General features: G+C 51.2%; 51 protein-coding genes and 1 pseudogene (2 of these 52 only partly in view). 22 read left to right on the top strand and 30 right to left on the bottom strand.

Translation table 11 applies throughout. The features are described 5' to 3' along the window. Positions 1-292, bottom strand: the 5' portion of a protein-coding gene (gene yfaL / locus LG381_RS11585) for an AIDA-I family autotransporter adhesin YfaL/EhaC (RefSeq protein WP_225762435.1). Its footprint begins 3,437 nt before the window's first position; 292 of the gene's 3,729 nt are visible here — the first part of the coding sequence; its start codon is at positions 290-292; the stop codon falls past the left edge of the window. Between the two features lie 680 nt (positions 293-972). Between yfaL and nrdA the strand changes: the two genes are divergently transcribed. The 3 genes from nrdA to yfaE all read left to right on the top strand — a co-directional run bounded on the left by nrdA (position 973) and on the right by yfaE (position 4,731). Next, entirely contained in the window at positions 973-3,258 is a 2,286-nt protein-coding gene (nrdA, locus tag LG381_RS11580) for a class 1a ribonucleoside-diphosphate reductase subunit alpha (RefSeq protein ID WP_001075191.1), read from the top strand. Between the two features lie 88 nt (positions 3,259-3,346). Then, on the top strand, positions 3,347-4,477 hold the full coding sequence (nrdB, locus tag LG381_RS11575; protein ID WP_000332038.1) for a class Ia ribonucleoside-diphosphate reductase subunit beta: 1,131 nt from the start codon (positions 3,347-3,349) through the stop codon (positions 4,475-4,477). Continuing rightward, complete coding sequence (gene yfaE / locus LG381_RS11570) at positions 4,477-4,731, top strand: ferredoxin-like diferric-tyrosyl radical cofactor maintenance protein YfaE (RefSeq protein ID WP_096979870.1); 255 nt, start codon at positions 4,477-4,479, stop codon at positions 4,729-4,731. The genes nrdB and yfaE overlap by 1 nt, the downstream gene beginning before the upstream one ends. 53 nt (positions 4,732-4,784) lie before the next feature. Here yfaE and inaA read toward each other — a convergent pair whose 3' ends face one another. From inaA to glpT, 3 genes are all read right to left on the bottom strand, one after another. Then, positions 4,785-5,435, bottom strand: a complete 651-nt coding sequence (inaA, locus tag LG381_RS11565; protein WP_222680250.1) for a lipopolysaccharide kinase InaA — start codon at positions 5,433-5,435, stop codon at positions 4,785-4,787. 239 nt (positions 5,436-5,674) lie between these two features. Continuing rightward, the gene (gene glpQ / locus LG381_RS11560; protein WP_222680249.1) at positions 5,675-6,751 is read right to left on the bottom strand and encodes a glycerophosphodiester phosphodiesterase; all 1,077 of its coding nucleotides are present in this window, start codon (positions 6,749-6,751) and stop codon (positions 5,675-5,677) included. Between the two features lie 4 nt (positions 6,752-6,755). Then, entirely contained in the window at positions 6,756-8,114 is a 1,359-nt protein-coding gene (gene glpT, locus LG381_RS11555) for a glycerol-3-phosphate transporter (protein WP_000948734.1), read from the bottom strand. 273 nt (positions 8,115-8,387) lie between these two features. Here glpT and glpA point away from each other — a divergent pair, with 273 nt between their 5' ends. The 7 genes from glpA to LG381_RS11520 all read left to right on the top strand — a co-directional run bounded on the left by glpA (position 8,388) and on the right by LG381_RS11520 (position 17,777). Beyond that, positions 8,388-10,016 (top strand): anaerobic glycerol-3-phosphate dehydrogenase subunit A, encoded by a 1,629-nt coding sequence (glpA, locus tag LG381_RS11550; protein WP_000857223.1) that lies wholly within the window; start codon positions 8,388-8,390, stop codon positions 10,014-10,016. Further along, positions 10,006-11,265 carry a glycerol-3-phosphate dehydrogenase subunit GlpB gene (gene glpB / locus LG381_RS11545; RefSeq protein ID WP_225762434.1) on the top strand — a complete coding sequence of 420 codons (1,260 nt, stop codon included), beginning with the start codon at positions 10,006-10,008 and terminating at the stop codon, positions 11,263-11,265. Before glpA ends, glpB begins: the two co-directional genes overlap by 11 nt. Beyond that, positions 11,262-12,452: an anaerobic glycerol-3-phosphate dehydrogenase subunit GlpC gene (gene glpC, locus LG381_RS11540; protein WP_065227295.1), complete on the top strand. Its 1,191-nt coding sequence runs from the start codon at positions 11,262-11,264 to the stop codon at positions 12,450-12,452. Before glpB ends, glpC begins: the two co-directional genes overlap by 4 nt. A gap of 373 nt (positions 12,453-12,825) precedes the next feature. Next, entirely contained in the window at positions 12,826-13,416 is a 591-nt protein-coding gene (locus LG381_RS11535; protein WP_225762433.1) for a fimbrial protein, read from the top strand. A gap of 57 nt (positions 13,417-13,473) precedes the next feature. Continuing rightward, positions 13,474-14,178 carry a molecular chaperone gene (locus LG381_RS11530; RefSeq protein ID WP_175119482.1) on the top strand — a complete coding sequence of 235 codons (705 nt, stop codon included), beginning with the start codon at positions 13,474-13,476 and terminating at the stop codon, positions 14,176-14,178. A 61-nt stretch (positions 14,179-14,239) separates the two neighbouring features. Continuing rightward, complete coding sequence (locus LG381_RS11525; RefSeq protein WP_225762432.1) at positions 14,240-16,726, top strand: fimbria/pilus outer membrane usher protein; 2,487 nt, start codon at positions 14,240-14,242, stop codon at positions 16,724-16,726. Positions 16,727-16,730: 4 nt separating this feature from the next. Then, positions 16,731-17,777 (top strand): fimbrial protein, encoded by a 1,047-nt coding sequence (locus tag LG381_RS11520; RefSeq protein ID WP_222680244.1) that lies wholly within the window; start codon positions 16,731-16,733, stop codon positions 17,775-17,777. Positions 17,778-17,830: 53 nt separating this feature from the next. On the opposite strand, the gene LG381_RS11515 is transcribed toward LG381_RS11520, so the two are convergent. Then, entirely contained in the window at positions 17,831-19,036 is a 1,206-nt protein-coding gene (locus tag LG381_RS11515; RefSeq protein WP_000921646.1) for a nicotinamide mononucleotide deamidase-related protein YfaY, read from the bottom strand. Between the two features lie 99 nt (positions 19,037-19,135). After that, positions 19,136-19,678, bottom strand: coding sequence for a YfaZ family outer membrane protein (locus tag LG381_RS11510; RefSeq protein WP_225762431.1), 543 nt, complete (start codon positions 19,676-19,678; stop codon positions 19,136-19,138). Between the two features lie 278 nt (positions 19,679-19,956). On the opposite strand from LG381_RS11510, the gene nudI reads away from it, so the two are divergent. Further along, positions 19,957-20,382: a nucleoside triphosphatase NudI gene (gene nudI, locus LG381_RS11505; RefSeq protein ID WP_001249882.1), complete on the top strand. Its 426-nt coding sequence runs from the start codon at positions 19,957-19,959 to the stop codon at positions 20,380-20,382. Positions 20,383-20,420: 38 nt separating this feature from the next. Here nudI and ais read toward each other — a convergent pair whose 3' ends face one another. After that, a complete protein-coding gene (gene ais / locus LG381_RS11500) occupies positions 20,421-21,023 on the bottom strand; it encodes a lipopolysaccharide core heptose(II)-phosphate phosphatase Ais (protein ID WP_225762430.1) in 603 nt (200 codons plus the stop codon). 316 nt (positions 21,024-21,339) lie between these two features. On the opposite strand from ais, the gene arnB reads away from it, so the two are divergent. Genes arnB through arnF form a run of 7 tightly spaced genes read left to right on the top strand, consistent with a single transcriptional unit; the run spans position 21,340 to position 28,690 of the window. Continuing rightward, the gene (gene arnB, locus LG381_RS11495) at positions 21,340-22,479 is read left to right on the top strand and encodes a UDP-4-amino-4-deoxy-L-arabinose aminotransferase (RefSeq protein WP_225762429.1); all 1,140 of its coding nucleotides are present in this window, start codon (positions 21,340-21,342) and stop codon (positions 22,477-22,479) included. Positions 22,480-22,482: 3 nt separating this feature from the next. Continuing rightward, the gene (gene arnC / locus LG381_RS11490; protein WP_225762428.1) at positions 22,483-23,451 is read left to right on the top strand and encodes an undecaprenyl-phosphate 4-deoxy-4-formamido-L-arabinose transferase; all 969 of its coding nucleotides are present in this window, start codon (positions 22,483-22,485) and stop codon (positions 23,449-23,451) included. Continuing rightward, the gene (gene arnA, locus LG381_RS11485; RefSeq protein ID WP_225762427.1) at positions 23,451-25,427 is read left to right on the top strand and encodes a bifunctional UDP-4-amino-4-deoxy-L-arabinose formyltransferase/UDP-glucuronic acid oxidase ArnA; all 1,977 of its coding nucleotides are present in this window, start codon (positions 23,451-23,453) and stop codon (positions 25,425-25,427) included. Before arnC ends, arnA begins: the two co-directional genes overlap by 1 nt. 2 nt (positions 25,428-25,429) lie before the next feature. Further along, positions 25,430-26,323 (top strand): 4-deoxy-4-formamido-L-arabinose-phosphoundecaprenol deformylase, encoded by an 894-nt coding sequence (arnD, locus tag LG381_RS11480; RefSeq protein WP_105280567.1) that lies wholly within the window; start codon positions 25,430-25,432, stop codon positions 26,321-26,323. Beyond that, entirely contained in the window at positions 26,320-27,972 is a 1,653-nt protein-coding gene (arnT, locus tag LG381_RS11475; protein ID WP_175119641.1) for a lipid IV(A) 4-amino-4-deoxy-L-arabinosyltransferase, read from the top strand. The genes arnD and arnT overlap by 4 nt, the downstream gene beginning before the upstream one ends. Then, positions 27,969-28,304: a 4-amino-4-deoxy-L-arabinose-phosphoundecaprenol flippase subunit ArnE gene (gene arnE / locus LG381_RS11470; protein ID WP_000638041.1), complete on the top strand. Its 336-nt coding sequence runs from the start codon at positions 27,969-27,971 to the stop codon at positions 28,302-28,304. Before arnT ends, arnE begins: the two co-directional genes overlap by 4 nt. Further along, positions 28,304-28,690 (top strand): 4-amino-4-deoxy-L-arabinose-phosphoundecaprenol flippase subunit ArnF, encoded by a 387-nt coding sequence (gene arnF / locus LG381_RS11465; protein WP_000523886.1) that lies wholly within the window; start codon positions 28,304-28,306, stop codon positions 28,688-28,690. The genes arnE and arnF overlap by 1 nt, the downstream gene beginning before the upstream one ends. Here the strand turns inward: arnF and pmrD are convergent. The 9 genes from pmrD to LG381_RS11420 form a co-directional block, all read right to left on the bottom strand. Beyond that, positions 28,684-28,950: a signal transduction protein PmrD gene (gene pmrD, locus LG381_RS11460; RefSeq protein ID WP_225762426.1), complete on the bottom strand. Its 267-nt coding sequence runs from the start codon at positions 28,948-28,950 to the stop codon at positions 28,684-28,686. The genes arnF and pmrD overlap by 7 nt on opposite strands. Before the next feature lie 109 nt (positions 28,951-29,059). Then, positions 29,060-30,415: an o-succinylbenzoate--CoA ligase gene (menE, locus tag LG381_RS11455; RefSeq protein WP_225762425.1), complete on the bottom strand. Its 1,356-nt coding sequence runs from the start codon at positions 30,413-30,415 to the stop codon at positions 29,060-29,062. Then, positions 30,412-31,374 carry an o-succinylbenzoate synthase gene (gene menC, locus LG381_RS11450; protein WP_225762424.1) on the bottom strand — a complete coding sequence of 321 codons (963 nt, stop codon included), beginning with the start codon at positions 31,372-31,374 and terminating at the stop codon, positions 30,412-30,414. Before menC ends, menE begins: the two co-directional genes overlap by 4 nt. Further along, a complete protein-coding gene (gene menB / locus LG381_RS11445) occupies positions 31,374-32,231 on the bottom strand; it encodes a 1,4-dihydroxy-2-naphthoyl-CoA synthase (RefSeq protein ID WP_000639990.1) in 858 nt (285 codons plus the stop codon). The genes menC and menB overlap by 1 nt, the downstream gene beginning before the upstream one ends. 14 nt (positions 32,232-32,245) lie before the next feature. After that, positions 32,246-33,004 carry a 2-succinyl-6-hydroxy-2,4-cyclohexadiene-1-carboxylate synthase gene (menH, locus tag LG381_RS11440; RefSeq protein WP_225762423.1) on the bottom strand — a complete coding sequence of 253 codons (759 nt, stop codon included), beginning with the start codon at positions 33,002-33,004 and terminating at the stop codon, positions 32,246-32,248. Further along, positions 33,001-34,671, bottom strand: a complete 1,671-nt coding sequence (gene menD, locus LG381_RS11435; RefSeq protein WP_225762422.1) for a 2-succinyl-5-enolpyruvyl-6-hydroxy-3-cyclohexene-1-carboxylic-acid synthase — start codon at positions 34,669-34,671, stop codon at positions 33,001-33,003. Before menD ends, menH begins: the two co-directional genes overlap by 4 nt. A gap of 88 nt (positions 34,672-34,759) precedes the next feature. After that, entirely contained in the window at positions 34,760-36,055 is a 1,296-nt protein-coding gene (gene menF / locus LG381_RS11430; RefSeq protein WP_001191450.1) for an isochorismate synthase MenF, read from the bottom strand. A gap of 78 nt (positions 36,056-36,133) precedes the next feature. Then, positions 36,134-36,439 (bottom strand): stress response protein ElaB, encoded by a 306-nt coding sequence (gene elaB / locus LG381_RS11425; protein ID WP_000070617.1) that lies wholly within the window; start codon positions 36,437-36,439, stop codon positions 36,134-36,136. Between the two features lie 54 nt (positions 36,440-36,493). Next, positions 36,494-36,955, bottom strand: coding sequence for a GNAT family N-acetyltransferase (locus tag LG381_RS11420; protein WP_225762421.1), 462 nt, complete (start codon positions 36,953-36,955; stop codon positions 36,494-36,496). Positions 36,956-37,019: 64 nt separating this feature from the next. On the opposite strand from LG381_RS11420, the gene rbn reads away from it, so the two are divergent. The 3 genes and pseudogenes from rbn (at position 37,020) to LG381_RS11405 (ending at position 38,888) form a co-directional block, all read left to right on the top strand. Continuing rightward, positions 37,020-37,937, top strand: a complete 918-nt coding sequence (gene rbn, locus LG381_RS11415) for a ribonuclease BN (protein ID WP_225762420.1) — start codon at positions 37,020-37,022, stop codon at positions 37,935-37,937. A 145-nt stretch (positions 37,938-38,082) separates the two neighbouring features. After that, positions 38,083-38,283, top strand: a pseudogene (locus tag LG381_RS11410) (hypothetical protein); the annotation flags it as partial. 101 nt (positions 38,284-38,384) lie between these two features. Then, positions 38,385-38,888 (top strand): YfbM family protein, encoded by a 504-nt coding sequence (locus tag LG381_RS11405; protein WP_085460970.1) that lies wholly within the window; start codon positions 38,385-38,387, stop codon positions 38,886-38,888. A gap of 68 nt (positions 38,889-38,956) precedes the next feature. Here the strand turns inward: LG381_RS11405 and nuoN are convergent, their stop codons facing one another. From nuoN to lrhA, 14 genes are all read right to left on the bottom strand, one after another. After that, positions 38,957-40,414 carry an NADH-quinone oxidoreductase subunit NuoN gene (gene nuoN / locus LG381_RS11400; protein ID WP_000156703.1) on the bottom strand — a complete coding sequence of 486 codons (1,458 nt, stop codon included), beginning with the start codon at positions 40,412-40,414 and terminating at the stop codon, positions 38,957-38,959. A gap of 6 nt (positions 40,415-40,420) precedes the next feature. Next, positions 40,421-41,950 (bottom strand): NADH-quinone oxidoreductase subunit M, encoded by a 1,530-nt coding sequence (nuoM, locus tag LG381_RS11395; RefSeq protein ID WP_000926452.1) that lies wholly within the window; start codon positions 41,948-41,950, stop codon positions 40,421-40,423. A gap of 230 nt (positions 41,951-42,180) precedes the next feature. Beyond that, complete coding sequence (nuoL, locus tag LG381_RS11390; protein ID WP_001056618.1) at positions 42,181-44,022, bottom strand: NADH-quinone oxidoreductase subunit L; 1,842 nt, start codon at positions 44,020-44,022, stop codon at positions 42,181-42,183. Further along, positions 44,019-44,321 carry an NADH-quinone oxidoreductase subunit NuoK gene (gene nuoK, locus LG381_RS11385; protein ID WP_000612644.1) on the bottom strand — a complete coding sequence of 101 codons (303 nt, stop codon included), beginning with the start codon at positions 44,319-44,321 and terminating at the stop codon, positions 44,019-44,021. Before nuoK ends, nuoL begins: the two co-directional genes overlap by 4 nt. Beyond that, positions 44,318-44,872 (bottom strand): NADH-quinone oxidoreductase subunit J, encoded by a 555-nt coding sequence (gene nuoJ / locus LG381_RS11380; RefSeq protein WP_000393513.1) that lies wholly within the window; start codon positions 44,870-44,872, stop codon positions 44,318-44,320. The genes nuoK and nuoJ overlap by 4 nt, the downstream gene beginning before the upstream one ends. Before the next feature lie 11 nt (positions 44,873-44,883). Further along, the gene (nuoI, locus tag LG381_RS11375) at positions 44,884-45,426 is read right to left on the bottom strand and encodes an NADH-quinone oxidoreductase subunit NuoI (RefSeq protein WP_000172749.1); all 543 of its coding nucleotides are present in this window, start codon (positions 45,424-45,426) and stop codon (positions 44,884-44,886) included. Between the two features lie 14 nt (positions 45,427-45,440). Then, entirely contained in the window at positions 45,441-46,418 is a 978-nt protein-coding gene (gene nuoH / locus LG381_RS11370; protein WP_000118685.1) for an NADH-quinone oxidoreductase subunit NuoH, read from the bottom strand. Continuing rightward, positions 46,415-49,141 carry an NADH-quinone oxidoreductase subunit NuoG gene (gene nuoG, locus LG381_RS11365; RefSeq protein WP_105290574.1) on the bottom strand — a complete coding sequence of 909 codons (2,727 nt, stop codon included), beginning with the start codon at positions 49,139-49,141 and terminating at the stop codon, positions 46,415-46,417. The genes nuoH and nuoG overlap by 4 nt, the downstream gene beginning before the upstream one ends. 156 nt (positions 49,142-49,297) lie before the next feature. Then, the gene (nuoF, locus tag LG381_RS11360) at positions 49,298-50,635 is read right to left on the bottom strand and encodes an NADH-quinone oxidoreductase subunit NuoF (protein ID WP_000789511.1); all 1,338 of its coding nucleotides are present in this window, start codon (positions 50,633-50,635) and stop codon (positions 49,298-49,300) included. Then, complete coding sequence (nuoE, locus tag LG381_RS11355) at positions 50,632-51,132, bottom strand: NADH-quinone oxidoreductase subunit NuoE (protein WP_000545042.1); 501 nt, start codon at positions 51,130-51,132, stop codon at positions 50,632-50,634. Before nuoE ends, nuoF begins: the two co-directional genes overlap by 4 nt. Positions 51,133-51,134: 2 nt before the next feature. Continuing rightward, positions 51,135-52,937 (bottom strand): NADH-quinone oxidoreductase subunit C/D, encoded by a 1,803-nt coding sequence (nuoC, locus tag LG381_RS11350; protein ID WP_000247878.1) that lies wholly within the window; start codon positions 52,935-52,937, stop codon positions 51,135-51,137. A gap of 89 nt (positions 52,938-53,026) precedes the next feature. Then, complete coding sequence (gene nuoB / locus LG381_RS11345) at positions 53,027-53,689, bottom strand: NADH-quinone oxidoreductase subunit NuoB (RefSeq protein ID WP_000386733.1); 663 nt, start codon at positions 53,687-53,689, stop codon at positions 53,027-53,029. 15 nt (positions 53,690-53,704) lie between these two features. Next, positions 53,705-54,148, bottom strand: coding sequence for an NADH-quinone oxidoreductase subunit NuoA (gene nuoA / locus LG381_RS11340; RefSeq protein WP_000062994.1), 444 nt, complete (start codon positions 54,146-54,148; stop codon positions 53,705-53,707). A gap of 628 nt (positions 54,149-54,776) precedes the next feature. Beyond that, on the bottom strand, positions 54,777-55,715 hold the full coding sequence (gene lrhA, locus LG381_RS11335; protein ID WP_000622296.1) for a transcriptional regulator LrhA: 939 nt from the start codon (positions 55,713-55,715) through the stop codon (positions 54,777-54,779). Positions 55,716-56,635: 920 nt separating this feature from the next. On the opposite strand from lrhA, the gene alaA reads away from it, so the two are divergent. Further along, a protein-coding gene (alaA, locus tag LG381_RS11330) for an alanine transaminase AlaA (protein WP_000074519.1) crosses the window boundary here: on the top strand, positions 56,636-57,671 show its 5' portion. Its footprint extends 182 nt past the window's final position; the window shows 1,036 of its 1,218 coding nt (coding positions 1-1,036); the start codon lies at positions 56,636-56,638; its stop codon lies beyond the right edge, outside the window.

Below are 57,671 nucleotides of genomic sequence, written 5' to 3'. Positions count from 1 at the left end.
CACCTTGTGCTGACAATATGAAATCAGCTCCTTGTTGTAAAAATACCGCCCCGCCACTGGCATCATTTGCCATAGAGGAAAAAATAAGCCATTGCCCGTCAGCAACACTCCAGGTCTGCATACTACCTGAGAGGCTCTGGCGACTGGCCAGGCAACTGGTAGAAACATTAACCCCCTGACATGAAGACAGAATCTGCGACGCCGCGTTTGCACGCGTAAACACGCAAGCAACGACAGCCAGGAAAATTAACAGATATCCTTTCCTGATAAAAATAATCCATTTTTTATTCATGATCTGACAGCCTGTGAGAAATAATAGGCTATCATTAAAAGGCATATTGCGATTGTAGATAATAACCAATTGTAAACAAGAAATTTTTAAAATAAGCGCACCAGCAATAATATTTACAGAAAGGAATTAATTATTTCTTTCAAAGTTTACCTGATTATTAAACAATGATAATTAAAACATATTAAACTGATTAATTCATTTCTTGTTTACCTGGAATAATCAATATCGCAAACTTTTATTTTACATCTACTGATTAAAAAATATCTGTTTCGTGAACCACACCTCTTTACATTTGCTCACATCATAAACATAACAATAAGTGTCGACGTGATATGAGTTTGTGATGGTATCAATTTTCGCCACATCTGACATAAGCGCAATAAATAACCTGGATCAATAATTATCTTAAATTGAACGTTCAAGAAATCACCGAACAGTTATTTTTAACAATTTTTTCTCTTCCCATTGACTTTCCCGAACACCTTGTCTGACCTAAGGTGCGTGGAAGCCGCCTTTTCCGTCGCGAGTTATCCACAAAGTTATACACTTGCAAGAGGGTCATTTTCACACTATCTTGCAGTGAATCCCAAACATACCCCCTATATATAGTGTTTGTAGCGACTTCCCTCACTACAGGTAGTCTGCATGAAACTATTTCGGAAAGAACAGGTACTACATACATGAATCAGAATCTGCTGGTGACAAAGCGCAACGGTAGCACAGAGCGCATCAATCTCGACAAAATCCATCGCGTTCTGGATTGGGCGGCAGAAGGACTGCATAACGTTTCGATTTCCCAGGTCGAACTGCGCTCCCACATTCAGTTTTATGACGGTATCAAGACTTCTGACATCCACGAAACCATTATCAAGGCTGCCGCAGACCTGATCTCCCGTGAAGCACCGGATTATCAGTACCTCGCCGCGCGCCTGGCAATTTTCCACCTGCGTAAAAAAGCCTACGGCCAGTTTGAGCCGCCTGCGCTGTATGACCATGTGAAGAAAATGGTCGAAATGGGCAAATACGATAATCATCTGCTGGAAGACTACACGGAAGAAGAGTTCAAGCAGATGGACACGTTTATCGATCACGACCGTGATATGACCTTCTCTTATGCTGCCGTTAAGCAACTGGAAGGCAAATATCTGGTACAAAACCGCGTAACCGGCGAGATCTACGAAAGCGCCCAGTTCCTGTATATTCTGGTTGCTGCCTGCCTGTTCTCAAACTATCCGCGTGAAACCCGTCTGCAATATGTGAAGCGTTTTTACGACGCGGTTTCCACATTTAAAATTTCGCTGCCGACGCCAATCATGTCCGGCGTGCGTACCCCGACTCGTCAGTTCAGCTCCTGCGTACTGATCGAGTGCGGCGACAGCCTGGATTCCATCAACGCGACTTCCAGCGCGATTGTAAAATACGTATCCCAGCGTGCCGGGATCGGCATCAACGCCGGTCGTATTCGTGCGCTGGGTAGCCCGATTCGCGGTGGCGAAGCGTTCCATACCGGTTGTATTCCGTTCTACAAACATTTCCAGACAGCGGTGAAATCCTGTTCTCAGGGCGGTGTGCGCGGCGGTGCGGCAACGCTGTTCTACCCAATTTGGCATCTGGAAGTAGAAAGCCTGCTGGTGTTGAAAAACAACCGTGGTGTGGAAGGCAACCGCGTGCGTCATATGGACTACGGGGTACAGATCAACAAACTGATGTATACCCGCCTGCTGAAAGGTGAAGATATCACTCTGTTCAGCCCGTCCGACGTACCGGGGCTGTACGACGCGTTCTTCGCCGATCAGGAAGAGTTTGAACGTCTGTATACCAAATATGAGAAAGACGACAGCATCCGCAAGCAGCGTGTGAAAGCCGTTGAGCTGTTCTCGCTGATGATGCAGGAACGTGCGTCTACCGGTCGTATCTATATTCAGAACGTTGACCACTGCAACACCCACAGCCCGTTTGATCCGGCTATTGCACCAGTGCGCCAGTCTAACCTGTGCCTGGAAATCGCCCTGCCGACCAAACCGCTCAATGACGTCAACGACGAAAACGGTGAAATCGCGCTGTGTACGCTGTCTGCTTTCAACCTGGGCGCAATTAATAGCCTGGATGAACTGGAAGAGCTGGCGATTCTGGCGGTACGCGCACTCGACGCGTTGCTGGATTATCAGGACTACCCGATCCCGGCAGCCAAACGCGGAGCGATGGGTCGTCGCACGCTGGGTATTGGTGTAATCAACTTCGCTTACTACCTGGCGAAGCACGGTAAACGCTACTCTGACGGCAGCGCCAACAACTTGACGCATAAAACCTTCGAAGCTATTCAATATTACCTGCTGAAAGCGTCTAACGAGCTGGCGAAAGAGCAAGGCGCGTGTCCGTGGTTTAACGAAACCACTTACGCGAAAGGCATCCTGCCGATCGATACCTACAAGAAAGATCTGGATGCTATCGCCAATGAACCGCTGCATTACGACTGGGAAGCGTTGCGTGAGTCAATCAAAACGCACGGCCTGCGTAACTCCACGCTTTCTGCTCTGATGCCGTCCGAGACCTCTTCGCAGATCTCCAACGCCACTAACGGTATTGAGCCGCCGCGCGGTTACGTCAGCATTAAAGCGTCGAAAGACGGTATTCTGCGCCAGGTGGTGCCTGACTACGAACACCTGCACGACGCCTATGAGCTGCTGTGGGAAATGCCGGGTAACGATGGCTACCTGCAACTGGTGGGTATCATGCAGAAATTTATCGATCAGTCGATCTCTGCTAACACCAACTACGATCCGTCACGTTTCCCGTCAGGAAAAGTGCCGATGCAGCAGTTGCTGAAAGACCTGCTCACCGCCTACAAATTCGGGGTCAAAACGCTGTATTATCAGAACACCCGTGACGGCGCTGAAGACGCGCAGGACGATCTGGTGCCGTCAATCCAGGACGATGGCTGCGAAAGCGGCGCATGTAAGATCTGATAATCCCCCAGCCTTTGCACCAAACCGTCCCCTCTCCCCTTGCGGGAGAGGGTTAGGGTGAGGGGTAATAAAACCACAGGACACATTCATGGCATATACCACCTTTTCACAGACGAAGAATGATCAGCTCAAAGAACCCATGTTCTTTGGTCAGCCGGTCAACGTGGCTCGCTACGATCAGCAAAAATATGAAATCTTCGAAAAATTGATCGAAAAGCAGCTCTCTTTCTTCTGGCGCCCGGAAGAAGTTGACGTCTCCCGCGACCGTATCGATTATCAGGCGCTGCCGGAGCACGAAAAACACATCTTTATCAGCAACCTGAAATATCAGACGCTGCTGGATTCCATTCAGGGTCGTAGCCCGAACGTGGCGCTGCTGCCGCTGATTTCCATTCCCGAACTGGAAACCTGGGTAGAAACCTGGGCGTTTTCGGAAACAATTCACTCCCGCTCCTACACGCACATCATTCGTAATATCGTTAACGATCCGTCTGTTGTGTTTGACGATATCGTCACCAACGAGCAGATCCAGAAACGCGCGGAAGGGATTTCAGCTTACTACGACGAACTGATCGAAATGACCAGTTACTGGCATCTGCTGGGCGAAGGCACTCATACCGTCAACGGCAAAACCGTGACCGTTAGCCTGCGCGAGCTGAAGAAAAAACTGTATCTCTGCCTGATGAGCGTTAACGCGCTGGAAGCGATTCGTTTCTACGTCAGCTTCGCTTGCTCTTTCGCATTCGCTGAACGTGAGCTGATGGAAGGCAACGCTAAAATTATTCGTCTGATTGCCCGTGACGAAGCCCTGCACCTGACCGGTACTCAGCATATGCTGAATCTGTTACGCAGCGGCGCGGACGATCCTGAGATGGCGGAAATTGCCGAAGAGTGTAAACAAGAGTGCTATGACCTGTTTGTCCAGGCGGCACAGCAAGAGAAAGATTGGGCGGATTATCTGTTCCGTGACGGTTCGATGATTGGTCTGAATAAAGACATTCTCTGCCAGTACGTCGAGTACATCACTAATATCCGTATGCAGGCGGTTGGTTTAGATCTGCCGTTCCAGACGCGCTCCAACCCGATCCCGTGGATCAACACCTGGCTGGTGTCTGATAACGTACAGGTTGCTCCGCAGGAAGTGGAAGTCAGTTCTTATCTGGTCGGACAGATTGACTCGGAAGTAGACACCGACGATTTGAGTAACTTCCAACTCTGATGGCTCGCGTTACCCTGCGCATCACTGGCACACAACTGCTGTGCCAGGATGAACACCCTTCCCTGCTGGCGGCGCTGGAATCCCACAATGTGGCAGTTGAGTATCAGTGCCGCGAAGGCTACTGCGGCTCCTGTCGCACGCGCCTTGTTGCAGGCCAGGTGGACTGGATTACCGAACCGTTAGCCTTTATTCAGCCGGGGGAAATTTTGCCCTGTTGTTGCCGGGCAAAAGGCGATATTGAAATCGAGATGTGATCGGGTACTAACGCCAGATGCAACGCTTATGCGTCTTATCTGGTCTACAACGATTACATGGCGTAGTAATACGCTTTCACCTGCTCCCAATCCGCTTTGGGGATCGGCTCCAGATATTTCTCCAGCTGGCGGAAGTCATGATGAATCGCCTTATGGCGACGCAGACGACGGCGACTTTTCTCCAGATCAAGAAAACCTGCTTCTGCCTTACCTTCTGTTTTGACATAGATATGGCGAACATAACAGCAACCATGCTGACGATTAACGCTATGCATCTTTTTAAATGCCTGCGCCACCGCTTTCAACATGGCTTGCCGTACATCATCGGAATAAGGCATTACTGCGTGTTGTGAATACCAGTCAGCAATACTGACAAACCCCGCCATATCTTCAGTCACCAGCAACGCGCGCCATTCACCCTCAATTTTCACCGCTTCACCAAAAACGATGTTCGGCACAATCACACCAGCGCGCTTCAGATCTTTTATTACAGCTATCTCCCGAACAATCGTCGGACGCCCAAATGGATAGCGGATAGAATGAAACAAGTGGTGAGTCATGCGCTTCACGTACAACTTTTTGCCGTTGTGCTCGACGCATTGCACCCCGCTCATACCGTTGCGGCGGTAATTCGGCTCCTCAACCCAGTCACCTTCTGTAGCCCACCAATGATTGAACTCATCGTGCTTTGCTGAAACTGCCATACCCTGTCGCCTGTCTTTATTGTTAACGACAATGACTATAGGTGTTTACCTTAAGAAAAACTTAATAAAAAGTGTTTCTTAATGGATTTCTTTTGCCGGGAACAAGTCATCCCGCTCCAAATAACAGCAAGTAAGGATAATCAACAGATTTTATTGAAGAATTAACTATGTCCACTATATGTAGGGGTGTGGATGAAGAGTGGCATCGGATGGCACATAAGTGCCATCCGACACTGAATTTACTCTTTATTGAGGAATTTTACTGCCTTATCCGGGAAGTCCGTAAACAGCCCATTAACACCTGCTTTGTTATACAGAGCGTCATACAATTGATTCACATCGGTGGCATATTCCGGTAGCTTGTCGGCCCGCACGGTATAAGGATGCACCACCAGCTTATTCTGCTGTGCATCTTTTACCATTCCGGTAAGCTTGATATTACCCGGCTGCGATTTCTCATCAATCACCATATGGTAATCGGGGCCAATACCGTCGGCATATTCCGCCACCTGCTTCATGGCACCCGGCTTAAACATCCAGTCATAGCTGTAATTTACCCAGGTTCCGTCCGGCTGCTTCTGCTGAGTTTCATTCCAGTCAGTATAAGCAATCAACTGAACCAGATTGAGATCCATACCCATTTTCGGTTCCAGCTCATTTTTAATGCGTTTCAGCTCATCAGCATCAAAGCATTGCAAATAAACTTTGTCCCCTTTGTTGGTGTAACCATATTTTTTCAACACTTCCAGCGTTTTTGCCGCAATATCCTTCCCTTCCTGATGATGGAACCACGGCGCTTTAATTTCTGGATAGATGCCAATATTTTTCCCCGTCGAGTGATTTAATCCCTGAATAAATTCAATCTCTTCTTCGAAAGTGTGGACACGAAAGTCAGACTTACCCATCGGGAATCGCCCGGGGAAAGTCTGCACTTTTTTGCCGTTTACAATATCGAAACCTTCGGTAAATTTCAGAGACTTAATTTCATCCAGCGTGAAATCTATCGCGTAGTAGCGACCATCTTTACGCGCCCGATCCGGAAAACGATCGGCGACATCAGTAACGCGATCAAGATAGTGGTCATGCAGGACGACCAGATGGTCGTCTTTGGTCATTACCAAATCCTGCTCCAGATAGTCAGCGCCCTGTGCATATGCCATCGCTTTTGCTGGCAGCGTATGCTCCGGTAAATAACCACTGGCGCCGCGATGGGCTATTACAATTTTCTCGCTATTGTCTGCCGCCATTGCACTGCTTCCCATGATCATTCCACTCATCATGATCGCCATGCTAAGGTTTTTCAGCGTCAATTTCATGCCATTAGCCTCCGTTGCGTTTTTGCTGTAATTCCTGATGGCGACGTTTTTCGCCAATCATCACAACAATCAACAAGATAACCGCCAGAATGCTGCCGCCAATCATTACCATAAAGCCGCCATCCCAGCCGAAGAAGTCCACGGTGTAGCCAACAATCGCGCTCGCCGCCACCGAACCGCCCAGGTAACCAAATAGACCGGTAAAGCCCGCTGCCGTACCTGCCGCTTTTTTCGGTGCCAGTTCCAGCGCATGCAGACCGATCAGCATGACAGGGCCATAAATCAGGAAGCCAATGACAATCATACAAATCATATCTACGGTCGGGTTGCCCGCCGGGTTCATCCAGTAAACGATAGTTGCGATGGTCACCAGAGTCATAAAGAAGACGCCGGTTGCACCACGATTGCCACGGAAGACTTTATCCGACATCCAGCCGCACAGTAGGGTGCCCGGAATGCCCGCGTACTCATAAAGGAAATAGGCCCAAGAAGATTTATCCAGCGCGAAGTGTTTCACCTCTTTCAGGTAAGTTGGCGACCAGTCGAGGATGCCGTAGCGAAGCAAATAAACGAACACGTTGGCGATAGCGATGTACCACAGCAGTTTGTTCGGCAGTACGTACTGCATGAAAATCTGCTTCGCGGTAAGTTCCTGTTCCGCTTTTTCGTTATAGTCGTCCGGGTAATCATTTTTGTACTCTTCAATCGGCGGCAGACCACAGGATTGCGGGGTATCGCGCATCATAGCAAAAGCGAAAAGCGCCACCAGAATGGCACAGAAAGCCGGCATATAAAGCGCCGCGTGCCAGTCATTGAACCAGGCCATCCCCAGCAAGAACAACAGCGGCGGAATACCACCACCGACGTTATGCGCACAGTTCCACACCGATACAATGCCGCCACGTTCTTTCTGTGACCACCAGTGCACCATGGTACGACCACACGGCGGCCACCCCATCCCCTGGAACCAGCCGCAGAGGAACAGCAGCACGAACATCACCGCAATGCTGGAAGTCGCCCACGGCACAAAGCCCATAAACAGCATCACTGCCGCAGCAAGAATCAAACCTGCTGGCAGGAAAACGCGCGGATTCGAGCGATCCGATACCGAGCCCATGATGAATTTCGAAAATCCATAGGCGATTGAGATCCCTGAAAGCGCAAAACCTAAATCGCCACGCGAGAATCCCTGCTCCACCAGGTAAGGCATTGCAAGAGCAAAGTTCTTACGAACCAGATAGTAAGCGGCATAACCAAAGAAGATCCCCAGGAAAATTTGCCAGCGCAATCGACGATAGGTCGGGTCGATCTCCGCAGCAGGTAAGCGCGCTTTATGTGGCGCTGGTTTAAAAATACTCAACATTTATAGCCTCCGTGGCCCATGGTCTTATTTATGATTAACAGCCTGATTCAGTGGAAGAACCTGCTGTTTTTTTGAGTTGCCGCGATGTTAAGAAAACATTCATAAATTAAATGTGAATTACCGCACACATTATTAAATAAGATTGCCAAAATGTTCTGAAAGGCGCATGAAATCACGTTTTACTTTCGAATAATGAGCGAATATGCGCGAAATCAAACAATTCATGTTTTTACTATGGCTAAATGGTAAAAAACGAACTTCAGAGGGATAGCAATGAAAACTCGCGACTCGCAATCAAGTGACGTGATTATCATTGGCGGCGGCGCAACGGGAGCCGGGATTGCCCGCGACTGTGCCCTGCGCGGGCTGCGCGTGATTTTGGTTGAGCGCCACGACATCGCCACAGGCGCGACCGGGCGTAACCACGGTCTGCTGCACAGCGGCGCGCGCTATGCAGTAACCGATGCAGAATCGGCCCGCGAATGTATCAGTGAAAACAAGATATTAAAACGCATTGCGCGCCACTGCGTTGAACAAACTAACGGTCTGTTTATCACCCTGCCGGAAGATGACCTCTCCTTCCAGGCCACGTTTATCCACGCTTGCCAGGAAGCAGGGATCAGCGCAGAAGCCATTGATCCGCAGCAAGCGCGCATTATCGAACCTTCCGTTAACCCGGCACTGATTGGCGCGGTGAAAGTTCCGGATGGCACCGTTGATCCATTTCGTCTGACCGCAGCAAACATGCTCGATGCGAAAGAACACGGTGCGGTTATTCTCACCGCTCATGAAGTCACTGGACTGATTCGTGAAGGCGCGACGGTGTGCGGTGTTCGTGTACGTAACCATCTCACCGGCGAAACTCAGGCACTTCATGCGCCTGTCGTAGTTAATGCCGCCGGGATCTGGGGGCAACACATTGCCGAATATGCCGATCTGCGCATTCGCATGTTCCCGGCGAAAGGATCGTTGCTGATCATGGATCACCGCATTAATCAACATGTGATCAACCGCTGCCGTAAACCTTCTGATGCCGATATTCTGGTTCCCGGCGATACCATTTCGCTGATTGGCACCACCTCTTTACGTATTGATTACAATGAGATCGACGACAACAGAGTGACGGCAGAAGAAGTGGATATTCTGCTGCGTGAAGGGGAGAAACTGGCTCCGGTGATGGCGAAAACGCGTATTCTGCGAGCCTACTCTGGCGTGCGCCCGTTGGTTGCCAGCGATGACGACCCAAGTGGGCGTAACGTCAGCCGTGGTATTGTGCTGCTCGACCATGCTGAACGCGATGGCCTTGACGGATTTATCACCATCACCGGCGGCAAACTGATGACCTATCGGCTGATGGCGGAATGGGCTACCGACGCGGTATGTCGCAAACTGGGCAACACGCGTCCCTGCACTACCGCCGACCTGGCACTACCTGGCTCACAGGAACCGGCTGAAGTCACCCTGCAAAAAGTCATCTCTCTGCCAGCGCCACTTCGCGGTTCAGCGGTTTATCGTCATGGCGATCGCACGCCTGCCTGGCTGAGCGAAGGCCGTCTGCACCGCAGCCTGGTCTGTGAGTGCGAAGCCGTTACCGCAGGCGAAGTGCAATATGCAGTAGAAAATTTGAACGTTAACAGTCTGTTAGATTTGCGCCGTCGTACCCGTGTGGGAATGGGCACCTGCCAGGGCGAACTCTGCGCCTGCCGCGCCGCCGGACTGCTGCAACGCTTTAATGTCACCACATCTGCGCAATCTATCGAGCAACTTTCCACCTTCCTGAACGAACGCTGGAAAGGCGTGCAACCTGTTGCCTGGGGCGATGCATTGCGCGAAAGCGAATTTACCCGTTGGGTTTATCAGGGACTGTGTGGTCTGGAGAAGGAGCAGAAAGATGCGATTTGATACTGTCATTATGGGCGGCGGTCTTGCCGGATTACTCTGCGGCCTGCAACTACAAAAACACGGGCTGCGTTGTGCGATTGTCACTCGTGGTCAGAGCGCGCTGCATTTTTCGTCCGGGTCGCTGGATTTACTGAGCCATCTACCGGACGGTCAACCGGTGACAGACATTCACGATGGCCTGGAATCTTTGAGCCATCAGGCTCCTGCCCATCCTTACAGTGTTCTCGGCTCACAGCGCGTGCTCGATCTCGCTTGCCGGGCGCAGGCATTGATCGCTGAAAGCGGTGCACAATTGCAGGGTAGCGTTGAACTGGCTCACCAGCGGGTTACACCGCTCGGCACTCTGCGCTCAACCTGGCTAAGTTCGCCAGAAGTCCCCGTCTGGCCGCTGCCAGCGAAGAAAATATGTGTGGTGGGTATCAGCGGGCTAATGGATTTTCAGGCGCATCTTGCGGCGGCTTCGTTACGTGAACTGGATCTTTCGGTTGAAACCGCAGAAATAGAGCTGCCGGAACTGGATGTGCTGCGCAATAACGCCACCGAGTTCCGCGCGGTGAATATCGCCCGTTTCCTTGATAATGAAGAAAACTGGCCGCTGTTACTTGATGCGCTTATTCCTGTCGCCAATACCTGCGAAATGATCCTGATGCCCGCCTGCTTCGGCCTGGCTGATGACAAACTCTGGCGCTGGCTGAACGAACAATTGCCCTGTTCATTAATGTTACTGCCGACACTGCCACCTTCCGTGCTGGGCATCCGTCTGCAAAACCAGTTGCAGCGCCAGTTCGTGCGCCAGGGCGGTGTATGGATGCCGGGCGATGAAGTGAAAAAAGTGACCTGCAAAAATGGCGTAGTCAGTGAAATATGGACACGTAATCACGCCGATATTCCGCTACGTCCGCGCTTTGCGGTACTTGCCAGCGGCAGTTTCTTTAGCGGCGGGCTGGTCGCGGAACGTAACGGCATCCGCGAGCCGATTTTCGGCCTTGATGTGCTGCAAACCACCACGCGGGGTGAGTGGTATCGAAGTGATTTTTTTGCGCCGCAACCGTGGCAGCAGTTCGGTGTAACCACTGATGAGACGCTACGTCCGTCGCTGGCAGGCCAGACGGTAGAAAACTTGTTTGCCATCGGTTCAGTGCTGGGCGGATTTGATCCTATCGCTCAGGGATGCGGCGGCGGCGTTTGTGCTGTCAGTGCATTACATGCTGCTCAACAGATTGCCCAACGCGCAGGAGGCCAACAATGAACGATACCAGCTTCGAAAACTGCATTAAGTGCACCGTCTGTACCACCGCCTGCCCGGTGAGCCGGGTAAATCCTGGTTATCCGGGGCCCAAACAGGCCGGGCCGGACGGTGAGCGTCTGCGTTTAAAAGATGGTGCACTTTATGACGAGGCGCTGAAATATTGCATCAACTGCAAACGTTGCGAAGTCGCCTGCCCATCCGATGTGAAGATTGGCGATATCATCCAACGCGCGCGGGCGAAATATGACACCACGCGCCCGTCGCTGCGCAATTTTGTGTTGAGTCATACCGACCTGATGGGCAGTGTTTCTACGCCGTTCGCGCCTATCGTCAACACCGCCACCTCGCTGAAACCGGTGCGGCAGCTGCTTGATGCGGCGTTAAAAATCGATCATCGCCGCACGCTGCCGAAATACTCCTTCGGCACGTTCCGTCGCTGGTATCGCAGCGTGGCGGCTCAGCAGGCGCAATATAAAGACCAGGTTGCCTTTTTCCATGGCTGCTTCGTTAACTACAACCATCCGCAGTTAGGCAAAGATTTAATTAAAGTGCTCAACGCGATGGGCACCGGCGTGCAACTGCTCAGCAAAGAAAAATGCTGCGGTGTACCACTGATCGCCAACGGCTTTACCGATAAAGCACGTAAACAGGCAATCACGAATGTAGAGTCGATCCGCGAAGCTGTGGGGGTAAAAGGTATTCCGGTGATTGCCACCTCCTCAACCTGTACATTTGCCCTGCGCGACGAGTACCCGGAGGTGCTGAATGTCGACAACAAAGGCTTGCGCGATCATATCGAACTGGCGACCCGCTGGCTGTGGCGCAAGCTGGACGAAGGAAAAACCTTGCCACTGAAGCCACTGCCGCTAAAAGTGGTCTATCACACCCCGTGCCATATGGAAAAAATGGGCTGGACGCTCTACACCCTGGAATTGTTGCGCAAAATCCCAGGGCTTGAGCTAACAGTGCTGGATTCCCAGTGCTGCGGTATTGCAGGAACCTACGGTTTCAAGAAAGAGAACTACCCCACCTCACAAGCCATCGGTGCACCGCTGTTCCGCCAGATAGAAGAGAGCGGCGCGGATCTGGTGGTCACCGACTGCGAAACCTGTAAATGGCAGATTGAGATGTCAACCAGCAAACGCTGCGAACATCCAATGACATTACTGGCACAGGCACTTGAATAATCTTCACTGGCAGGACGTGAAAACCTCCTGCCATTCATATCCACGCTGAATATTTCAGAATAACTGCTCTCTATTTTTTTACTTAACTTCACATTTCCATGTATTGACACTCGCTATCTAAAAGTAGCTTTATTATGTCCCTTCAGAAACTAATTGATATAAATAATAATATTCACCACCGCATTACCTAAAAGAATAATAACATACGATTATTAAAAATTAAACATATTCACCAGCATTATATGTTTAGAATTACTTTGATAATTCCCGCAAAAAAAATTGTTTATAAATATTTATTTGCGTATATAATCCCGCCTGTTTAATATATTAAAAATATAATATTATTCCATTCATCAATATAAAAGGAACTTAAGTGAAAGCAAAAATTCTCATTCCATCGTTATCTGTTCTCCTGATGGGTATATCGGCTTTAAGTTATGCGGACACTCCCGCCGGTAAAGTTCATTTCAATGGGCTAATTACTGCATCAACTTGTGACTTAGAGCAAGGTACAGGCAAGGGACAGAATGACCAGACCGTAACGCTTCAGACAGTGGACGTTGCTGATTTTGGCGCTGCTGTAGGTAATGAAGCAGCAAACTCTGCAACAGATTTTAATATTAATCTTACCGGTTGTACGACACAATTAGGTAGCATCAACCTTGAATTTAGCGGTAATACCACCGATGCCACCGATAATACAGCCCTGGCAATTGACACCGGTGCAGATAAAGCAACAGGCGTAGGTATTCGTATTTATCGTGAAGGTGCTTCTTCACCGATTAATTTTGCTACTGATCGTATCGATGCAGAAAGCTCTGCGGTAACACTTTCATCCATTAGCCCAACCAATGGTGATGGCAAGCATAGCTTTAATTATAAAGCGGTTTATGTCAGAACAGCAGATACAATTACTGAAGGTCAGGGTAACGCGACTGCGGATTATCGTATCGCTTACTATTAATGATATATTTCAAAGGGGTGAAATTACTACACCCCTTAATTACTAAAGTAAAAATGCATGAAAAAATACTCTTTATTACTGATTGTATTATTTGCCAACATTGCTTACGGGGGAGTGGTTATTCGGGGAACAAGAATTATTTACCCGTCCACGGCGCGGGAAATCCCTGTAGAAGTGACGAATCAAGATAAAGAGCGTTCATACCTTGTTCAGGCCTGGATGAGTGACTTTGCCAATGATGCAAATAAGAAAACGCCATTTGTACTCACTCCGCCGTTAGTTAAACTGGAAGCTCAGAAAAACACGCTTTTCCGCTTAATCTATACCGGTACGCAAAAATTGCCGGAGGATCGTGAATCCATTTTTTGGCTAAATGTAAAATCCATTCCTGGGATGTCAGAAGAGTCTTCACAGGTGCCGAATCAACTGCAATTTGCCGTTCAGAGCCAGCTCAAAGTTTTTTATCGTCCGCAGGGGCTTGCTGATGATGCCAATACCGCCTATAGCAAAATCGCTTTCCGGATACAAGGCAACAGGCTAATCGCCAAAAACCCAACACCTTACTTTGTCACCTTCCGCACTCTGGCAGTGAATGGTAAGCCCGTATCGTATAAAGGAAACGGCGTTGTGAAAATGATGCTCAATCCATTTGGCGAGCAAACATATACTCTGACCGCATCCTCTTCTGAAAACAATAGTGTTGAATGGTCAGCAATAAATGATTACGGCGGTACGACAAATACCATAAAGACCCGGTTATAAGCGCAATAGATTGTTCAGGAAAACGACAGGAATTATCTCGTACAAGGAAAGTAATAATAACATGAACTCCTTACATCTATTTTGTTTGCATGTTGTTGTAACAATAGTGCCATTGACACTGTTACAAAACAGTTACGCCCGCGAGGTGTTTAATTACAAACTTTTAGAGTCAGGGGCTTCAGAAAGCGAACTGGAAGCCATTAAAAATTTTGACAAAAATGATGGCCTGGTGCCCGGTAAATATCGGGTCGATGTTTTTATGAATAATCAACGCATTACACGTAAAGATATTGATTTTGTCGTTGATGATAAAGCGAGCAAACTCTTACCTGTGTTAAGCAAAAAAGAGTATATCGCTATGGGGGTTGCCGATAGCCCCTCCGCGTCATTTGCCACGCTGGCAAATGACGATATCGTGACGAATTTAGAAAATTATATTCCCTTTTCATCAGTGCGCTTTGAGCAAAGTTCGCTGCGCCTGTATCTGTCAGTTCCACAACTGGCGATGAACAATGCCGCAAACGGGTATATTGATCCGGTTTTATGGGATAATGGATTGCCTGCGTTGTTTACAAATTACTATTTTAGCGGCTCACATAATTGGCAAGATGGTCGTTCAGATAATAGTTCATACCTTAATCTGAATAATGGTATTAATCTTGGTCCCTGGCGTTTAAGAAATAACATTAATTACAACGATGGCACCAGGCAAAATATTGATACCTATATCTGGCGAAATATCCCTGCGTTAACCAGCAAACTCATTCTTGGCGATACCTGGACAGATTCAGCCGTTTTCGATAGTTTCCAGTTTCGCGGGGTAAAACTGGAAAGCAATGAAAACATGCTTCCTTACAGCATGAGAGGTTTTGCCCCCGTTATTCGCGGCGTTGCCAAAAGCAATGCGCAAGTGACGATTCGACAAAATAATTATATTATTTACCAAAGTACGGTATCCCCAGGTCCTTTCGAATTACATGATGTCTCTCCTGTTTCTTCTGGTGGGGATATGGAAGTCACGGTAAAAGAATCTGATGGTAGCGAACAAAAATATATTCAGGCATCAGCTTCAATTCCTGTCATGCGCCGAGAAGGAGCCATGTCTTATAGTTTATCTGGCGGAGAATATCGCTCATCTGATAACTCCCATGATAAACCCGGCTTTGCTCAGGCGACGCTGATTTACGGTTTACCTGCAGGCATTACCCTCTATGGTGGCACAATTTTTGCCAGTGATTATCGTTCTGGCGCATTAGGCGCGGGTGTCGATTTACAACACTTTGGCTCGCTTTCAGCAGACATTACTCGTTCATATAGCCAGACGGTTGATGACAGTTCACAACAAGGACAATCTTACCGATTGCTTTACTCGAAAAATTTCTCCAGCACTGAAACGAATATCACGCTTGCTGGCTACCGTTATTCCACAGAGAATTTCTATACCTTTAGCGAAGCACAAAATAATAAAGAGTATGATGAGGACGACGCGTTTTCATACCGTAACAACTATAACCGCCATCGTCGGTTACAACTTACCATTAATCAGGCGATCCCCTCGTTTGGTCAGTTCAATATTTCAGGCTATCAACAAGATTATTGGGGACTCGGGGGTAAAGAGCGCAGCCTCAGCGTAGGGTATAGTCATAGTTGGGAAAATGTGAGTTTTAGCCTAAGTTATTTACTGACACGAATGCCAGACAATAATAAGAACGATCAACAACTCTCACTTTCTGTCAGCGTTCCACTAGGAAAATGGTTACCTGGTGCGCATGTTAATTACAATAACACCAGCAGTAATAGCGGTCACACTTTAAACAGTGTGGCGCTTAACGGTACTGCGCTGGAAGATAATAATCTCAGTTATAGTCTGCAACAAAGTCATGGCGATCAAGGTTATGGTGGCAATACGTCACTCAGTTATCGCTCCAGTAAAGGCGTAATTGGCGCAGGCTGGAACTATAGTCAGGATCAACGGCAATTAAATTACAATATGCAGGGCGCAATTGTTCTGCATCCGTATGGATTAACCCTTGCTCAGTCTTTAGGTGAATCATCGATTCTGGTGCGCGCCCCTGATGCCAGTGGGCTGGGCATTAACAGAGGAACGTCGGTTTATACCGACTGGCGAGGATACTCCATCATCCCTTACGCATCAGCATTTCAGCGCAACCGTATCGCCATCAATACGCAAACCTTGCCGTCAAATGTTGAAATACCGGAACCGGTACAAGAAGTTATTCCTACGGAAGGCGCATTAGTCGTAGCCAATTTTTCAACGCGATATGGTCAGAAATTACTTTTAACCTTAATGCATAAAGACAAATTTGTTCCCTTTGGAGCCGTAGTCACTGCTGAAGATGAGCAAATTTCAACCCTCGTTGGGCGAAACGGTGAAACGTATTTATCCGGCGCACAAGCTAATCAAAAATGGCAAGTCAAGTGGGGAAAATCGGCCACTGAAAGTTGCCAGGTTCGTATATCACCAGAACTACTTCAGACACCGCAAAACATGACTAATCTTATTATTGCCACCGCAGCGTGTGATTAACATCATGAAGATAAAAATCATCAGTACTTATAAAGTTACAAGTCGTGAAACGTTATTGCTGCTGGTTATTTTGATAGCAGCCTTTGTTCCTTCTCTTAGTTTCGCTAAAACATGTAGCTACGCCAGTGGTGGACCGGCATTAGTTTCATTTTCTGATATTTCGATCAATTCTGAATACAATAAAAATACAGCGCCAGGAACCATAATTTTTGATCGAAGTTATCATTCCAGTCACTCAGGACAGATCACATGCTCAGACAATCATCCTGATTACAGTGAAGGGTTTGCCACTTCTCCTTCAACTTTAGTCGGCAGTGATAACTGTTTATTCAATGTGCCTTTGACTAATGGAAAAAATTCTGGCATCGGCATTAAAATATTTTACGATTTAAAGAATAATAATACCACCCCAAACAATTACTGCATGGAATACCCTAAACATACCAGCACAGCAAATAAAAACAACTTCTCCGTTGAGGGTAATTTCCGCATACAATTAAAAGTCATCGGGGAATTACAGAGTGGTGAAATTGATTTATCTCGTTTTAGTAATGCTGGCATTTGGTGGAATAATATTGAGGCATTTTCTCTCGAATTTAGCAACACCATTATTAATCTTCACTCATTGAGCTGCGACCTGAACACGCCTGATGTTCCAGTTTCATTATCACCCGCCGCAGGAATTAATTCCGACACCACCTTCAAAGGGATTAACTCCACTTCGGCGCTGGTAGATTTTAATATCGGACTAACGTGTGATCCGGGAACCAATGTCGCCATACGTTTTGAAGGCGATACGGTAAGTGGAAGTAATAATTCAATCCTGAAGCTAACTCAACAGAATAATTCTGCCTCCGGGGTTGGCGTACAGATCTTAGATAAGAATAAAAATATTATCCCCCTTAATCAACCTGATTACGTTTTACAGTTAAGTAATATTCAGCAATCAGCCACGTCGTTGAATTTTAGTGCGCGATATATCCAGACAGAAAGTAATGTAACGCCAGGAAAAGCGGATGCGGATGCGACATTTTATCTTTCGTTTCCGTAATAAACAGCAATAAACCCGCGAACAGGTGCCGGAAGCATCCGGCACCTGGACTATTATTGCGGCGACAGTCTCAGCGACTCAACAACCTCAATCCAGCCATGCTCACTGGCGATGTTCTGCCCGTTCAGCCAGCGGCGCAGCATATTCAGAGCCATCATTGCGCACACTTCCTGACGGATAGCCAGGCTGTAGCGCGTAGTGCTGAAACGCACACGCAGAGCGAAAGTGCCGTCTGGTGTGGCTAGCGCAAAGTTGAGATGCTCGTTCTCGAAACCAGAAACAGCCAGTGCCAGTCCGGCAAAATGGTTGGCCCGCCGTTCTGTAATCCAGTGTGCAGTTTGCGCCAGAGTTTCTTCCTGTGAAGGAACCACTTCACATGCCAGTAATGGCGCACCTGCGCGCGCGAGTTGCAAAGCCAATAAACCACCGGTGAATTGCTCACTCAACGTCAGGCTGAACTGGCGACTTTGCAGTTCGCGACTGATTTGTGCAGGCAGCCCTTCTGTGCCTTCGAAAATCATGCTCTGCCCGGCGACGCGTTTAACGTCCAGCCACAGTTTTTCCATCGCCTGTTGCTCGCTTGCCGGTCCAGTGAGTTTCAGTTCAATAATCGGCATGGAAGAGCGATAGCCCATCGTCACACCTGGCGGTAGTTGCAACGCATCCAGGCTTTGTGCCAGATCGCTTTCCGAACGACCAAAAGTGGTCAGCCGCAGACAAACCGGCGGCTGCGGCAAAGAAAAACGCTCGCGCAGGCGCGGCAGGATTTCATGCTCCACCATCACCTTAAACTCCGACGGTACGCCGGGGGTAAAGAATATCAGGCAACGGTTAAGCTGCACGGCAAAACCACAAGCGGTGCCTACCGGGTTATTGATAAATTCAGCACTGGCTGGCAGCTCCGCCTGTTTGCGGTTGCTCGGCGCCATTACGCGACCACGTTCGCGGAAATAGCGTTCCATCTCATTGAGCCAGGCTTCATGAAGAACCAGGCTTTCACCTTTGGCTGTCGCTGCGGCGAGTGCGCTTAAATCATCACTGGTCGGCCCCAGTCCGCCATTGACGATCAGCACATCGGCGTGCTGACTACGTTCGCGCAGAATGGTCACTAAATCATCAAGGTTATCGCCCACCGTATTGCGGCGAGATAATGGCAATCCCTGGTGAAAGAAAAAATCCGCCAGCCAGGCAGCGTTAGTGTCAACGATTTGTCCGTGTAACACTTCATCCCCGGTGGATAACATTTCCACTTTTAACATGGTTATCTCCTGCTTTTGTTATCGAATCACTATAACGCAAAGGGAGATAAGGCGTAGTAAGAAACTGAATGGCGCGGCAGAACGCCGCGCCGGAAGGCATCAGAAACTGGCGTAAACCCCGACATACGGGCCGTCAGCCACGGCGTTGTCGCGGTTACCGTCTTTACCCGACAGATTCAGGTAGCGATAACCCGCCTCAATACTGACTGGACGCATAATGGTGTAACGCGCGCCAGCATTCGCTTCTTCATAACTTTTAATACCGCTGGAGAGCGAATCCGGAGAGTAGTAATACTCACCAAACAGACGGAAGCTATCGCCAATTTGCCACTGCAAGCCACCGCCTACCGCTGCGGCATAGCCTTCATCGCCGTCGTTCGGGTTGGTGTAAACGCCTTTACCGCCCACAGTTGCCATTAACGGTCCCAGCGGCAGATTCAATCCCAGACCAACGCCCGCGACGTCACCGTCGTCATCGTTATGTGTCCAGTTACCGCTTAATGCCAGACCGGTCGATTCAGTACCGAAACCGACGCCAATATTGGTATATTCTTTTCCCGCCTGACCGCTAATGCTTATCGCATTTGCCGATGCAGAAACCAATAGCATTCCAGCCAGAACTGGCAGCGCAAATTTTTTCATTTTTACCTTTTCCCGCAAGAAGATAATTAAAAGTCCCCAAAGCTGCGGGATTGTACTGCCTGACACAGAGGATTCAATGCGTGAAAAAAGCGATCTGCTAACTTATTGTAACTAAATACTTCTTGAATAATTAAGTGCAGAAAAAGTAGCCACCAAAAAGATGAAACCAAAAAAAACAATCACCATGATTATCATCGCAAAAAAGACCAATGCCACTTTCACGCGTTGATCGATTGCCGTATTCTTTTGTTTTATTTTTGGTGGTAAGGAATATTCCCATGCGTCAACGGACTATAGTTTGTCCCTTAATTCAAAATGATGGTGCTTATCTGCTGTGTAAAATGGCCGACGATCGCGGCGTTTTCCCCGGACAATGGGCGCTGTCTGGGGGCGGCGTAGAACCCGGTGAGCGCATTGAAGAAGCATTACGTCGTGAAATCAGAGAAGAGCTGGGCGAGCAACTGATTCTTACTGACATCACACCGTGGACGTTCAGTGATGATATTCGCATCAAGACATATGCAGATGGCCGCAAGGAAGAGATTTATATGATTTACCTGATCTTTGACTGCGTCTCTGCCAACCGTGAAGTGAAAATTAACGAAGAGTTTCAGGAATACGCATGGGTAAAACCTGAAGATCTTGCTCACTATGATTTGAATGTCGCCACTCAGAAAACATTACGTTTGAAAGGTCTGATGTAACAGTAATGACAGCCATTATTGGCTGTCATATTAACAAATCACCGATTAACAAACTCACCATCCAGTAAAACGTTGCCATTTTCAACATGCATTACCAACCCATCCAGATAATCTGGTTTAAATGTCACGCTACGTTTATCTTTTGCGATATAGGTCAGACAATGGTTATGGGTGAAAATAACGATATTTTTATCTGGAGCTTTGCTTTGCAACTCCTTAATTGTGCTATAAATCTCATTTCTACATTGTAAAAACCGTTTATCTACCGTCAGTTTTTTTCCAGCAGAAAACCAGGTCGCTGATTGAATAGTCCGAACGGCATTACTGGAATAAAGATCGAAATCAGGGATGTCCGCGCTAAAAGCTTTGCCCAGTTCACGGGCATTCTGAGCACCTTTCACCGTAATGCCTGTTTTGTCTGACAAGCATTGATTAGAGGAGCGATCGCAGCGTTCCGCATGGCGAAACAGAACCACAACCGGGTGCTGCTGCGCTAATCTGGCCAGCGTTTTATTGTCGATACGCGGCAAACCATTACTGCTCCAGGCAGCATGTGTACCCAGCCCCACAATCGCCCCAATCGCCAGTAAAATGTAGATATATTTTTTAGACTTCAACGAAGTCCCACTAAAAGCTAACACTTAAGCTCCACCTATAGACAAGCGTAGCCAGCTAAATGACCGCGAAAACAAACGACATTTTCACCGGTAAATAGTGGCTGGGATAGTATTAAAACATTACGATGCACGCAAAATGCCTTAAATCTTGTCAAATTAAAAGCCTGAATAAGATACAAAAACAAAAAAAATAATATTTAAGCCTTATATTCATTCCTTAAGGTTAAATTAATATTCTACCCTTAGAATTTCACTCCAAATGGCAAAATACACATAACGTTCCCTATGACAGATATTAGCGAATAACAGGGAAAGGTATTCAATGGCCGAAGGAAAAACGATGTCAGACTTTTTACCTTTTTCGCGTCCGGCAATAGGCGCGGAAGAACTCGCTGCAGTTCAAGAGGTTTTCGAATCCGGTTGGATAACCACTGGCCCGAAGAATCAAGCACTGGAAGCGGCCTTTTGCCAGTTGACAGGAAATCAACATGCCATCGCAGTCAGCTCGGCCACTGCTGGAATGCATATCACGCTGATGGCGCTGGGGATTGGCGCTGACGATGAAGTCATCACGCCCTCCATGACCTGGATTTCAACCCTCAATATGATCTCCCTGTTGGGCGCAACGCCGGTGATGGTGGACGTTGATCGCGATACGCTGATGATCACGCCTGAAGCGATCGAAGCGGCCATTACGCCCTACACCAAAGCGATTATCCCGGTGCATTATGCCGGAGCGCCAGCAGATATTGACGCCATTCGCGCCATTGCTGAACGCCACGGTATCGCGGTCATTGAAGATGCCGCCCACGCCGTCGGTACGTATTACAAAGGTCAGCATACTGGTGCAAAGGGCACCGCTATTTTTTCGTTTCACGCCATCAAAAATATTACCTGCGCGGAAGGCGGCCTGATTGTTACTGATAATGAAAACCTCGCCCGCCAGCTACGGATGCTGAAATTTCATGGTCTGGGTGTCGATGCATACGACAGACAAACCTGGGGCCGCGCACCGCAGGCTGAAGTATTAACGCCAGGCTATAAGTACAATCTGACCGATATTAACGCTGCGATAGCTCTGACGCAGTTGAATAAATTAGAGCAACTCAATACTCGCCGTCACGAAATTGCCCTGCAATATCAACACGCACTGGCGGATCTCCCTTTCCAGCCTTTAAGCGTTCCTGCATGGTCACACGTTCACGCCTGGCATCTGTTTATCATTCGTGTTGATGAACAACGTTGTGGTATCAGCCGCGATGCTCTGATGGAAGCGTTAAAAGAAAGAGGCATTGGAACCGGGTTACATTTCCGCGCCGCCCACACGCAAAAATATTATCGCGAGCGTTTTCCAACGCTGTCGTTGCCGAATACGGAATGGAATAGCGAACGCATCTGTTCGTTGCCGCTGTTCCCGGATATGACCACCGCCGATGCCGATCGCGTCATCACTGCCCTTCAGCAACTCGCAGGACAATAAGCCATGTTTGAAATCCACCCTGTTAAGAAAGTCTCGGTGGTTATTCCCGTTTATAACGAGCAGGAAAGTTTACCGGAATTAATCAGGCGCACCACCGCAGCTTGTGAATCACTGGGCAAAGAGTATGAAATACTGTTGGTTGATGACGGCAGTAACGACAACTCCGCACAAATGCTGGTCGATGCCTCACAAGCGGAGGGCAGCCATATTGTGTCTATTTTGCTTAACCGCAATTACGGACAACATTCGGCAATTATGGCGGGATTCAGTCACGTTACCGGCGACTTAATCATTACTCTTGATGCCGATCTCCAGAATCCACCAGAAGAAATCCCCCACCTGGTGGAAAAAGCCGATGAAGGTTACGACGTGGTAGGGACTGTGCGCCAGAATCGCCAGGACAGCTGGTTTCGTAAAACCGCCTCGAAGATGATTAACCGGCTTATCCAGCGCACCACCGGCAAAGCGATGGGCGACTACGGCTGTATGCTGCGCGCTTATCGCCGGCATATTGTCGATGCGATGTTGCACTGCCATGAACGCAGCACCTTTATTCCTATTCTGGCGAATATCTTTGCCCGCCGCGCCATTGAAATTCCGGTGCATCATGCCGAGCGTGAGTTTGGTGAATCCAAATACAGCTTTATGCGCCTGATTAATTTGATGTACGACCTGGTGACCTGCCTTACCACTACGCCGCTACGTATGCTGAGTCTGCTCGGCAGCATTATTGCGATTGGCGGTTTTAGCATCGCGGTGCTGCTGGTGATTTTACGCCTGACCTTCGGACCACAATGGGCGGCTGAAGGCGTCTTTATGCTGTTTGCCGTGCTGTTTACCTTTATTGGCGCTCAGTTTATCGGCATGGGCTTGCTCGGTGAATATATCGGCAGGATCTACACCGATGTCCGCGCCCGCCCCCGCTATTTTGTTCAGCAAGTTATCCGTCCATCCAGCAAGGAAAATGAATAATGAAAACCGTCGTTTTTGCCTACCACGATATGGGATGCCTGGGCATTGAAGCCTTGCTGGCTGCCGGTTACGAAATTAGCGCCATTTTTACCCATACCGATAATCCTGGCGAAAAAGCGTTTTATGGTTCGGTGGCTCGTCTGGCGGCGGAAAGAGGCATTCCGGTTTACGCGCCGGATAACGTTAACCATCCGCTGTGGGTAGAACGCATAGCCCAACTGTCACCTGATGTGATTTTCTCTTTTTATTATCGCCATTTGATCAGCGACGAGATTTTGCAGCTTGCTCCCGCAGGCGCATTTAATCTGCATGGTTCGCTGTTACCGAAATATCGTGGTCGCGCGCCGCTGAACTGGGTGCTGGTGAACGGTGAAACGGAAACTGGCGTTACGTTGCACCGAATGGTGAAGCGTGCCGATGCCGGAGCCATTATTGCCCAGCTACGCGTTACCATTGCGCCGGATGATATTGCCATTACGCTACATCATAAATTGTGCCACGCCGCGCGTCAGTTACTGGAACAGACGTTACCCGCTATTAAACACGGTAATATTCTGGAAATCGCCCAGCGTGAGAACGAAGCCACCTGTTTTGGTCGCAGAACACCGGAGGACAGCCGCCTCGAATGGCATAAACCGGCTTGTGAACTCCACAACATGGTGCGTGCCGTTGCCGATCCCTGGCCTGGCGCCTTTAGCTATGTTGGCAATCAGAAATTTACAGTCTGGTCGTCCCGCGTTCATTCCCTTACTACTGCCGCACAGTCGGGCAGCGTGATTTCTGTTTCACCGCTGTTGATTGCCTGTGGTTATGGCACGCTGGAAATCGTCACCGGACAGGCGGGCGACGGCATTACCATGCAAGGCTCACAATTAGCGCAAACGCTGGGGCTGGTGCAAGGTTCACGATTAAATAGCCAATCAACCTGCGCTGCCCGACACCGTACCCGGGTACTCATCCTCGGGGTGAATGGCTTTATTGGTAACCATCTGACAGAACGCCTGCTGCGCGAAGATCATTATGAAGTTTACGGTCTGGATATCGGCAGCGATGCGATAAGCCGTTTTCTGAATCATCCGCGTTTTCACTTTGTCGAAGGCGATATCAGTATTCATTCCGAATGGATTGAGTATCACGTCAAAAAATGTGATGTCGTCTTGCCGCTGGTGGCGATAGCCACACCGATTGAATATACCCGCAACCCGCTGCGCGTATTTGAACTCGATTTTGAAGAGAATCTGCGCATTATCCGTTATTGCGTGAAGTACCGTAAGCGAATCATCTTCCCGTCGACTTCAGAAGTTTATGGGATGTGTAGCGATAAATACTTCGATGAAGACCATTCTAATTTAATCGTCGGCCCGGTGAATAAACCGCGCTGGATTTATTCGGTTTCAAAACAATTACTTGATCGGGTGCTCTGGGCGTATGGCGAAAAAGGAGGTTTACAGTTCACCCTCTTCCGTCCGTTTAACTGGATGGGGCCAAGGCTGGATAACCTGAATGCGGCGCGAATTGGCAGTTCGCGCGCTATTACGCAACTCATTCTCAACCTGGTGGAAGGTTCACCGATTAAGCTGATTGATGGCGGAAAACAAAAACGCTGCTTTACTGATATTCGGGATGGCATTGAAGCGTTATACCGCATTATCGAAAATGCGGGAAATCGCTGCGACGGCGAAATTATCAACATTGGCAATCCTGATAACGAAGCGAGCATTGAGGAACTGGGCGAGATGCTGCTGGCGAGCTTCGAAAAACATCCACTGCGCCATCACTTCCCACCGTTTGCGGGCTTTCGGGTTGTCGAAAGTAGCAGCTACTACGGCAAAGGATATCAGGACGTAGAGCATCGTAAACCGAGCATCCGCAATGCCCACCGCTGCCTGGGCTGGGAACCGAAAATTGATATGCAGGAAACCATCGACGAAACACTGGATTTCTTCCTGCGCACTGTCGATCTTACGGAAAAATGATCATGACCAAAGTGGGCTTACGCATTGATGTCGATACCTTTCGTGGCACCCGTGAAGGCGTGCCGCGCCTTCTGGAAATCTTGAGTAAGCATAATATTCAGGCCAGCATTTTTTTCAGCGTCGGCCCGGACAATATGGGTCGCCATCTCTGGCGACTAGTGAAACCACAGTTTTTGTGGAAAATGCTGCGCTCAAACGCGGCATCGCTTTATGGCTGGGATATTTTACTGGCCGGTACGGCATGGCCAGGTAAAGAGATTGGTTATGCCAACGCCGATATCATTCGCGAAGCGGCTAAATACCACGAAGTCGGCCTGCACGCCTGGGATCACCATGCCTGGCAAGCCCAGAGCGGTAACTGGGATCGCCAAACAATGGTCGACGATATTGCACGTGGTCTTCGCACCCTTGAAGAGATTATCGGCCAACCGGTAACCTGTTCTGCCGCTGCGGGCTGGCGTGCCGACCAGCAGGTGATCGAAGCAAAAGAAGCGTTCCATTTGCGCTACAACAGCGATTGTCGTGGGGCGATGCCGTTTCGTCCATTGCTCGAATCAGGAAAACCCGGTACTACGCAAATTCCGGTGACCTTACCCACCTGGGATGAAGTGATTGGTCGGGATGTGAAAGCGGAAGATTTTAACGGCTGGCTACTCAACCGCATCCTGCGAGATAAAGGCACGCCGGTTTATACCATTCATGCAGAAGTTGAAGGCTGCGCTTATCAGCATAATTTTGTGGATCTCCTGAAACGTGCTGCCCAGGAAGGCGTGACATTTTGCCCTTTAAGCGAACTGTTATCAGAAACGTTGCCGCTCGGACAAGTTGTTCGCGGAAGTATTGCCGGACGTGAAGGCTGGCTGGGTTGCCAACAAGCTGCGGGAATGCTTCCATGAAATCCGTTCGCTATTACGCAGCATTCTTTGCGTTTATCACCGCCTATTATCTCTTGCCGATTAATTATCGTCTGCTCTGGCAACCTGATGAAACACGTTATGCGGAAATCAGTCGGGAAATGCTGGCATCCGGAGACTGGATTGTGCCCCATCTGTTAGGGCTACGTTATTTTGAAAAACCCATTGCCGGATACTGGATTAACAGCATTGGGCAATGGCTATTTGGTGCGAATAATGTTGGTGTGCGGGCAGGCGTTATCTTTGCGACCCTGTTAACCGCCGCGCTGGTGGCCTGGTTTACACTGCGCTTATGGCGCGATAAACGTCTGGCACTACTCGCCGCAGTGATTTATCTCTCATTGTTTATTGTCTATGCCATCGGCACTTATGCCGTGCTCGATCCGTTTATTGCATTCTGGCTGGTGGCGGGAATGTGCAGCTTCTGGCTGGCAATGCAGGCACAGACGTGGAAAGGCAAAAGCGTGGGATTTTTACTGCTGGGGATCACCTGCGGCATGGGGGTGATGACTAAAGGTTTTCTCGCCCTCGCCGTCCCGGTATTAAGCGTGCTGCCGTGGGTAGCGACGCAAAAACGCTGGAAAGATCTCTTTATTTACGGCTGGCTGGCGGTTATCAGTTGCGTACTGACGGTTCTCCCCTGGGGACTGGCGATAGCGCAGCGGGAGTCTGACTTCTGGCATTATTTTTTCTGGGTTGAGCATATTCAACGCTTTGCGATGGATGATGCCCAGCATAAAGCTCCGTTCTGGTACTACTTGCCGGTCATTATTGCCGGTAGCCTGCCGTGGCTGGGGTTACTCCCCGGTGCACTGTACACAGGCTGGAAAAACCGCAAGCATTCCGCAACCGTCTATTTGTTGAGCTGGACGGTGATGCCGCTGCTGTTTTTCTCCGTCGCGAAAGGCAAATTACCTACCTATATTCTTTCCTGCTTTGCACCTCTGGCAATGCTGATGGCGCATTACGCTTTGCTGGCAGCAAAAAATAATCCTCTGGCGTTGCGGATGAATGGCTGGATTAACATCGCTTTTGGTGTCACTGGCATTATTGCCACGTTTGTAGTCTCCCCCTGGGGAGCAATGAACACTCCAGTGTGGCAAACCTTCGAGAGCTATAAAGTCTTCTGTGCATGGTCGATTTTTTCGCTATGGGCATTTTTCGGCTGGTATACCTTAACAAACGTGGATAAAACCTGGCCTTATGCCGCGCTTTGCCCGCTGGGGATGGCGTTGCTGGTAGGATTTTCAATTCCTGACAGAGTTATGGAAGGAAAACATCCGCAATTTTTTGTCGAGATGACACAAGAATCACTGCAGCCAAGCCGCTATATTCTTACCGACAGCGTCGGCGTTGCCGCTGGTCTGGCATGGAGCCTGCAACGCGATGACATCATCATGTATCGCCAGACGGGTGAATTGAAATACGGCCTTAATTATCCGGATGCGCAAGGGAGATTTGTCAGCGGTGATGAGTTCGCAAACTGGCTTAATCAACATCGTCAGGAGGGGATGATTACACTCGTGCTTTCGGTTGACCGCGATGAAGACATCAACAGTCTCGCCATTCCGCCCGCTGATGCCATCGATCATCAGGGACGTCTGGTGCTCATTCAGTATCGTCCCAAATGATCTGGATGATTTTAGTCTTTGCCAGTCTGCTTAGCGTAGCCGGGCAGTTGTGTCAGAAACAGGCAACCGGCTTTGTGGCAATAAAAAAGCGGCGCAAACATATCGTACTGTGGCTGGGACTGGCGCTGGCTTGTCTTGGCCTTGCGATGGTGCTCTGGCTACTGGTCTTGCAGAGCGTTCCGGTAGGCATTGCCTACCCGATGTTGAGTCTGAATTTTGTCTGGGTGACGCTGGCGGCAGTAAAACTGTGGCACGAGCCGGTATCGCTGCGTCACTGGTGCGGGGTAGCATTCATTATTGGCGGCATTGTGATCCTGGGGAGTACGGTGTAATGGGGCTGATGTGGGGATTGTTCAGCGTCATGATTGCTTCTGCAGCACAATTAAGTCTGGGTTATGCGGCAAGTCATCTGCCATCGATGACGCGGTGGCGGGATTTTATCGCGGCGTTTTTTGCTTTTGATACCGGTGCTCAGATTCTGCTGGTCGGATTGCTTGGTTATCTGATCTCAGTTTTTTGCTGGTATAAAGCGTTACATCAACTGGCACTCAGCAAAGCCTATGCCTTACTGAGTATGAGTTATGTACTGGTATGGATAGCTTCAATGGTGCTTCCTGGTTGGGAAGGGACTTTTTCACTGAAAGCGCTGCTGGGCGTAACCTGTATTGCGAGCGGATTAATGCTGATTTTCCTGCCCACGACAAAACAACGTTACTGAATTCTCCCAGCCGATTTACACTGCCGTTCCCACTCATCGGGGCTGTAACTGCTTGCCGAGAGGACTTTCACCGTGTGCAACTTTTCACGATTAATACAGTAAAGCGCATTCTGCAAAGGCGAGAGTAAATCCCCCACTTTCACGGCGAACTCACTCTTCACTTCAGCGATCATTTTTATCGCGCCGCCAGCATCGCAGAGCATAAGTACATGTCTCTTATCTTGTTTATTGCAGCACGATTTTTTGACCAGCCATTCCATTGCATTATCCTGTTAACTAAGAGTTTTCACATTAAGTTACAGATTAACAGATAAACTCTTTATCAACGGCAATGGAATGGCAAAAATGAGAAGTGAAACGGATGTTCCATTACTGCTGGCGTTGAACCCACTCTTTCAACGCCTGGCGTGAAATTTTAATGCCGCCGTTTTTCAGTTCTGATGGCAACGTCAGCCAACGCACCGGTTGCTGAAAACGGGCCAGCTTAACTTTCACCCATTCGCTAAGATCCACGCTGTCCTGGTCATACTCCACCACAGCTACCGGGCGATGACCAAACTCCTTGTCTGCAACGGGGACGATAAACACTTGCAAAACCGCAGGATGTGCAGCAATAACCCGCTCCACCTCTTCCGGCTGAATACCTTCGCCACCGCTAAAGAACAGATTATCCAAGCGCCCGACAATGGTCAGTTTACCGTTATGCATCTCGCCGCGATCGCGCGTAGCGTACCAGCCTTCATCATTGAGCAGCGACACCAGTTGCCCGTTACGCCAGTAACCTTCTGCCATACTGGCAGCGCGCAACCATACCTCATCGTTAACAACTTTCACTTCCCGACCGGGCAACGGCGAACCGACGTCTGCCAGACCGTCGGCTTCTTTCGCACACACCGTGGAGGCAAACTCGGTCAGACCATAGCCGCAAAAGCAACGAATACCCTGCTCGCGCGCCTGTTCCGTCAACTCGATCGGGATAGCCGCGCCGCCAAGTAACACCGCTTTCAGGGAAACTGAACTACGGTTAACCAGCAAACGCCAGAGCTGCGTCGGCACCAGCGAAGCGTGCGTACAGCCTGCCAGCATTTGCTCCAATGGCTGTTTATCACGCACCGTCATCCGCGCGCCAGCATACAACCAGCGCCACATAATTCCCTGCCCGGAAACGTGAAATAGCGGTAAAGAGAGCAGCCAGTCATCGTGCTCGCCAAACGGAATCAGCGATAACACCCCTTGCGCACTGGCAAGATGCGCCTGACAGGTATGGACGGCGGCTTTCGGCAAGCCGGTGGAACCGGAGGTTAATGTCATCGAACAAAGACGTGTCGGCTGCCAGAGGGCAGCATGTGTGCCCTCCCTCGACTGAATTTGCAGCGACGTTAACGCCCAAACGGTGTTTTCCCCTTCCGGCACCAGCGCAAATTGCAGAGTAAGATTGGGCAGCAACTCCTCAAGCAACGGCTGCGGAAGCTGTGGGTTGACGGGAAGCACCCGCGCACCGCATTGCAGCAACGCCAGCCAGGCCAGCAGCGTTTGCGGTGTATTCCACGCCCGCAGCATCACGCCGCTGCCCTCAACCACGCCCTGCGCCGCAAAGCCCGACGCTAATTCATCGACGCGAGCGCAAAGCTCGCGCCAGTTGAGTTGCTCGTCATTGAGACGCAAGGCGATGGCATCTCCCCGCACCTGCCGCCAGTGACGCCACGGCCAGTCAGAGAAGATCATAGCAGCCGCTCCAGTGCATCAATGTCCACTAACGGCAGTGGGCTGTCTGGCCAGCGACGAACCTGCTGCGCCTGCATCAGATCCAGCGTGTCCAGACCCGGAATGGTGTCTGGCGTTAACCAGGCCGCAATCCGCGCCAGTTGCGTTAAGCCTAAGCTCGACTCGATGGAAGAACTGATCACCGCCGTCAGCCCCAGCGCGTGCGCCGCCTGCACCTGCTCGCGTACTTTCTCCAGGCTGCCCGTGAGCGTAGGTTTGATCACCACCGCGCGCACGCCCTCTTCCGCCACAAAGGCAAAATCCGGCTCGCGCAGGCTTTCATCCCAGGCAATGGCAATGCCAGTTTCACGGGCAAAGGCGCGGGAATCATCGCGTGTTTTGCACGGTTCTTCGAGAAAAGCGATGCGGTCGCGATAATCCGGATTGACATATTTGGCAAACTGCTGGCTCTTCAGCGGCGTCCAGGCGCGATTCGCGTCAAGACGCAAATGCAGATCCGGAACCGCTTCCAGCAACAGATTCACTACCATGCCATCGCGCACGGCTTCGTACAATCCCACTTTGACCTTCGCCACTTTCTCGCCAGGCATATCGGCAAGTTTGAGGATCAGATCGTCCGGATCACCGTTACACAGCGGTGCCGCACGGTAATTGGCTGCTTGCGGCAACGTATCAGTAAGCTCTGCCAGCGCGCAGCTCACGCCAAAGGCGACGGAAGGCATTTGCGGTAATTCGCAATCGCCTGCCAGCCAGTCATTTACCCAGGCAAGCAGCACGCTTTGCGCCTCTTCCCAGGTTTCCTGACTGAAGCCCGGCAGTGGGGAGATCTCTCCCCACCCTTCGCGCCCGCCATCGAGCAGGCAAACGTACAGCCCGTCGCGGGTTTTTAACCGCCTGTCGCGCAGAACCACCCCCGCGTCCATGGGGATCTGCCAGCGGTATACCTGCGCGCTACGCATTACGGATTCCGTTTAAATTTGCTGAAATCAGGCTGACGTTTCTGGTTGAAAGCATTACGACCTTCCTGACCTTCTTCCGTCATGTAGAACAGCATGGTGGCGTTACCCGCCAGCTCTTGCAGCCCTGCCTGACCGTCGCAGTCGGCGTTCAGCGCAGCTTTCAGGCAGCGCAGCGCCATCGGGCTGTTTTGCAGCATTTCGCGGCACCAGCGGACGGTTTCTTTTTCCAGATCCGCCAGTGGCACAACGGTGTTAACCAGCCCCATATCCAGCGCCTGTTTCGCGTCATACTGACGGCACAGGAACCAGATTTCACGCGCTTTTTTCTGCCCGACAATACGCGCCATATAGGAAGCGCCCCAGCCGCCGTCGAAGGAACCGACTTTCGGCCCAGTCTGACCGAAGATGGCGTTTTCTGCCGCAATGGTCAGATCGCACATCATGTGCAGAACGTGACCGCCGCCGATGGAGTAGCCAGCCACCATCGCGACAACCGGTTTTGGACAGGTACGGATCTGGCGCTGGAAGTCCAGCACGTTCAGGTGATGTACGCCGGAGTCATCTTTATAGCCACCGTAATCGCCACGCACTTTCTGGTCACCGCCGGAGCAGAACGCTTTATCGCCTGCGCCAGTCAGAATGATCACGCCGATGTTATCGTCATAACGCGCATCCGCCAGCGCCTGGATCATCTCTTTTACCGTCAGAGGACGGAAGGCATTGCGCACCTGCGGACGATTAATGGTGATTTTTGCGATACCGTCGGCGGATTTTTCATAACGAATGTCCTCGAAACCTTCGGAACAGTCGTGCCATTCAACCGGTGCGTAAAGCATTGCTTCATCAGGATAAATCATATTGTGTCCTTTAGTCAGAAACGCAAGATCTGCGCCAGACTTGCGATTACGCCAGCGGGATTTTCCCGGTGCGCGTTATGTCCGGCGCGAGGAATGACATGGCAGTCAGCAGCCAGTTCCGCCGCCAGAGCGCGGAATTTGCTGTCACGTTCACCACATAAATAATAAAACGCAAATGTGCGGGCGCTAAGGTTAGCACGTAAATCAGGCTGGACGGACAATGAGGTTGCTTCCAGCATGGCGGCAAGGGTTGCGCCATTATTGTTGCTACGCAGCGTCACCAGTTCCCGGCGCTGCTCGTCGTTAAGCGAGGCAAAAACTGGTTGTTGATACCAGTCGGCAAATACTGCCGTTAATGGTTCTGTGCGAAAACGCTGCGCCCAACGGTGATCGGAACGCTGACGTTCCGCGCGTTGTTCAGCACTTTGCAGCCCAGGATGCCCGCCCTCGACAATAACCCCATCAAGCCCCGATATCCCCTGACAAGCTGCCATCATCGCCACGCGTCCACCGAGCGAGTACCCCACCAGCCAGCAGTTAAGTATGTTGTAACTAACAAGGGTTTTACGCAGTAAGTCGGTGAGATCATCAAAACCATCGACGCTAATTTCCGCCGAACCGCCGTGACCTGGGAGATCAACATACAACCGCGAGTAGTCGGCAAACGCTTCGCCGACTTCCTGCCATTCGTGGCAATCACCGGAAAAACCGTGCAGAAAAACCAGCCAGGGTAAACCTGGCTTGCCGTGTTTTTCCTTCGCGTGCAGGATCATAAATGGCTTACCTGCGCCAGCAATTGCTGGAGGGTCTGTGCGCCATCGGTGTCGTTAACCACCATCTCAATCACGGTGGTGGTCGGGGTGCGCCAGGCGTCGGCAAGCGCCGCTTCAAGTTCCTGCCAGTTTTGCGGGCGATGATATTTCAGCTCAAACATCGCGGCAGCATGATCAAAATGGACGTTTTGCGGCATCAGATAGAAACGCTCGCGCTCGCTTGTCGGCGTTGGTAGCAGCGAGAAAATTTGCCCGCCGTTGTTGTTTACCACAATTAATACCAGCGGCGCGGAAACCTGACGCAGTAACGCCAGTGCGTTCAGGTCGTAAAGTGCGGAAAGATCGCCAACAATCGCCAGCGTGGGTTTACCGCTCGCCCGCTGAACACCTGCGGCGGTAGAGAGCAGTCCGTCAATACCGCTGGCTCCACGGTTGCTGTAAACCGGATAACCTGCCGGAAGTTGCGAGAGCGCATCAATCAGACGCACCACCAGGCTGTTACCGACAAACAGTTGCCCCTGTTCCGGCAGATAGTCGCTGATGCGGTGCGCCAGTTGCGCTTCACCAAATGCATCTCGGCGCGCCACAACCGCCTGCATTGCCTGTTCAGCCAGACGCGGGATTTCAACGCACCAGGGCTGGCGTTTTTCTGCCGGATGCAGTTCCAGCCAGTCGGCGATATTAGCAATCAGCCGACGTCCACGATGGTGCGCCGGGTCGAGTCGCCCTTCGATATTATCAACAATCCAGTACTCTTCCGGCTCACAACTTGCCTGCCATTGCAGTAACCGTTTGCCGGTCAGGCTGCTCCCCAGTTGCACCACAATCTGCGCCTGCTGTAACTCGCTGATCGCTTTGGCATTGCCTAACCAGAGATCGGCACACGGCAGCGGCTGCCCGGTTTGCGACAGCACGTCGCCAATCAGCGGCCAGCCAAGAGTTTGCGCCCACAGGGCGACTTTTTTGCCCTCTTCCGCACTCATGCGACCCGCAACGACCACACCGCGCTTTTGCCGCCAGAAGAACCAGTCGCGCTGTTTTTCACTTTCCAGACGAGGCGCTTCACGCAGCCACGGTTTATCGTCCTGCCACCAGTCGCCCAGACGTTGTTGCCAGCTAAGCCCGGTGTCGTCCATCTCGCCATACAACGGTTCAGCAAACGGGCAGTTGATATGGACTCCGCCAGTATGCAAAGTACCGAGAACATGGTCGATGGTAGATACCAGCCAGCGAGCGGGAATATCCTGGGTCGGACGCGGTAGTGAAATGCTATGCATGGGGTGAGAGGCGAACATTCCCGGCTGGCGAATCGCCTGATTCGCGCCGCAGTCGATCAGTTCCGGCGGACGATCGGCGGTTAACAGGATCAGTTTTTCTCCGGTTAACCCCGCTTCAATCAGTGCCGGATAGAGATTTGCCACCGCCGTGCCGGAAGTTACTATCACCGCCACCGGCTGTTTGCTGACCTTCGCCAGCCCCAGTGCCAGATGCCCCAGCCCACGCTCATCAAAATGGGTGTGGTGGATGAATGCAGAATTTTCCGCCGCCGCTAACGTTAACGGCGTAGAACGAGAGCCAGGGGCAATGCAGACGTGTCTGACGCCATGACGCGTTAATGCTTCCAGAATGACCGCCGCCCAGCGTCGGTTAAATGCGCTTACTGACATGAGTTTGTCCGGTATCAATATTGCGGCTAAGTATAAGGAGCTACAAAAATAGATTATTGATATGAATCGGTAATGATGCGACTCATTACTATTCCATTTGTAATAATGTTCGCAACCCTGCCGCTTTGTTGTCGATTTCCTGCCACTCCTGCTCGGGGTCTGAGCCTCGGACAATGCCTGCTCCGGCATATAATCGCACCACATTGTCACTGATTTTCGCCGAGCGCAGGGAAACGCAGAATTCGCTTTGTTGTAATGAGAGATAACCCGCAGAACCGGCATACCATTCACGGGTGAACGGTTCGTGCCGGGCGATGAACTGCCGCGCCAGATCGCGCGGTAAGCCAGCAACGGCTGCCGTTGGCTGCAACTGATGTAAACAGATCACATCATCCGCTTTGTTGAGTGAAGTCCAGATACAGCGGCGCAGATGCTGCACTTTACGCAGGCGCAGTACCTGCGGCGGTAACACATCCAGCGTCTGGGTATCGGCCTGCAATCGTTGGCAGATATCTTCCACCACCAGCATGTTCTCGCGCTGGTTTTTATCATCCGCCATCAGCCACTCACCCAACTGTTGCGCCTGCTTATCATCAGAATGATTTGCTACCGTTCCCGCCAGGGCTTCGGTACGCAGAGCTTTGTCTCGCCGCCGCCATAGCCGCTCAGGCGTTGAGCCAAGAAAAGCATTTTCGCCATCAAAGGCCATGTAAAAATGATAGCAGTTCAGATTGAGCCGCCGGCTGGCAGCCATCATCGCCGCTGCATTGACCGGACTTGCGAAATGCAGGTCAGTCGCCCGGGCAAGAACCACTTTGTCGAGTTCACCTTCGGCGATGGTTTTCGTTGCCAGTTCGATTAATCGCGTCCAGCCAGTTTTGTCCGGCCAGTGTTGTTCTTTCGTGGTGGTTAAACGTAACGCGGGCAAAGGTTTAATATTCGCCAGTGTGGCGATAAATTCTTTTGCCTTAACTGCATCGTGCTGAAGGGAATTTTCACTGAATAGCGTCAGCCGTAGCGTGGCTTTACCGCCACAGCGTCGCCATTCCAGACGTGGTAAAAGTAGATTACCCTGCGACGGGTCAAACGCATTCAATCCCCAGATGCGTAAGTCGGTGTGTTCCGGATACTGACGAAGAAAACGTTGCGCCTGCCCCAACGACGTAAAGCGGATGATTGCGCCCAGCACGGCAGCTTCTTCATCGCCATTACGTTGTTGCCAGTAAAATTGCGGATACGTTTGCTGACTGGCCAGCCAGCTTAAGGCATCAAAAGCGTCATTGAGAGGGAAAGGAATGTCGAAAACCCGAATGCCGGGTGTCGCCGGAATCTCTTGCGACAAATGGCGCAGTAGATTTCCCAGCGCCGTAGTAAGTGATTGCACGCGGACCTCTCCCTGTTAAAAGCCTCACATTATACGGGGTACTACAGAAAAAATGCAGTACCCCAGTGTAGGGAGGTTTTAACGGCGTGCCAGCAATAGTCCTAATACCAGTCCAACAGCCGCGCCAACGCCAATTCCCTGCCAGGGTTTTTCATGGACGTAGTCATCGGCGCGATAAACTGCCTGCTTCGCCCGATAGTAATAACTGTCAGAAGCCTGGCTTACCCTTTTTTTCACATCATCCAGCGCCTTTTCTGCACGCGCCTTTAGTTCAACATATTTTTGATCGGCGGGATCGCCAGAGGAACGTAGTACCTCGTCAAGTGTTTCACTCAGCAACGTCAGGTCGTCATCGATACGTGTATCACCAAACTGATTAGACATTCTCGTTCTCCATTTGCGTAAAACCTGCCACTAACTATAGACAACGGTTATCGATTACGCCTGAATAACCTCGCGCGCCATCCCGATATGCGGAATACCATCTTCCTCATAAATATCGGTCACAGGGATGAAACCAAATTGCCCATAAAAGTTTTGTAAATGCGCCTGCGCCCCCAGATAAATCGGCTTCTCCGGCCAGTGGCGAGTACACAATTCCAGCGCCTTACTCATCAATTGCTGACCAATTTTTTCGCCGCGTAAGGCTTCGCTGACAATCACCCGACCAATCACAACGGGTTGCAGTTCGTCGTCACTTTTCAGAATCCTCGCATACGCCACCAGTGTCCCGTTATGCCAACCGAGAATGTGGCGATTTTCTCCCACCAGATCGTCGCCATCGATATCCTGGTAAGGACAGTTTTGTTCCACTACAAATACCGCACAACGCAGTTGTAATAAGGCATAAAGCTGAGAAACGGATAAATCAGAATGATGCAGATCTTGCCAGTCGATCATGGAAGGCTCCTTTGTGCTGTTTGCTTTATACTAGCCGGAATATTTTCAGCAGCGTGATGAACTCATGGAATTAATTTTTTTAGGCACTTCGGCAGGTGTTCCGACCCGGACACGTAATGTCACGGCAATATTGCTTAATCTGCAACATCCGACGCAAGCCGGGCTTTGGTTATTTGATTGTGGTGAAGGTACACAACACCAGATGTTGCACACGGCATTTAACCCAGGAAAACTGGACAGGATTTTTATAAGCCATCTTCATGGCGATCACCTTTTTGGCTTGCCCGGATTGCTATGCAGTCGTTCCATGTCAGGCATTGTGCAACCATTAACAATTTATGGTCCGAAAGGTATCCGTGAATTTGTTGAGACAGCGTTACGCATTAGCGGCTCGTGGACGGATTATCCGCTGGAAATTGTTGAAATTACGGCTGGAGAAATAGTTGATGATGGACTGCGCAAGGTAACGGCATATCCAATGGAGCATCCACTGGAGTGTTACGGCTATCGTATTGAAGAACATGATAAACCAGGCGCGCTGAATGCCCAGGCGTTAAAAGATGCCGGCGTACAACCGGGTCCGCTGTTCCAGGATTTGAAAAAAGGCAAAACAGTCACGCTGGAAGACGGTCGGCAGATTAACGGCGCTGATTACTTATCCGCGCCTACACCGGGTAAATCAATCGCCATTTTCGGTGATACCGGCCCTTGCGATGCCGCAATCGATCTTGCTAAAGGTGTCGACATAATGGTTCACGAAACGACGCTGGATATGGAGATGGAAGCCAAAGCCAACAGTCGTGGGCACAGTTCAAGCCGTCAGGCGGCGACTCTGGCTCGTAAGGCGGGTGTCGGCAAATTGATCATTACTCACGTCAGCTCACGCTATGATGATAAAGGCTGTCAGCATTTATTACGCGAGTGCCGGGCAATTTTCCCGGCAACAGAACTGGCGAGCGATTTCGCGGTGTTTCACGTATAATCTTTAATTAATTGATAACAGGGCAAAATCGCCCTGTTTCATCAGCCAATGACTCAGGCTACTTTTATATAAATCTATCAAGCCAACAATATATTTGAGCATGATATTTATCATTAATAGTGATAAATAACAGACTCGCCTATGTCCTGGTTTTATTCCCGGTATCGATTTCTCTGACCATCTTAATTACTGGCAGCAAGATATCCCCGCCGTCATGATTACAGACACCGCTTTTTATCGTAATAAACAATATCACCTGCCCGGTGATACCGCAGACAGACTGAACTATCAGAAAATGGCGCAGGAGGTGGATGGTGTTACAACCTTGTTGTACAACAGTAAATAATAAAATTTTCTCGAGGCGGCTCCAGAAAAAACAGCTTGTATATTTTATTTTTCCCCGTCTGTTTTAAGATGCGCAAAAGGAAATCTGACGGGAGAAATAAGATGGGAATGATTGCGTATTTTGCGGAAATTAACTCAGAAAAGGCCAACAAGTTGATTGAGTCTAATGAGAAATCTTTAATGGACGATATTCATGAAACGATTTCAGGCTCAAGGCGACTGGATATTGATAAACGCTGGGACTTTTTACATTTTGGCCTGACGGGCACCTCTGCTTTTGATCCAGCGAAGAATGATCCGCTAAGTCGTGCGGTGCTCGGTGAACATAGTCTCGAAGATGGCATCGATGGTTTCCTGGGATTGACCTGGAATCAGGAGTTAGCCGCCACTATTGACCGTCTCGAGGCACTCGACCGAAATGAACTGCGTAAACAGTTTTCCATTAAGCGACTCAATGAAATGGATATTTATCCGGGAGTGACCTTTTCAGAGGAGTTAGAGGGGCAACTCTTTGCTTCGATCATGCTTGATATGGAAAAACTGATTAGTGCGTATCGACGTATGCTGCGGCAAGGGAATCATGCGCTGACGGTTATTGTTGGGTGATGGTGTCAGGGCACCATAAAAAAACCGCCGAACATGTCGGCGGCTTTCTCAGCTTACTGACTGACGACTCACATCATCGGCATTGCCAAACGCACAATGCTAATCAGCGGTTGCGGCCATACACCCAGCACCAGAACCAGCAGGGCAGAGATCAGCACCACGATACCACCTGCTGTGTACTGCCAGTCTGACGGCGCATCACGGTTTGGCTGTTCTGAACCATGAAGGTACAGGCTCACCGCCACGCGCAGGTAGTAGTAGAGGCCGATTGCCGAACCGACAACCACGGCGCCCACCAGCCACCACAGGTGTGCCTGGACACCGACAGCCAGCACATAGAACTTACCGATAAAGCCCAGCGTCATCGGAATACCTGCCAGCGACAGCATCATCACCGTCATCACTGCCGCGAGTATCGGGCGATGCCAGAACAGACCACGGTAAGAGAACAGGGAATCAGCATCCGGGCCACGGTACGGGCTGGACATCAGGCTGACCACACCGAACGCACCGAGGCTGCTGAACAGATAACCGGCCAGGTAAACCCCTACCGCTTCCATCGACATCTCGCCGGTTTGCAGCGCAATCAGCGCCACCAGCAGATAGCCGAGGTGAGAGATAGACGAGTAACCGAGCAGACGTTTGATGTTGGTCTGGCTCAGCGCCATCAGGTTACCGAAGATGATGGAGGCAAAGGCGATAATCGCCAGCACCACGCGAATCGCTTCGCTGTCACCCACCGGTGCGTAAAGGAACAGACGCATCACCACACCGAAGATAGCGATTTTACTCGCCGTCGCCAGGAAAGTGGAAACCGGCGCAGGCGCGCCCTGGTATACGTCTGGCGTCCACAGGTGGAACGGAACCAGAGAGAGTTTGAAGCCGAGGCCGACAATCATCAGGCCAAAACCTGCCAGCAACAGCGGCTCGTTGAGCATACCGTCGCCGAGGTTTTTACCCAGCGCGACAAACGACAGGTCACCAGACTGTGCATACACCAGCGCCATACCGAACAGCAGGAAAGAAGATGCTGCGGCAGAAAGGATGGTGTATTTGATACTGGCTTCCAGCGAACGTTTCTGACGGAAAGCGTAACCGACCAGGCCAAACAGCGGCAAAGAGATCAGTTCAATACCGAGGAACAGAGACGCCAGATGGTTGGCATTCGCCAGCAGGATCCCGCCCAGCGCGGCAATTAACACCAACAGGTAGAACTCGTCCTTGTTGTCGTTATAGCCTTCAAGCCACGGGTAGGCGAAAGTACAGGTGGCGAGGCTCGCCAGCAGGACCAGCCCGGTGTAAAGCATGGCGAAACCATCAACGCGCATCAGCGGCGTAACGTCCATAGCGCCCGCCTGGCCGACAAACCAGAGCGAAACCAGCGCCGCGTTAAGCCCAATAACCGAGAGCGTAGCGTTGAGGAAATGATTGCGTCGCCACGCAATGGAGAGCATCACAACCACCACCGTCAAGCCGACGATCAGCAACGGTAGCAGTGCGATCAGGTTTTGTGGAGTTATTGTCATGGCGATTTACGGCCTTGTAGTAGTAACGGAATTAACAAACCACTGCTGGATATTGCCAATCGCGGAGTGCGAGGTATCCAGAATCGGCTGCGGATAGAAGCCCAGCAGTACCAGCAGCACCACCAGCAACAGGATCATAAACAGCTCACGCAGCGACATCCCTGGCAGTTCCTGGCTGGCAATCTGGCTTTTCGCTTTACCGAAGTAAGCGCGATGCAACATCGCCAGCGAATAAACAGATGCAAAGACCAGCCCAAAGGTAGAGATAACGGTAATCACCGGCACAACCTGGAAGCTGCCGAACAGAATCATAAATTCGCCGACGAAGTTACCGGTGCCTGGCATCCCAAGCGTTGCCACCGCAAAGAACAGCGACAGTGCTGGCAGCCATTTCATCTTGCTCCACAGACCGCCCATCATGCGCATGTCGCGGGTATGGATACGTTCATAGAGCTGACCGCAGAGAATAAACAGACCCGCCGCCGACAAGCCGTGCGCAATCATCTGAATTACCGCGCCCTGGTAGGCCAACTGGCTGCCGGTGTAGATAGCAATCAGCACGAAGCCCATGTGGGAAACCGAGGTGTAGGCGATCAGACGTTTGATATCGGTCTGAGCGAAGGCCATCCACGCACCGTAGAAAATGCCGATAACACCCAGCCACATAGCGATTGGCGCAAACTCTGCCGACGCGTTCGGGAACAGCGGCAGGGAGAAACGCAGCAGACCGTAAGCAGCGGTTTTCAGCAAGATCCCCGCGAGGTCAACGGAACCGGCGGTCGGTGCCTGGGAGTGCGCATCCGGTAGCCAGCCATGCAGCGGAACCACCGGCATTTTCACCGCAAAGGCGATGAAGAAGCCCAGCATCAACAGATATTCCACACCACTGGACATCGGCGTATTCAGCAGCTCTTCATAGTTGAAGGTCCAGACGCCAGTCGCATTGTAGTGAACAAAAACCAGCGCCAGGATGGCGATCAACATCACCAGACCACTCGCCTGGGTGTAAATGAAGAACTTGGTTGCCGCCGTGATACGCGTTTTACCGTCAGAGGCTTTATGCCCCCACAGTGCGATCAGGAAGTACATCGGCACCAGCATCATTTCCCAGAAGAAGAAGAACAGGAACATGTCGATGGCAAGGAACACGCCGATAACGCCGCCCAGGATCCACATCAGGTTGAGGTGGAAGAAGCCCTGATATTTTTCGATCTCGTTCCACGAACAGAGTACGGCCAGCACGCCGAGCAAACCGGTCAGCACGACCATCAGCAGCGACAGACCATCAATGGCGAGATGGATAGAGATTCCAAAACGCGGGATCCACGGCATGTCGAATTCAGACTGCCACTGCGGAATTCCGGCGGATTGCGTCAGTGAATAACCGCCCTGCAACCACAGTTGCAGCGACAGCGCCAGCGTCAATCCCATGGTGATCAGCGCGATCCAGCGCGGCACCTTGACGCCAAAGCGTTCGGTCTGCCAGCACAGGAAGCCGCCGATAAAGGGGATTAGTATTAACCAGGGTAATAACATAGCTAAGTATGTCCCTTATATTTACTCCTGCTCAGGCTATCTCACTCGCCAGCCCGAATCCCGGCAGTGCTCGCAATCCTCACGTACTTAAGTACGCTCCGGTTGCTGTGCGCTGGCGGTATCCGGTCTGACTTCGCCGATGACGCCTGTACTTCAGGAACAGTTACCTAAAATTTATTCTTAGTTCACAGACCCGGCGCAACGCCGGGTATATTCACTCAGCCAACAACTCAACGCAGTACCATCAACAGTGCCAGCACCACGACCGCACCGATGCTCATGGATGCCACATACCAGCGTAGGTAGCCGTTCTCGCTTAACAGCAGGCCTTTACCTGCAAAGCGGGAAAGGACAGCCGGGATGTTCATCATTGAGTTCAGCGGATCGCGTTTCAGCAACCAGGCAATACCCAGGAACGGCTTGACGAACACTTTGTCGTACAGCCAGTCAAAGCCCCAGGCGTTGTACCACCAGGTTCCCAGCAGGCGACCCGGCGCACTGTTGGCGATGGAGGTCACCAGAGTACGTTTACCCAGCCACAGCCAGGCAGCCAGCAGAATGCCGACGACCGCAACCACGCCAGAGGTAATTTCCAGGGTCAACATACTGCCGTGCGCCAGTTCCGTCGTTTGCGGAAGCACGCCCTGCAGCGGCGGTACAATCAGTGCGCCAACGAAGGTGGAAAGGATCAGCAGCACAATCAGCGGCAGGCTGTGAGTTACCCCTTTCACGGCGTGAGCGTGAATTTGTTCTTTTCCGTGGAAGACGATGAAAATCATCCGGAAGGTGTAGAGCGAGGTCATAAACGCACCGACCAGACCGGCCACCATCAGATTGATATGACCATTCGCCATCGCACCCGCGAGGATCTCATCCTTACTGAAGAAGCCCGCAGTGACCAGCGGCAGTGCCGACAGTGCCGCGCCGCCCACCAGGAAGCAGAGATAAACCAGTGGAATAGATTTACGCAGACCGCCCATCTTGAAGATGTTCTGTTCGTGATGGCAGGCCAGAATGACGGAACCGGATGCCAGGAACAGCAACGCTTTAAAGAATGCGTGGGTCATCAAGTGGAAAATCGCCGCATCCCATGCCTGTACGCCAAGCGCGAGGAACATGTAACCAATCTGGCTCATGGTGGAGTAAGCGAGAACACGTTTGATGTCAGTTTGTACCAGAGCGGCAAAGCCTGCCAGCAGCAGCGTAACCGCACCCACGATACCCACCAGATGCAGAACTTCCGGGGTCATCAGGAACAGGCCGTGGGTACGGGCGATCAGGTAGACACCGGCTGTTACCATCGTTGCGGCGTGGATCAGCGCGGAGACTGGCGTCGGGCCAGCCATCGCGTCGGCAAGCCATGTCTGCAACGGCAACTGCGCAGATTTACCGACCGCACCGCCCAGCAGCATCAGCGTCGCCCACATCAGCATGTTATTGCCGTCAGCAAAGTGCGCTGGTGCCAGTTCCACCATTTCGCGGAAGTTCAGGGTGCCCAGTTCGTTGTAAAGAATGAACAGCGCGAAAGCGAGGAACACGTCACCCACACGAGTCACGACGAACGCTTTCATTGCCGCTGCGCCATTCTTCGGATCGGTGTAGTAGAAACCGATCAGCAGATAGGAGCACAGACCCACGCCTTCCCAGCCGAGGTACATCAGCAGCAGGTTGTCGGCGAGAACCAGAACCACCATGCTGGCGATGAACAGGTTGGTGTAGGCGAAGAAGCGGGAGTATCCCTCTTCACCGCGCATATACCAGGAAGCGTACATGTGGATCAGGAAACCCACACCGGTAACCACCGAGAGCATGGTCAGCGACAGGCCGTCCAGCACCAGGTTGAAACCAATGTTAAAGTCGCCTACCGACATCCACGTCCACAGCGGCTGGCTGTAAGCCTGCTCGCCGTTAGCGAAGAAATCGACGCCGATAAAAGCGGTCACCAGCGCCGCCAGGCCCACAGAGCCAACGCCAACGATCGCAGAGACGTTTTCAGACCAGCGTCCACGGGAGAACGCCAGCAGGACGAAGCCAATCAATGGCAAAATAATGGTTAAGGCAAGCATGTTCATCCGCGCATCTCACTTACTGAATCGATGTTCAGGTTCTGGCGACGACGGTGAAGTTGCAGCAGCAGCGCAAGGCCGATACTCGCTTCTGCCGCCGCGAGGCTGATGGCGAGAATGTACATCACCTGACCGTCGGTCTGGCCCCAGTAGCTACCGGCGACCACAAAGGCCAGCGCGGAGGCGTTAATCATGATTTCCAGACCAATCAGCATAAACAGCAGATTGCGACGGATAACCAGACCGGTTAAGCCAAGAACGAATAAGATTGCCGCGAGGATCAGTCCATGTTGTAAGGGGATCATGCGCGCTCCTCCGTTTTTCTTTTCGCGCTGTCGTCTTTACGATTGCTCAGCACTTCACCCGCACGCTCTTCACGACCGACGTGGAAGGCCACAACCAGACCAGCCAGCAGCAGCATAGAAGCCAGTTCCACCGCCAGTACGTAAGGCCCGAACAGCGTAATACCCACTGCTTTAGCACTGATTGGCGTACCGTCGATACCCTGATCGTTAACACCGAGAATGGCGTAAACAATCACCACCAGCATGATGGCCGACAAAATTGCCGGACCAATCCACACCTGCGGTTTCAGCCACTGGCGTTCCTGTTCGATTTCCGAACCGCCCAGGTTGAGCATCATCACCACGAACACGAACAGCACCATAATGGCACCCGCGTAGACGATAATTTCCAGCGCACCAGCGAAATAAGCGCCCAGTGAGAAGAACACCCCGGAAATCGCCAGCAGCGAAATAATCAGGTACAGCAGTGCGTGTACCGGATTGGTATGGGTGATCACTCGCAAGGTCGCAAGTATGGCTATCAGGCCACAGATATAAAAAGCGAACTCCATTGCCCCTCTCCTTACGGTAACAGGCTCTTGACGTCGATAGGCTTGGCTTCGTTTTCTGCTTCGCCCTTATCTTTGCCGTCGATTGCCATACCTGCCATCCGGTAGAAGTTATATTCCGGGTATTTGCCCGGACCGGAGATCAGCAGATCCTCTTTCTCGTAAACCAGATCCTGGCGCTTGTATTCCCCCATTTCGAAATCCGGGGTTAACTGAATCGCCGTGGTCGGACAGGCTTCTTCGCACAGGCCACAGAAAATGCAGCGTGAGAAGTTGATGCGGAAAAATTCCGGATACCAGCGACCGTCTTTGGTTTCTGCTTTTTGCAGCGAGATACAGCCGACCGGACAGGCTACCGCGCAGAGGTTACAGGCTACGCAACGCTCTTCGCCGTCCGGGTCGCGGGTCAGAACGATACGACCACGATAACGGGGCGGCAGATAGACCGGCTCTTCCGGGTACATTCGCGTTTCGCGTTTGGCGAACGCATGCAGGCCGATCATCCAGATACTACGAACCTGGGTGCCGAAACCTACTAACAATTCTTTTAAGGTCATGGTCTTAGTGCCCCTTATTGCGCCTGCCAGAGAATGACAGCCGCCGTTACCAGCAAGTTGATCAGCGTCAGCGGCAGGCAGATTTTCCAGCCGAAGGACATTACCTGGTCATAACGCGGACGCGGTAACGACGCACGAATCAAAATGAACATCATCATAAAGAACGCGGTTTTCAGCGCGAACCAGATGAATGGTGGTAACAACGGGCCTTGCCAGCCACCGAAAAACAGCGTCACCATCAGTGCTGAGATGGTCACAATCCCGATGTATTCACCCACGAAGAACAGACCGAATTTCATACCGGAATATTCAATGTGGTAACCATCCGCCAGTTCCTGCTCGGCTTCCGGCTGGTCAAACGGGTGACGGTGACACACCGCCACGCCCGCGATGGCAAAGGTAATAAAACCAAAGAATTGCGGGATGACGTTCCACACATGCGCCTGGCTGTTGACGATGTCGGTCATGTTGAATGAACCGGCCTGCGCCACCACGCCCATCAGGGAAAGCCCAAGGAACACTTCGTAGCTCAGAGTCTGTGCAGAAGCACGCATCGCACCCAGCAGAGAGTATTTGTTGTTACTTGACCAGCCCGCAAACAGCACCGCGTAAACCGCCAAACCGGCCATCATCAGGAAGAACAAAATCCCGATGTTCAGGTCGGCAACCACCCAACCCGGACTGACTGGCACAATCGCAAAGGCCAGCAGCAGCGAGGTAAAGGCAATCATTGGCGCCAGAGTAAAGATGACGCGATCCGAGAATTTCGGGATCCAGTCTTCTTTAAAGAACATTTTGATCATGTCCGCGACCAGCTGGAGCGAACCGCCCCAGCCAACACGGTTAGGTCCGTAACGGTTCTGGAACAGACCCAGCAGGCGACGTTCGCCAAAGCTCATGAATGCCCCGCAGGTGACAACCACCAGCAGGATCACCACCGCTTTGAGGATGGTCAGCAGGATCTCAATCAGTTCCGGTGATAACCAACTCATTGTTGTGCCTCCTTGAGATCCTCAAGATGCGCGCCAGCCAGCACTGGAGCAATGCCGGACATCCCCATCGGCAAGCCCACCTGCCCTGCCGTCAGCCCTTCGGCGATTTCAACCGGCAACGTGACCGTGTTGCCATCGTAACTAAAGGAGACGCGTGTACCCGCGTTCACACCCAACTTCGCGGCATCTGCCGGGTTAAGTTTGATGTACGGCTGCGGCATACGGCTCTGGAAGACCGGAGCACGCTGTGACAGTTCATCGCTGCCAAACAGGTGGTAGTACGGCGCGATACGCCATTTCCCTTCCTGCGGCTGGAAGCGAGCCGGTACGCTGGTGAAGTAATCCAGACCGTTTTCGCTGGTTTCAAACAGACGCACACCCGGATCGCCAAAGCGCAGTTTGCCGCCCACTTCATCCTGGAACTTGTTCCATGCCTGCGGGGAGTTCCAGCCCGGCGCCCAGGCAAACGGCACTTGCGAACGGTGCGCGGTCGGCTGGTTGTTACCTTCCATCGAGAAGGTGAACATGGTGTCAATATCCTGCGGCTGACGCGGCTCATGAACGCTGATGTTGGCGCGCATGGCGGTACGACCGCTGTAACGGTGCGGTTCACGAGCCAGTTTCTGCCCGCGAATGCGGAATGTCGCATCCGGCGCAGCATCTTTGATACCTGCCAGTTCCGGGATTTTCGCCACAACGGCGTCAATCACGTGGTCGAGCTGCGTCCAGTCCACTTCACGGCTCAGCAGGGTGCTGTGCAGCGAGTGTAACCAGCGCCAGCTTTCCAGCATGACAGTTTTGCTGTCGTAATAAGCCGGATCGTAAACCTGGAAGAAACGTTGGGCGCGACCTTCATTATTAATTACCGTACCGTCGCTTTCAGCAAAGCTGGCGGCGGAAAGTACCAGATGGGCGTTTTCCATAATCGCTGTGCGTTGATGGTCAACCACCATCACCAGCGGCGCTTTCGCCAGCGCAGCATTCACGCGGGTAGCGGAAGCGTGACGGTGCAGATCGTTTTCCAGCACCACCACCGCGTCGGCGCGTCCGGTTTCCAGTTCGGTTAATGCTTCTTCCAGCGAACCGCCCCCCATAATGCCCAGCCCCATGCTGTTGACGGAACGGGCAATCATGGTGATACCTACGTCAGCGCCGCGACCTTTCAGGGCTTTCGCCACGTTAGCCGCCGCCTGAATCACTTCTGTGCTACCGGCGTTCGTCCCGGAGATAATCAACGGTTTCTTCGCCCCAGCCAGTGCCTGCACGATGACGTCGATTTTGCTTTGCAGCTCAGGCTCGATACCGTCAACCGCTGGCGCGGAGTTATCCAGCGCATGGGCGATGGCAAAACCTAAACGCGCCTGATCTTCAACCGGTGCGCGGTAAGTCCACGCCGCAATATCATCCAGACGAGTGTCATCAACGTTGGTAACAAACAGCGGATGCTTCGCACGTTGACCGATGTTGAGGATTGCCGCAATCTGCCAGTCAGCCACTTTCTGTGCTGCCGCCATTTCGCGCGCTTTACCTTTCACCGCCTGACGCACCGCCAGCGCGACGCGTGCGCCGGTCTGGGTAACGTCTTCGCCCAGTACCAGTACCGCATCGTAAGATTCGATTTCGCGCAGTGCCGGCGTATAAATGCCGCCTTCACGCAGCACTTTCAGCGCCAGTTGCAGACGTTCCTGCTCACCGTGAGCAATACCGGTATAGAAGTTTTCTTCGCCCACCAGCTCACGCAGCGCAAAGTTGCTTTCTACGCTGGCTCGCGGAGAACCGATGCCGATCACTTTCTTCGACTGACGCAGAATATCGGCTGCGCCCTGCATTGCCTGTTCGGCGTTAAGGGTGATGAAATCATCGCCACGACGCTGTACTGGCTGACGCGGACGATCTTTCAGGTTGACGTAGCCGTAACCGAAACGACCACGGTCGCAGAGGAAGTAGTGGTTTACCGTACCGTTGTAACGGTTTTCGATACGACGCAGTTCGCCGTAACGTTCGCCGGGGCTGATGTTACAGCCAATGGAACATTGCTGGCAGATGCTCGGCGCAAACTGCATATCCCATTTACGGTTGTAACGCTCGGAGTGCGTTTTGTCGGTAAATACGCCAGTCGGGCAAATTTCGACCAAGTTACCGGAAAATTCGCTTTCCAGGGTGCCGTCTTCAGGTCGACCGAAGTAGACGTTGTCGTGTGCGCCATAAACGCCCAGATCCGTACCGTCAGCGTAATCTTTGTAGTAACGCACACAGCGGTAACAGGCGATGCAGCGGTTCATTTCGTGGGAGATGAACGGCCCCAGATCCTGATTGCGGTGGGTACGTTTGGTGAAACGGTAGCGACGGAAGCTGTGTCCGGTCATCACGGTCATATCCTGAAGATGGCAGTTACCGCCCTCTTCACATACCGGACAGTCGTGCGGGTGGTTAGTCATTAACCACTCGACCACACTTTCACGGAACTGTTTCGCTTCTTCGTCGTCAATGGAAATAAAGGTGCCATCGGAAGCCGGTGTCATACAGGACATCACCAGGCGACCACGCGTGTCTTCCGCGTTTTGGTACTGCTTCACCGCACACTGGCGGCAAGCACCGACGCTTCCCAGCGCCGGATGCCAGCAAAAGTAAGGAATGTCAAGACCCAGAGACAGACAAGCTTCCAGCAGATTGTCCGCTCCGTTGACCTCGTATTCTTTGCCGTCTACATGAATTGTAGCCATTAGCATGCTTCCAGTTTTCTCAGTCAGAGACTGAGCGTTAATCGAAATCATTCCCCTCACCCCGGCCCTCTCCCCTAAGGGGCGAGGGAGAAAAGCGGCTCAGGATCATCCCCTCTCCCCTCCGGGGAGAGGGTTAGGGTGAGGGGTAAAAGGTCCTTACCAGCGCTCTTTCAGCAGGTTCGGCTGAATCCCATTAATCAAATGGGTATTGCTGAACGGCTGTTTGATTCCCGCTTCAAATTCTTCGCGGAAATATTTGATGGCGCTCTGTAACGGCTCCACCGCACCTGGTGCGTGGGCACAGAAGGTTTTACCCGGGCCTAAGAATCGACACAGTTGCTCAAGTGTTTCGATATCTCCCGGCTGACCTTCGCCCCGCTCCAGCGCACGCAGAATTTTCACGCTCCACGGTAGACCGTCACGGCACGGTGTACACCAGCCGCAGGATTCACGGGCGAAAAACTCTTCCAGGTTACGCACCAGCGACACCATGTTGATCTCATGGTCAACCGCCATCGCCAGCGCCGTACCCAGACGGCTGCCCGCTTTACCGATGCTTTCGAATTCCATCGGCAGGTCAAGGTGCGCTTCGGTCAGGAAGTCGGTGCCCGCGCCGCCTGGCTGCCAGGCTTTGAATTTCAGGCCGTCACGCATACCACCGGCGTAATCTTCGAGGATCTCGCGTGCGGTAGTGCCGAACGGCAGTTCCCACAGACCCGGATTTTTCACCCGACCGGAGAAGCCCATCAGCTTGGTGCCAGCATCTTTACTTTTCGAGATGTTCTGATACCACTCCACGCCGTTAGCAAGGATTGCCGGAACGTTACACAGGGTTTCGACGTTGTTGACGCAGGTCGGTTTACCCCATGCGCCGGAGGTTGCCGGGAATGGCGGTTTTGAACGCGGGTTAGCGCGACGCCCTTCCAGGGAGTTGATTAACGCTGTTTCTTCACCGCAGATGTAGCGCCCTGCCCCGGTATGGACAAACAGTTCAAAATCAAAACCTGTTCCCATAATGTTTTTGCCAAGCAGACCTGCTTCGGTCGCTTCAGCAATGGCACGGCGCAGATTCACTGCTGCTTCAATATATTCGCCACGCAGGAAGATGTAGCCACGGTAAGCTTTCAGCGCAAACGCGGAGATGAGCATACCTTCCACCAGCAGGTGCGGCAGTTGTTCCATCAGCAGGCGGTCTTTATAGGTGCCCGGCTCCATTTCATCGGCGTTACACAGCAGGTAACGGATGTTCATGGATTCGTCTTTCGGCATCAGGCTCCACTTCAGGCCAGTAGAAAAGCCTGCACCGCCGCGCCCTTTCAGGCCGGAGTCTTTTACCTGAGTAACGATTTCGTCCGGAGAAAGTCCGGTCAGCGCCTTACGCGCCCCTTCGTAACCGTTTTTGCTGCGGTATTCATCCAGCCACACTGGCTGTTTATCATCACGCAGACGCCAGGTCAGCGGATGCGTTTCGGGAGTACGGATAATGTTTTTCATTTATACCGCTCCAGCAGTTCAGGGATCGCTTCCGGGGTCAGATGCGCGTGAGTATCCTCATCGATCATCATGTTTGGCCCTTTATCACAGTTCCCCAGGCAGCAGGTTGGCAGCAGCGTAAAGCGGCCGTCAAACGTCGTTTGCCCTGGTTTGATGTTCAGTTTTTTCTCCAGCGCCGCCTGAATGCCCTGGTAACCGTTGATGTGACAGACCACGCTGTCGCAATAACGGATCACATGGCGACCAACCGGCTGGCGGAAGATCTGGCTGTAGAATGTTGCCACGCCTTCGACATCGCTCGCCGGAATACCCAGAACGTCAGCGATCGCGTGGATCGCACCGTCCGGCACCCAGCCACGCTGTTTCTGAACGATCTTCAGGGCTTCAATGGACGCCGCACGCGGGTCTTCGTAGTGGTGCATCTCGTGCTCAATCGCTTCACGCTCTGCCGCACTCAGCTCAAAAGCCTCAGTTTGTGGTTGTTGATTCTCGTGCATAATTAGCGGTCCACATCTGACATAACAAAATCGATACTGCCCAGATAAACAATCAGGTCAGACACAAGGCTGCCACGGATCGCCGCCGGAATTTGCTGCAAATGCGCATAACTCGGCGTGCGGATACGGGTGCGATAACTCATGGTGCTGCCGTCGCTGGTCAAGTAGTAACTGTTGATCCCTTTAGTCGCCTCAATCATCTGGAAGGATTCATTGGCAGGCATCACCGGCCCCCACGATACTTGCAGGAAGTGGGTGATCAGGGTTTCGATATGTTGCAGCGTGCGCTCTTTCGGCGGCGGCGTAGTCAGCGGGTGATCCGCTTTGAACGGGCCTTCCGGCATGTTGTTGAGGCACTGCTCAAGAATGCGCAGACTCTGACGCAGCTCTTCCACTTTCAACATCACGCGGGTGTAGCAGTCAGAAACACCACCACCCACCGGGATTTCAAAGTCGAAGTTTTCATAGCCAGAATAAGGACGCGCCTTACGCACGTCGAAGTCGATCCCGGTGGCGCGCAGGCCAGCACCGGTGGTGCCCCACTCCAGCGCCTCTTTCGCGCCGTAGGCGGCAACGCCCTGGGAACGGCCTTTCAGAATGGTGTTTTGCAACGCCGCTTTCTCGTAAGACGCCAGACGTTTCGGCATCCAGTCGAGGAACTCACGCAGCAGACGATCCCAGCCACGCGGCAGGTCGTGCGCTACGCCGCCAATGCGGAACCACGCCGGGTGCATACGGAAACCGGTTATCGCTTCTACCAGATCGTAGATTTTCTGCCGATCCGTAAAGGCGAAGAACACAGGCGTCATCGCGCCGACGTCCTGAATAAAGGTGGAAATGTACAGCAGGTGGCTGTTGATACGGAACAGTTCGGAGAGCATTACGCGAATCACGTTAACGCGATCCGGCACGGTAATTCCGGCCAGTTTCTCTACCGCCAGTACGTAAGGCATTTCGTTAACGCAGCCGCCGAGATATTCGATACGGTCGGTGTAAGGAATATAGCTGTGCCAGGACTGGCGTTCGCCCATTTTCTCAGCGCCACGGTGGTGGTAGCCGATGTCTGGTACGCAGTCGACAATCTCTTCGCCGTCGAGTTGCAAAACGATACGGAAAGCCCCGTGCGCCGACGGGTGGTTCGGGCCGAGGTTGAGGAACATGAAGTCCTCGTTTTCGGTGCCGCGCTTCATCCCCCACTCTTCCGGTTTGAAGGTCAGGGCTTCCATCTCCAGATCCTGTTTGGCTTTGGTCAGCTCAAACGGCGAGAATTCGGTTGCGCGCGCCGGGTAATCTTTACGCAGCGGGTGACCTTTCCAGGTTTGCGGCATCATGATGCGGCGCAGGTTCGGGTGACCATCGAAAGTAATGCCAAACAGATCCCAGGTTTCACGCTCATACCAGTTGGCGTTCGGGAACAATTTGGTAAAGGTCGGTACGTGCAGGTCGTTTTCAGCCAGCGCCACCTTCAGCATGATGTCGCGGTTACGATCGATGGAAATCAGATGGTAGAAAACAGAAAAATCCGCAGCAGGTAGCCCTTCGCGGTGGGTGCGTAGACGTTCGTCCATGCCGTGTAAATCAAACAGCATGACGTAAGGTTTCGGCAGTTTCTTTAAGAAATCGCCAACTTCCAGTAATTGTTCACGCTTGATCCACACAACGGGAACCCCGGTGCGAGTCGCCTGAACAGTAAAGGCATCCGGCCCAAAACGGTTGCGCAGTTCGCCTATCACCGGATCATCAAGATGATCGCGGGTCTGCCAGGCGGGTTCTTGCGCGGTTAAGTCGGTCATATTGTTCACCATTGCATATGGTCCGTGGTGACTGTCGGCGTGGCTTCGCGCAATAGATTTAGGAATAAGCGAAGAAAAATGCCTTTGCCGACAGGCGCAAATTAAATCTCGTCAGGGGTGCGCAGGTTGGTAACGGCAATGCGTTCACCGCGCTTGCGTTCGCGCTCTGATTGCATATTGGCGCGATAAACGCCCTGATCGCCAACGACCCAGGAGAGCGGGCGACGTTCTTTACCAATAGATTCCTGCAACAACATCAGTGCCTGCATATACGCTTCCGGACGCGGCGGACACCCCGGGATATACACATCAACCGGAATGAATTTATCAACGCCCTGTACAACGGAATAAATGTCGTACATACCACCGGAGTTGGCACAGGCTCCCATAGAGATAACCCATTTCGGCTCCAGCATCTGGTCATACAGACGCTGAATAACCGGTGCCATCTTGGTAAAGCAGGTTCCTGCCACCACCATCAGGTCAGCCTGACGCGGCGAAGCACGTAATACTTCTGCGCCAAAACGCGCCACGTCATGCACCGCAGTAAACGAGGTCACCATCTCAACGTAACAGCAGGAAAGACCGAAGTTATACGGCCAAATTGAGTTTTTACGACCCCAGTTAACCATGTCATTGAGCTTGCCCATAAACACGTTTTTGTTAACTTCTTGCTCCAGAGGGTCGGTTACGATCTCCTGCTTTTGCAGGGGGTAACGGTCGTTCTCACCGTTGGGATCTATGCGGGTGAGCGTATAATCCATCTTAATGCCTCGCGGTTAGCGTTGACGATTAGCGATACTGTTCGTTTCCGGGTTCATACGCTCGCGGCGAGAACGCGCGGGCGTCCAGTCCAGCGCGCCAATACGCACCAGATAAACCAGACCAGCCAGTAACACAAAAATAAAAATTGCCGCTTCTACAAAGCCAATCCAGCCGCTCTCGCGAATGGAGGTTGACCATGCGAACAGATACAGCGCCTCAACGTCGAAGATAACGAAGAACATGGCCACCAGATAAAACTTGGCAGACAGGCGTAAGCGGGCGGAGCCGACCGAGTCGATACCTGATTCAAACGGCACGTTTTTCGACCTCGCGCGTGCGCGACCGCCTAAAAACCAACCGCCTACCAGCATCAGGCAACACAGGCCAATGGCAACGATAAGAAAGATAGCGAATGCCCAGTGATGAGCGATGACTTCAGTAGATGTTGACATACTCATTGCTTACTCATCAAAAGTAGCGCCAGATTCACTGCTCTTCACGGCAGATGGACGCCACATCGATTCATGGGGAGGAATAAAAAAAACCTTACAATCACTGTAGAAACTATTTTATACAGCTAATTGATGTGGTCTTTTACTCCTTTCTATAACCTTTTGTCAACTTTAACAAAGGTTTCTTCACATTAATTTACATGATATCAACAACTTTTGCATTTAATGCCCTTTAGCCCCAGATTGTTGACAACTCCAGGAAAATTAGATGTTGTTGAATCGTGTCCGTTGTGAAGCAATGGAAAAAATACGGGTCTATTTTGACAGGAATTTGTGTCGATTCCTCCCCCCAAAAGAGAGTATTTTCTTGATCTGTGACACGCTTTTGTTAATCCATAACAAAAATACAGCAAAAATTTTACGCATTTTTTAACATCATTGTAGCAGGAGATTTTTTTCAGGCGATTTTTTGTTCGTCAGCGAGGAGAATGGCTGATGATTGAAAAAAGAACGATTTTGTTCGTCGTGAGGAAAATTCTTAAGGATTTATTGTAAAAAAAGCCACTGACGTTTTATTAGTCACCAGTGGCTTATTTTTACAAACTTGTCATCAGAAATTGTTATTGCCGGACGATTATTCGTAATCCCCTTCTATCAACAGGGAATCGTCCCCCTCCTGGGTAGTCAGCGGGCTGTATTGCCATGGGTTGTGATAACTCTCCATCGCCTGGTATATCACCTGCGCCAACTCATTATTGCTGGATGGATCATAGCACAGCAAATATTCGGTATCTGGTAGTGGAGGTAAACCGTCTACCGCGCTCAAAACGCGCAGATCCGGACTCATCATCTCAACCGGTCTTGCCGTCACGCCAAGACCCGCTTTTACTGCAGCACGAACCGCCGGTAATGTGGAGGCAACATACGCCAGGCGCCATGGAATATCCGCTTTATTGAGCGTTGCCAGAACCATGTCACGGAACGGACTAGGATCATCCAGGAGCACAAGTGGGATCGGCTCGCCTTTTTGCAACACATATTCCGCAGCGCAATACCAGTGCGTAGGAGAAGTACGCAGGTTCAACGCCTTAAAGGTATCAGGACGATGAGTGGTAACCATTAAATCCACTTCCTGGGACTTCAGCATTTCTGCCATATAGGCATTGCGCTTAACGCGGACATCCAGCGCAAGTTTCGGATAAACCGAACTTACGCGATTAAGCAGGAAAGGTAAGATCGTATCAGCAGATTCATCTGAAGCACCGATAGTTAACACGCCCTGAAGATTACTGAACATCAATGATGAGCAAGCCTCATCATTAAAACGCAGGATTTTCCTGGCGTAACCAAGAAGCTGAATGCCATGTTCAGTTAACAGTTTGTTGCGACCATGCCGAGCGAACAGTTCTTTCCCAACGAGTTGTTCCAGACGTTGCATTTGCTGGCTAACAGCGGACTGAGTACGACACACAGCGGCAGCTGCAGCAGCAAAAGTGTTCAGATCGGCAACAGCAACAAATGTTCTCAGCAGATCGAGGTCGAGGTTAATTATCGGACGATTTGCACTTATCATATATTATCACTTACTGGCGGCTCATACTGAGCTGGTTAATGCTGTGCACACACAAACAAGCAATTCCATTTGTAATGTGCCTCCCTGGCAGTTTCATCCGGAACCCGGATGAAAGTAAAAATGCATATGAGTTGCACTAAAAATGTGGCTCACATTGTTCCGTTATAATGCCTGAAGTAGATCACAGAATATATCTTCAGGGATCGCATATCTATTAAGTTACTCACTCTTTTCTATTTATGACATGCGCGAGTTTGTGTAAATGTAAATGTTGCTCCCTGCTCCTCTCCCTCGCAGCAGCGCGGCTAATACGTATACGCGTACAAACAGCAAGGATGAGACCGCATCAAAAGCAGGTGTTCCGTCATTAAAGCAGGCATTTTACCCTAAAACCCTTTTATTTATAAGGGTCATTGCGAATTATCTGATGCAAAGTTATGTTATGTTAGGCAAAGTAATCTTCTATTATTAATATGCACAACAAAACCTTTTTGAATATTAAATAATAATTAATTAGCATCACCCGCATTCATTAATTCCTCTTAACAATAATTACCCCCGTCATCACCTATACGACACATCGGCAATCACTACTCGTTAATTTTTCACTTATAACGAAAATATCATCAACACTTTATGTTCGTGATTTCTTAAGCCGAAGAAATTTTACGCATTTATCTGCCAGACAAAAAAACCATACAGCGAATTAATATTCAGAATAAATCACTACAAAACATCGCTTATTAAGTATATGCATCTTATTATTTTGCGATGATTAAGTTATTAACAGCACAATTCCTCTTTCTCTGCTAGCAAAATCTTGTTCTGCAGAACTTCAAAACGCCGCCCTGGGAGAGTACATTGTTCTAAGCTGACTTCCACGGCAGGGAGTGGCGATAACAGCAAAAAGGTCAAGATTCATGTCCCCCATTGAAAAATCCAGCAAATTAGAGAATGTCTGTTACGACATCCGTGGTCCGGTGCTGAAAGAAGCAAAACGCCTGGAAGAAGAAGGTAACAAAGTACTGAAACTGAACATCGGCAATCCAGCGCCGTTCGGTTTTGACGCACCCGATGAGATCCTGGTTGACGTGATACGCAACCTCCCGACAGCTCAGGGCTATTGCGATTCCAAAGGCCTTTATTCCGCGCGTAAAGCCATCATGCAGCACTACCAGGCTCGTGGTATGCGTGATGTTACCGTGGAAGATATTTACATTGGCAATGGTGTATCAGAGCTTATCGTTCAGGCAATGCAGGCATTGCTGAACAGTGGGGACGAAATGTTGGTTCCTGCGCCTGATTACCCTCTATGGACAGCGGCAGTTTCGCTCTCCGGCGGTAAAGCAGTGCACTATCTTTGCGATGAATCCTCTGACTGGTTCCCGGATCTCGATGACATTCGCGCCAAAATTACGCCACGCACGCGCGGCATTGTTATTATCAACCCGAACAACCCAACCGGCGCAGTATATTCCAAAGAGCTTTTGATGGAGATTGTGGAGATTGCGCGTCAACATAATCTCATTATCTTCGCCGATGAAATTTACGACAAAATCCTCTATGACGACGCAGAGCATCACTCGATTGCGCCGTTAGCTCCTGACCTGCTGACCATTACCTTTAACGGGCTGTCGAAAACGTATCGCGTCGCTGGCTTCCGTCAGGGCTGGATGGTGCTGAACGGGCCGAAAAAACACGCCAAAGGCTACATCGAAGGTCTGGAAATGCTGGCCTCAATGCGACTGTGCGCCAACGTTCCCGCGCAACACGCAATACAAACCGCACTCGGCGGCTATCAGAGTATCAGCGAGTTTATCATGCCGGGTGGACGTCTTTACGAGCAGCGTAATCGCGCCTGGGAATTGATTAACGACATTCCAGGCGTTTCCTGTGTGAAGCCGCGCGGCGCACTGTACATGTTCCCGAAAATCGACGCCAAACGCTTTAATATTC

Origin of the sequence: Escherichia sp. Marseille-Q3837 (genome assembly GCF_916618735.1) — a bacterium.
Taxonomy (GTDB): Bacteria; Pseudomonadota; Gammaproteobacteria; order Enterobacterales; family Enterobacteriaceae; genus Escherichia; species Escherichia ruysiae.
Note: the sequence above shows the minus strand (reverse complement) of the source record. Positions and strands in the feature narration are given on the sequence as shown.

Excerpts from the sequence above, each read along its gene's own strand:
- yfaE (WP_096979870.1), top strand. The coding sequence starts at position 4,477 with ATGGCTCGCGTTACCCTGCGCATCACTGGCACACAACTGCTGTGCCAG.
- glpB (WP_225762434.1), top strand. The coding sequence starts at position 10,006 with ATGCGATTTGATACTGTCATTATGGGCGGCGGTCTTGCCGGATTACTC.
- glpC (WP_065227295.1), top strand. The coding sequence starts at position 11,262 with ATGAACGATACCAGCTTCGAAAACTGCATTAAGTGCACCGTCTGTACC.
- nuoM (WP_000926452.1), bottom strand. The coding sequence starts at position 41,950 with ATGTTATTACCCTGGTTAATACTAATCCCCTTTATCGGCGGCTTCCTG.
- nuoL (WP_001056618.1), bottom strand. The coding sequence starts at position 44,022 with ATGAACATGCTTGCCTTAACCATTATTTTGCCATTGATTGGCTTCGTC.
- nuoA (WP_000062994.1), bottom strand. The coding sequence starts at position 54,148 with ATGAGTATGTCAACATCTACTGAAGTCATCGCTCATCACTGGGCATTC.
- nuoG (WP_105290574.1), bottom strand. The coding sequence starts at position 49,141 with ATGGCTACAATTCATGTAGACGGCAAAGAATACGAGGTCAACGGAGCG.
- arnD (WP_105280567.1), top strand. The coding sequence starts at position 25,430 with ATGACCAAAGTGGGCTTACGCATTGATGTCGATACCTTTCGTGGCACC.
- glpA (WP_000857223.1), top strand. The coding sequence starts at position 8,388 with ATGAAAACTCGCGACTCGCAATCAAGTGACGTGATTATCATTGGCGGC.
- arnT (WP_175119641.1), top strand. The coding sequence starts at position 26,320 with ATGAAATCCGTTCGCTATTACGCAGCATTCTTTGCGTTTATCACCGCC.
- glpQ (WP_222680249.1), bottom strand. The coding sequence starts at position 6,751 with ATGAAATTGACGCTGAAAAACCTTAGCATGGCGATCATGATGAGTGGA.
- nuoJ (WP_000393513.1), bottom strand. The coding sequence starts at position 44,872 with ATGGAGTTCGCTTTTTATATCTGTGGCCTGATAGCCATACTTGCGACC.
- LG381_RS11530 (WP_175119482.1), top strand. The coding sequence starts at position 13,474 with ATGAAAAAATACTCTTTATTACTGATTGTATTATTTGCCAACATTGCT.
- arnC (WP_225762428.1), top strand. The coding sequence starts at position 22,483 with ATGTTTGAAATCCACCCTGTTAAGAAAGTCTCGGTGGTTATTCCCGTT.
- LG381_RS11515 (WP_000921646.1), bottom strand. The coding sequence starts at position 19,036 with ATGTTAAAAGTGGAAATGTTATCCACCGGGGATGAAGTGTTACACGGA.
- LG381_RS11405 (WP_085460970.1), top strand. The coding sequence starts at position 38,385 with ATGGGAATGATTGCGTATTTTGCGGAAATTAACTCAGAAAAGGCCAAC.
- nuoI (WP_000172749.1), bottom strand. The coding sequence starts at position 45,426 with ATGACCTTAAAAGAATTGTTAGTAGGTTTCGGCACCCAGGTTCGTAGT.
- arnB (WP_225762429.1), top strand. The coding sequence starts at position 21,340 with ATGTCAGACTTTTTACCTTTTTCGCGTCCGGCAATAGGCGCGGAAGAA.
- nuoN (WP_000156703.1), bottom strand. The coding sequence starts at position 40,414 with ATGACAATAACTCCACAAAACCTGATCGCACTGCTACCGTTGCTGATC.
- glpT (WP_000948734.1), bottom strand. The coding sequence starts at position 8,114 with ATGTTGAGTATTTTTAAACCAGCGCCACATAAAGCGCGCTTACCTGCT.
- menC (WP_225762424.1), bottom strand. The coding sequence starts at position 31,374 with ATGCGTAGCGCGCAGGTATACCGCTGGCAGATCCCCATGGACGCGGGG.
- LG381_RS11420 (WP_225762421.1), bottom strand. The coding sequence starts at position 36,955 with ATGATCGACTGGCAAGATCTGCATCATTCTGATTTATCCGTTTCTCAG.
- LG381_RS11520 (WP_222680244.1), top strand. The coding sequence starts at position 16,731 with ATGAAGATAAAAATCATCAGTACTTATAAAGTTACAAGTCGTGAAACG.
- nuoB (WP_000386733.1), bottom strand. The coding sequence starts at position 53,689 with ATGGATTATACGCTCACCCGCATAGATCCCAACGGTGAGAACGACCGT.
- lrhA (WP_000622296.1), bottom strand. The coding sequence starts at position 55,715 with ATGATAAGTGCAAATCGTCCGATAATTAACCTCGACCTCGATCTGCTG.
- arnF (WP_000523886.1), top strand. The coding sequence starts at position 28,304 with ATGGGGCTGATGTGGGGATTGTTCAGCGTCATGATTGCTTCTGCAGCA.
- menD (WP_225762422.1), bottom strand. The coding sequence starts at position 34,671 with ATGTCAGTAAGCGCATTTAACCGACGCTGGGCGGCGGTCATTCTGGAA.
- menB (WP_000639990.1), bottom strand. The coding sequence starts at position 32,231 with ATGATTTATCCTGATGAAGCAATGCTTTACGCACCGGTTGAATGGCAC.
- nrdA (WP_001075191.1), top strand. The coding sequence starts at position 973 with ATGAATCAGAATCTGCTGGTGACAAAGCGCAACGGTAGCACAGAGCGC.
- elaB (WP_000070617.1), bottom strand. The coding sequence starts at position 36,439 with ATGTCTAATCAGTTTGGTGATACACGTATCGATGACGACCTGACGTTG.
- menH (WP_225762423.1), bottom strand. The coding sequence starts at position 33,004 with ATGATCCTGCACGCGAAGGAAAAACACGGCAAGCCAGGTTTACCCTGG.
- inaA (WP_222680250.1), bottom strand. The coding sequence starts at position 5,435 with ATGGCAGTTTCAGCAAAGCACGATGAGTTCAATCATTGGTGGGCTACA.
- nuoH (WP_000118685.1), bottom strand. The coding sequence starts at position 46,418 with ATGAGTTGGTTATCACCGGAACTGATTGAGATCCTGCTGACCATCCTC.
- LG381_RS11510 (WP_225762431.1), bottom strand. The coding sequence starts at position 19,678 with ATGAAAAAATTTGCGCTGCCAGTTCTGGCTGGAATGCTATTGGTTTCT.
- rbn (WP_225762420.1), top strand. The coding sequence starts at position 37,020 with ATGGAATTAATTTTTTTAGGCACTTCGGCAGGTGTTCCGACCCGGACA.
- arnE (WP_000638041.1), top strand. The coding sequence starts at position 27,969 with ATGATCTGGATGATTTTAGTCTTTGCCAGTCTGCTTAGCGTAGCCGGG.
- nrdB (WP_000332038.1), top strand. The coding sequence starts at position 3,347 with ATGGCATATACCACCTTTTCACAGACGAAGAATGATCAGCTCAAAGAA.
- nuoF (WP_000789511.1), bottom strand. The coding sequence starts at position 50,635 with ATGAAAAACATTATCCGTACTCCCGAAACGCATCCGCTGACCTGGCGT.
- pmrD (WP_225762426.1), bottom strand. The coding sequence starts at position 28,950 with ATGGAATGGCTGGTCAAAAAATCGTGCTGCAATAAACAAGATAAGAGA.
- menE (WP_225762425.1), bottom strand. The coding sequence starts at position 30,415 with ATGATCTTCTCTGACTGGCCGTGGCGTCACTGGCGGCAGGTGCGGGGA.
- arnA (WP_225762427.1), top strand. The coding sequence starts at position 23,451 with ATGAAAACCGTCGTTTTTGCCTACCACGATATGGGATGCCTGGGCATT.
- nuoE (WP_000545042.1), bottom strand. The coding sequence starts at position 51,132 with ATGCACGAGAATCAACAACCACAAACTGAGGCTTTTGAGCTGAGTGCG.
- nudI (WP_001249882.1), top strand. The coding sequence starts at position 19,957 with ATGCGTCAACGGACTATAGTTTGTCCCTTAATTCAAAATGATGGTGCT.
- nuoK (WP_000612644.1), bottom strand. The coding sequence starts at position 44,321 with ATGATCCCCTTACAACATGGACTGATCCTCGCGGCAATCTTATTCGTT.
- nuoC (WP_000247878.1), bottom strand. The coding sequence starts at position 52,937 with ATGGTGAACAATATGACCGACTTAACCGCGCAAGAACCCGCCTGGCAG.
- LG381_RS11525 (WP_225762432.1), top strand. The coding sequence starts at position 14,240 with ATGAACTCCTTACATCTATTTTGTTTGCATGTTGTTGTAACAATAGTG.